The organism is Lentzea sp. NPDC006480, from assembly GCF_040611995.1.
Classification (GTDB): domain Bacteria; phylum Actinomycetota; class Actinomycetes; order Mycobacteriales; family Pseudonocardiaceae; genus Lentzea.
The window spans coordinates 54927-109061 of the sequence record NZ_JBEXPJ010000007.1 but is presented as its reverse complement, the minus strand read 5'-3'; the positions used below and the strand labels follow the sequence as shown (position 1 = coordinate 109061).

The 54135-nt window shown below is 68.5% G+C and carries 49 protein-coding genes and 1 riboswitch (1 of these 50 cut by a window edge); of the genes, 31 read left to right on the top strand and 18 right to left on the bottom strand.

The genetic code is table 11. The features are described 5' to 3' along the window. Nucleotides 1-48: 48 nt before the first annotated feature. Nucleotides 49-732 (top strand): CDP-alcohol phosphatidyltransferase family protein, encoded by a 684-nt coding sequence (locus ABZX92_RS05190; protein WP_355554262.1) that lies wholly within the window; start codon nt 49-51, stop codon nt 730-732. Beyond that, nucleotides 725-1123 (top strand): DoxX family protein, encoded by a 399-nt coding sequence (locus ABZX92_RS05185; RefSeq protein ID WP_355554242.1) that lies wholly within the window; start codon nt 725-727, stop codon nt 1121-1123. Before ABZX92_RS05190 ends, ABZX92_RS05185 begins: the two co-directional genes overlap by 8 nt. Here ABZX92_RS05185 and ABZX92_RS05180 read toward each other — a convergent pair. Continuing rightward, nucleotides 1107-1766, bottom strand: coding sequence for a dihydrofolate reductase family protein (locus ABZX92_RS05180; RefSeq protein WP_355554239.1), 660 nt, complete (start codon nt 1764-1766; stop codon nt 1107-1109). The genes ABZX92_RS05185 and ABZX92_RS05180 overlap by 17 nt on opposite strands. Before the next feature lie 83 nt (nt 1767-1849). Between ABZX92_RS05180 and ABZX92_RS05175 the strand changes: the two genes are divergently transcribed. After that, nucleotides 1850-3424 (top strand): sulfatase-like hydrolase/transferase, encoded by a 1575-nt coding sequence (locus tag ABZX92_RS05175; RefSeq protein WP_355554260.1) that lies wholly within the window; start codon nt 1850-1852, stop codon nt 3422-3424. Between the two features lie 6 nt (nt 3425-3430). On the opposite strand, the gene ABZX92_RS05170 is transcribed toward ABZX92_RS05175, so the two are convergent. After that, the gene (locus tag ABZX92_RS05170) at nt 3431-3946 is read right to left on the bottom strand and encodes a DinB family protein (RefSeq protein WP_355554236.1); all 516 of its coding nucleotides are present in this window, start codon (nt 3944-3946) and stop codon (nt 3431-3433) included. Between the two features lie 453 nt (nt 3947-4399). On the opposite strand from ABZX92_RS05170, the gene ABZX92_RS05165 reads away from it, so the two are divergent. After that, on the top strand, nt 4400-5974 hold the full coding sequence (locus ABZX92_RS05165; protein ID WP_355554233.1) for a ricin-type beta-trefoil lectin domain protein: 1575 nt from the start codon (nt 4400-4402) through the stop codon (nt 5972-5974). Here the strand turns inward: ABZX92_RS05165 and ABZX92_RS05160 are convergent. Continuing rightward, on the bottom strand, nt 5971-6894 hold the full coding sequence (locus ABZX92_RS05160; RefSeq protein ID WP_355554230.1) for a prenyltransferase/squalene oxidase repeat-containing protein: 924 nt from the start codon (nt 6892-6894) through the stop codon (nt 5971-5973). The two genes, ABZX92_RS05165 and ABZX92_RS05160, sit on opposite strands and share 4 nt — an antisense overlap. Nucleotides 6895-6951: 57 nt before the next feature. Between ABZX92_RS05160 and ABZX92_RS05155 the strand changes: the two genes are divergently transcribed. Beyond that, nucleotides 6952-7671: a hypothetical protein gene (locus ABZX92_RS05155; protein WP_355554227.1), complete on the top strand. Its 720-nt coding sequence runs from the start codon at nt 6952-6954 to the stop codon at nt 7669-7671. 9 nt (nt 7672-7680) lie between these two features. Then, nucleotides 7681-8247 carry a DinB family protein gene (locus tag ABZX92_RS05150; protein ID WP_355554225.1) on the top strand — a complete coding sequence of 189 codons (567 nt, stop codon included), beginning with the start codon at nt 7681-7683 and terminating at the stop codon, nt 8245-8247. Here ABZX92_RS05150 and ABZX92_RS05145 read toward each other — a convergent pair. The 6 genes from ABZX92_RS05145 to ABZX92_RS05120 all read right to left on the bottom strand — a co-directional run bounded on the left by ABZX92_RS05145 (nt 8178) and on the right by ABZX92_RS05120 (nt 14613). Then, nucleotides 8178-9305, bottom strand: a complete 1128-nt coding sequence (locus tag ABZX92_RS05145) for an MFS transporter (protein ID WP_355554223.1) — start codon at nt 9303-9305, stop codon at nt 8178-8180. The genes ABZX92_RS05150 and ABZX92_RS05145 overlap by 70 nt on opposite strands. A gap of 212 nt (nt 9306-9517) precedes the next feature. After that, nucleotides 9518-10756 (bottom strand): YeeE/YedE family protein, encoded by a 1239-nt coding sequence (locus ABZX92_RS05140; protein ID WP_355554220.1) that lies wholly within the window; start codon nt 10754-10756, stop codon nt 9518-9520. Between the two features lie 64 nt (nt 10757-10820). Beyond that, nucleotides 10821-11024: a hypothetical protein gene (locus tag ABZX92_RS05135; RefSeq protein WP_355554217.1), complete on the bottom strand. Its 204-nt coding sequence runs from the start codon at nt 11022-11024 to the stop codon at nt 10821-10823. 29 nt (nt 11025-11053) lie between these two features. Continuing rightward, a complete protein-coding gene (locus ABZX92_RS05130; protein ID WP_355554214.1) occupies nt 11054-11194 on the bottom strand; it encodes a hypothetical protein in 141 nt (46 codons plus the stop codon). 9 nt (nt 11195-11203) lie between these two features. Further along, the gene (locus ABZX92_RS05125) at nt 11204-12802 is read right to left on the bottom strand and encodes a hypothetical protein (RefSeq protein ID WP_355554211.1); all 1599 of its coding nucleotides are present in this window, start codon (nt 12800-12802) and stop codon (nt 11204-11206) included. Next, nucleotides 12802-14613: a hypothetical protein gene (locus ABZX92_RS05120; protein ID WP_355554209.1), complete on the bottom strand. Its 1812-nt coding sequence runs from the start codon at nt 14611-14613 to the stop codon at nt 12802-12804. Before ABZX92_RS05120 ends, ABZX92_RS05125 begins: the two co-directional genes overlap by 1 nt. 373 nt (nt 14614-14986) lie before the next feature. Here ABZX92_RS05120 and sfnG point away from each other — a divergent pair, with 373 nt between their 5' ends. The 6 genes from sfnG (at nt 14987) to ABZX92_RS05090 (ending at nt 19622) form a co-directional block, all read left to right on the top strand. Then, a complete protein-coding gene (gene sfnG, locus ABZX92_RS05115; protein ID WP_355554206.1) occupies nt 14987-16063 on the top strand; it encodes a dimethylsulfone monooxygenase SfnG in 1077 nt (358 codons plus the stop codon). Nucleotides 16064-16425: 362 nt separating this feature from the next. Then, nucleotides 16426-17124 carry a 7-cyano-7-deazaguanine synthase QueC gene (gene queC, locus ABZX92_RS05110; protein ID WP_355554203.1) on the top strand — a complete coding sequence of 233 codons (699 nt, stop codon included), beginning with the start codon at nt 16426-16428 and terminating at the stop codon, nt 17122-17124. Further along, nucleotides 17121-17756 carry a 7-carboxy-7-deazaguanine synthase gene (queE, locus tag ABZX92_RS05105; protein WP_355554200.1) on the top strand — a complete coding sequence of 212 codons (636 nt, stop codon included), beginning with the start codon at nt 17121-17123 and terminating at the stop codon, nt 17754-17756. The genes queC and queE overlap by 4 nt, the downstream gene beginning before the upstream one ends. Beyond that, nucleotides 17753-18241 carry a 6-carboxytetrahydropterin synthase gene (locus tag ABZX92_RS05100; protein ID WP_355554197.1) on the top strand — a complete coding sequence of 163 codons (489 nt, stop codon included), beginning with the start codon at nt 17753-17755 and terminating at the stop codon, nt 18239-18241. Before queE ends, ABZX92_RS05100 begins: the two co-directional genes overlap by 4 nt. Further along, nucleotides 18238-18846 (top strand): GTP cyclohydrolase I, encoded by a 609-nt coding sequence (gene folE / locus ABZX92_RS05095; protein ID WP_355554194.1) that lies wholly within the window; start codon nt 18238-18240, stop codon nt 18844-18846. The genes ABZX92_RS05100 and folE overlap by 4 nt, the downstream gene beginning before the upstream one ends. A gap of 2 nt (nt 18847-18848) precedes the next feature. Then, complete coding sequence (locus ABZX92_RS05090; RefSeq protein WP_355554191.1) at nt 18849-19622, top strand: class I SAM-dependent methyltransferase; 774 nt, start codon at nt 18849-18851, stop codon at nt 19620-19622. Here the strand turns inward: ABZX92_RS05090 and ABZX92_RS05085 are convergent. Both ABZX92_RS05085 and ABZX92_RS05080 read right to left on the bottom strand, forming a co-directional pair. After that, nucleotides 19619-21199: a cation acetate symporter gene (locus ABZX92_RS05085; protein WP_355554188.1), complete on the bottom strand. Its 1581-nt coding sequence runs from the start codon at nt 21197-21199 to the stop codon at nt 19619-19621. The genes ABZX92_RS05090 and ABZX92_RS05085 overlap by 4 nt on opposite strands. A 3-nt stretch (nt 21200-21202) precedes the next feature. Next, on the bottom strand, nt 21203-21664 hold the full coding sequence (locus ABZX92_RS05080; protein ID WP_355554185.1) for a DUF485 domain-containing protein: 462 nt from the start codon (nt 21662-21664) through the stop codon (nt 21203-21205). A 230-nt stretch (nt 21665-21894) separates the two neighbouring features. On the opposite strand from ABZX92_RS05080, the gene ABZX92_RS05075 reads away from it, so the two are divergent. The 4 genes from ABZX92_RS05075 to ABZX92_RS05060 all read left to right on the top strand — a co-directional run bounded on the left by ABZX92_RS05075 (nt 21895) and on the right by ABZX92_RS05060 (nt 26528). Next, nucleotides 21895-23358 (top strand): OFA family MFS transporter, encoded by a 1464-nt coding sequence (locus ABZX92_RS05075; protein WP_355554182.1) that lies wholly within the window; start codon nt 21895-21897, stop codon nt 23356-23358. Between the two features lie 103 nt (nt 23359-23461). After that, nucleotides 23462-25618, top strand: a complete 2157-nt coding sequence (locus tag ABZX92_RS05070) for a nitrate- and nitrite sensing domain-containing protein (protein ID WP_355554179.1) — start codon at nt 23462-23464, stop codon at nt 25616-25618. Next, nucleotides 25615-26013, top strand: a complete 399-nt coding sequence (locus ABZX92_RS05065) for a roadblock/LC7 domain-containing protein (RefSeq protein ID WP_045316521.1) — start codon at nt 25615-25617, stop codon at nt 26011-26013. The genes ABZX92_RS05070 and ABZX92_RS05065 overlap by 4 nt, the downstream gene beginning before the upstream one ends. Continuing rightward, complete coding sequence (locus ABZX92_RS05060) at nt 26010-26528, top strand: DUF742 domain-containing protein (protein ID WP_355554175.1); 519 nt, start codon at nt 26010-26012, stop codon at nt 26526-26528. The genes ABZX92_RS05065 and ABZX92_RS05060 overlap by 4 nt, the downstream gene beginning before the upstream one ends. A 17-nt stretch (nt 26529-26545) precedes the next feature. Here the strand turns inward: ABZX92_RS05060 and ABZX92_RS05055 are convergent, their stop codons facing one another. Further along, nucleotides 26546-27268, bottom strand: coding sequence for an AfsR/SARP family transcriptional regulator (locus ABZX92_RS05055; protein ID WP_355554172.1), 723 nt, complete (start codon nt 27266-27268; stop codon nt 26546-26548). 85 nt (nt 27269-27353) lie between these two features. Here ABZX92_RS05055 and ABZX92_RS05050 point away from each other — a divergent pair, with 85 nt between their 5' ends. Both ABZX92_RS05050 and ABZX92_RS05045 read left to right on the top strand, forming a co-directional pair. Further along, nucleotides 27354-27941, top strand: coding sequence for a nitroreductase family protein (locus ABZX92_RS05050; RefSeq protein WP_355554169.1), 588 nt, complete (start codon nt 27354-27356; stop codon nt 27939-27941). Continuing rightward, nucleotides 27938-30859 (top strand): BTAD domain-containing putative transcriptional regulator, encoded by a 2922-nt coding sequence (locus ABZX92_RS05045; protein WP_355554166.1) that lies wholly within the window; start codon nt 27938-27940, stop codon nt 30857-30859. Before ABZX92_RS05050 ends, ABZX92_RS05045 begins: the two co-directional genes overlap by 4 nt. Before the next feature lie 133 nt (nt 30860-30992). On the opposite strand, the gene ABZX92_RS05040 is transcribed toward ABZX92_RS05045, so the two are convergent. After that, the gene (locus ABZX92_RS05040; RefSeq protein WP_355554163.1) at nt 30993-32705 is read right to left on the bottom strand and encodes an alpha-L-fucosidase; all 1713 of its coding nucleotides are present in this window, start codon (nt 32703-32705) and stop codon (nt 30993-30995) included. Between the two features lie 358 nt (nt 32706-33063). Between ABZX92_RS05040 and ABZX92_RS05035 the strand changes: the two genes are divergently transcribed. From ABZX92_RS05035 to ABZX92_RS05015, 5 genes are all read left to right on the top strand, one after another. Beyond that, nucleotides 33064-36234, top strand: a complete 3171-nt coding sequence (locus ABZX92_RS05035) for a BTAD domain-containing putative transcriptional regulator (RefSeq protein ID WP_355554160.1) — start codon at nt 33064-33066, stop codon at nt 36232-36234. 26 nt (nt 36235-36260) lie between these two features. Beyond that, the gene (locus ABZX92_RS05030; RefSeq protein ID WP_355554158.1) at nt 36261-38273 is read left to right on the top strand and encodes a tetratricopeptide repeat protein; all 2013 of its coding nucleotides are present in this window, start codon (nt 36261-36263) and stop codon (nt 38271-38273) included. 276 nt (nt 38274-38549) lie between these two features. Next, nucleotides 38550-39182 carry a Uma2 family endonuclease gene (locus ABZX92_RS05025; RefSeq protein WP_355554155.1) on the top strand — a complete coding sequence of 211 codons (633 nt, stop codon included), beginning with the start codon at nt 38550-38552 and terminating at the stop codon, nt 39180-39182. Nucleotides 39183-39326: 144 nt separating this feature from the next. Further along, the gene (locus ABZX92_RS05020; protein WP_355554152.1) at nt 39327-41492 is read left to right on the top strand and encodes a germacradienol/geosmin synthase; all 2166 of its coding nucleotides are present in this window, start codon (nt 39327-39329) and stop codon (nt 41490-41492) included. 166 nt (nt 41493-41658) lie between these two features. Further along, on the top strand, nt 41659-42750 hold the full coding sequence (locus ABZX92_RS05015) for an FAD-dependent monooxygenase (RefSeq protein WP_355554149.1): 1092 nt from the start codon (nt 41659-41661) through the stop codon (nt 42748-42750). Here the strand turns inward: ABZX92_RS05015 and ABZX92_RS05010 are convergent. Next, complete coding sequence (locus ABZX92_RS05010; RefSeq protein WP_355554146.1) at nt 42741-44294, bottom strand: DUF6461 domain-containing protein; 1554 nt, start codon at nt 44292-44294, stop codon at nt 42741-42743. The genes ABZX92_RS05015 and ABZX92_RS05010 overlap by 10 nt on opposite strands. Nucleotides 44295-44361: 67 nt before the next feature. After that, nucleotides 44362-44470, top strand: a riboswitch (cobalamin riboswitch). A 38-nt stretch (nt 44471-44508) separates the two neighbouring features. On the opposite strand from ABZX92_RS05010, the gene ABZX92_RS05005 reads away from it, so the two are divergent. Genes ABZX92_RS05005 through ABZX92_RS04980 form a run of 6 tightly spaced genes read left to right on the top strand, consistent with a single transcriptional unit; the run spans nt 44509 to nt 50209 of the window. Further along, a complete protein-coding gene (locus ABZX92_RS05005; RefSeq protein ID WP_355554143.1) occupies nt 44509-45660 on the top strand; it encodes an LPXTG cell wall anchor domain-containing protein in 1152 nt (383 codons plus the stop codon). Then, nucleotides 45660-46073, top strand: coding sequence for a hypothetical protein (locus ABZX92_RS05000; protein WP_355554141.1), 414 nt, complete (start codon nt 45660-45662; stop codon nt 46071-46073). Before ABZX92_RS05005 ends, ABZX92_RS05000 begins: the two co-directional genes overlap by 1 nt. Next, nucleotides 46070-46831: a hypothetical protein gene (locus tag ABZX92_RS04995; protein WP_355554138.1), complete on the top strand. Its 762-nt coding sequence runs from the start codon at nt 46070-46072 to the stop codon at nt 46829-46831. Before ABZX92_RS05000 ends, ABZX92_RS04995 begins: the two co-directional genes overlap by 4 nt. Before the next feature lie 29 nt (nt 46832-46860). Next, complete coding sequence (locus ABZX92_RS04990; protein ID WP_355554135.1) at nt 46861-47892, top strand: energy-coupling factor transporter transmembrane protein EcfT; 1032 nt, start codon at nt 46861-46863, stop codon at nt 47890-47892. Then, nucleotides 47889-49445 carry an ATP-binding cassette domain-containing protein gene (locus tag ABZX92_RS04985; protein ID WP_355554132.1) on the top strand — a complete coding sequence of 519 codons (1557 nt, stop codon included), beginning with the start codon at nt 47889-47891 and terminating at the stop codon, nt 49443-49445. The genes ABZX92_RS04990 and ABZX92_RS04985 overlap by 4 nt, the downstream gene beginning before the upstream one ends. After that, entirely contained in the window at nt 49442-50209 is a 768-nt protein-coding gene (locus ABZX92_RS04980; protein ID WP_355554129.1) for an ECF transporter S component, read from the top strand. Before ABZX92_RS04985 ends, ABZX92_RS04980 begins: the two co-directional genes overlap by 4 nt. On the opposite strand, the gene ABZX92_RS04975 is transcribed toward ABZX92_RS04980, so the two are convergent. Beyond that, nucleotides 50194-50556: a hypothetical protein gene (locus tag ABZX92_RS04975; RefSeq protein WP_355554126.1), complete on the bottom strand. Its 363-nt coding sequence runs from the start codon at nt 50554-50556 to the stop codon at nt 50194-50196. The genes ABZX92_RS04980 and ABZX92_RS04975 overlap by 16 nt on opposite strands. Nucleotides 50557-50761: 205 nt before the next feature. On the opposite strand from ABZX92_RS04975, the gene ABZX92_RS04970 reads away from it, so the two are divergent. Continuing rightward, nucleotides 50762-52438: a family 20 glycosylhydrolase gene (locus ABZX92_RS04970; RefSeq protein WP_355554257.1), complete on the top strand. Its 1677-nt coding sequence runs from the start codon at nt 50762-50764 to the stop codon at nt 52436-52438. Between the two features lie 61 nt (nt 52439-52499). Further along, entirely contained in the window at nt 52500-53246 is a 747-nt protein-coding gene (locus ABZX92_RS04965; RefSeq protein WP_355554123.1) for a 5'/3'-nucleotidase SurE, read from the top strand. Here the strand turns inward: ABZX92_RS04965 and ABZX92_RS04960 are convergent. The 3 genes in view from ABZX92_RS04960 to ABZX92_RS04950 are tightly spaced (at most 5 nt apart) and all read right to left on the bottom strand, a layout consistent with a single transcriptional unit that may run on beyond the window. Then, nucleotides 53209-53538, bottom strand: a complete 330-nt coding sequence (locus tag ABZX92_RS04960) for a hypothetical protein (protein WP_355554121.1) — start codon at nt 53536-53538, stop codon at nt 53209-53211. The genes ABZX92_RS04965 and ABZX92_RS04960 overlap by 38 nt on opposite strands. 5 nt (nt 53539-53543) lie before the next feature. Next, a complete protein-coding gene (locus ABZX92_RS04955; RefSeq protein ID WP_355554118.1) occupies nt 53544-53939 on the bottom strand; it encodes a DUF5313 family protein in 396 nt (131 codons plus the stop codon). Next, nucleotides 53936-54135: the final stretch of a MarR family transcriptional regulator gene (locus ABZX92_RS04950; protein WP_355554115.1), read on the bottom strand. It continues 250 nt past the right edge of the window; only the last 200 of its 450 coding nucleotides appear in the window; its start codon lies off the right edge, out of view — the gene reads right to left on this strand; the stop codon is at nt 53936-53938. Before ABZX92_RS04950 ends, ABZX92_RS04955 begins: the two co-directional genes overlap by 4 nt.

Below are 54135 nucleotides of genomic sequence, written 5' to 3'. Positions count from 1 at the left end.
GTTACCTCCAGGGGAACGCGGGGGCCCCGCGTTACCTGGGAACCGGGGGTGTGGGCCGGGGTCCAGGTCGCGGTGCTGGGTGTCGTCGGAGCGACGGCGGGGCTCGGGCCGCTGGGCTGGGCCGCCGGGTTGGCCTATGCCTTTGCCACCTGGGCGTTCCTCGGCTACGGCATGCAGCGTCACCGCACGGTGTCGTTGGGGCCTGCTGACCGGGTCACTCTCGCTCGCGGGCTGATGGTCGGCGCGGTGACGGCGTTGGTTGCCGACCGTGCTGGTCAGGACGTTCCGGTGGCTCTCGTCGTGACGCTGGCGGCGGTCGCGTTGTCACTCGACTGGGTGGATGGTCAGGTCGCTCGCCGCACCGGCACGTCGACTGCTCTGGGTGCGCGCTTCGACATGGAGGTCGACGCGTTCCTGATCCTGGTGCTGAGCGCGTACGTGGCCGTGCAGATGGGGCCGTGGGTGCTCGCGATCGGGCTCATGCGGTACGTGTTCGTGGCGGCGTCGTGGCGGTTGCGGTGGATGAACGCGCCGCTGCCGGCCAGCTATTCGCGCAAGGTCGTGGCCGCGGTGCAGGGCATCTTCCTGGTCGTGGCGGCCTCGGGGCTGTTGCCGTTCGCGGCGGTGCTGGTCGGTCTCGCGCTGGCATCGCTGGTGTGGTCGTTCGGTCGCGATGTGCTGTGGCTGTGGCGTCACGCCAGTGTTTCGGTGGGAGGATCCCGTCATGTCTGAGCAGACCTCAACCGCGGCGAAGATCGGCAACATCGTCGTCTGGATCTTGCAGATCGTGCTCGCCGTGCAGTTCGTGCTGAACGGCTACGCGCTGTTCACCGACCAGTTCGTCGCCAAGTTCGACGACATCGGCTTCGGTCAGTGGTTCCGCTACTTCACCGGTGTCCTGGAGATCGCCGCGGCGATCGGGCTCGTGATCCCGCGCATCTGCGGCATCGCGGCGCTGGCGCTGGCCGGAATCATGGGCGGCGCGTTGCTGACCGAGCTCTTCCTCGTGGACAAGGGCGGCCCGGTGCTGCCACTCGTCTTCATGCTGTGGGCACTCGTGATCGCGGTCTACCGCCGTGAGCAGATCTTCGGACTGGTTTCCGCCGTCACGGGGAAGAAGTGACTTTCGGGAAGTAGCGGAGAACTGCGACGTCCCCGACTTTCGTGACGTCCTCCAGGTGGAATCGGCGAGCCGGTCCACCGGGGAATTCGGCGGGATTCACGAAACGCGGGGCCGTCGCCTGTCCGATCAGCATCGGGGCGACCGCGACTCGGATCTCGTCGGCGAGTCCGGCCTTGAGGAACGCCGTGTGAATGCTCGTGCCGCCTTCGACCATGAGCCTTGTCACACCGCGTGCGCCCAAATCGTCCAGAATTTCTGAGAAATCGCTGAAGGTTTTGGTTTCGGCGAGGTGGTCCACGGTGGTCGGCGTTGTCGCCGTGTAGATCAGCCGCTCGCCGCCGCAGTGCCAAAACCGCAGCTCAGGGTCCAGTTGGCCTTTCCTGGTCACGATGACCCGCAGCGGGAACTCCGGTTTGCCGTCCGCTATTCTCCGCGCACGCCGCTCGTCGCTGTAGACGAGCAGTCGCGCGTTGTCGCGGCGCAGTGTCTCCGCCCCGGCGAGAATCGCGTCCGACTCCGCGCGCATCCGGTCGACGTGATCGAAGTCCTCGGCGTTGGAAAGCGGAAACCTCTCGGTGCCGCGGTCGTCGATGTGGCCGTCGAGGCTGACGGCCACGCTCAGCAGAACGTGCGGGCGGGTCACGAGACCGATGGTAGTGCAGTTGAACCGGTTGCGGGCCGCCGTGCGTTTACCTCATAGGTCAGGAAAGGGGATTCTCGGTGAAGATGGTGCTGCGTCGGACGGTCACGCTGGTGGCGGGACTGTTCGTGTTGTTCGTGCTCATCGCACCGAGCGACCTGGACAAGTTCACTCCCGAGGCGTTCCTGCGGGTGCCGCTCGAAGGCCTCGTGGGCGTGCTCGTGCTGGTGCTGCTGCCTCCCCGGTTCCGCAAGCCCGCCGCTGTGGTCGCGGGCGTCGCGCTGGGCTTGTTCACGGTCGTCAAGATCATGGACATCGGTTTCGACATGGTGCTGTACCGGCCGTTCGACCTGGTCCTGGACTGGCCGCTGCTGGTGCCCGCCGTCGACTTCGTGGACGTGACGTTCGGCCGGTTCGCCTCCGTGCTGGCCGTGGTGGCCGCCGTCGCGCTGGTCGGCGTGATCGTGCTGCTGACCTCGGTTTCGGTGCTGCGGCTCAGCTCTGTCGCTGCTTCACGTCGGCCGGTGGCGATCCGCGCGGTTGCTCTTGTCGCCGTTGGCTGTGTTTCGCTTGCCGTGCCCGGGATTCCGGTCTACTCGGACGCTGCCGCCACCTCTCTGGTGGATCACGCGCGGCGGGTTCAGGCCGGGCTGCACGACCAGGAGGCGTTCGCCGCCGAGGCTTCCGTCGACGCCTACCGCGGGCAAGCCGGCCTGCTGTCCTCGTTGCAGGGCAAGGACGTCGTGATCTCGTTCGTGGAGAGCTACGGCAAGTCGGCGCTCGATCTGCCCGAGGTCTCCGCGAAGCTGGCTCAGGGCAACGACCGCCTGAAGGCGGCCGGATACACGGCCAAGTCTGCTTTTCTGACCTCGCCGACTGCCGGTGGTGGCAGCTGGATGGCGCAGGCGACGTTGCTCTCCGGGCTGTGGATCGACAACCAGCAGCGCTACCGCAACCTCGTGGCTTCGGACCGGTTGACGCTCCCGCGGGCGTTCCGCGAGGCGTCGTGGCGTTCGGTGGGTGTCGTGCCCGGCATCACGCAGGCGTGGCCGGAAGGCGACTTCTTCCACTACGACAAGGTCTACTCGGCGCAGGACCTCGGCTACACCGGCCCGCGGTTCGGCTACGCGACGACACCAGACCAGTTCACCTTGGAATCGTTCCAACGCAACGAGCGTTCTCGCGTTGATGGTCCTTTGATGGCCGCGATCCCGATGGTGTCCTCGCACGCGCCGTGGTCGCCGACGCCGGACTCCGTCCCCTGGGACAAGCTCGGCGACGGCTCGATCTACCGCACGATGCCCGCCTCGGCCGACCCGCCGGAGTCGATCTTCGGCCGCGACCCGGCCGCCGTCCGTGCCGACTACGGCCACTCGATCTCGTACTCGCTGGAGTCCGTCGTCTCCTACCTGGAGCGGTACGGCGACGAGAACCTGGTCTTCGTGTTCCTCGGCGACCACCAGCCGGCGCAGATGGTGACCGGCGAAGGAGCGTCGCGGGACGTGCCGATCACCATCGTCGCCAAGGACCCCGCGGTGCTGCAGCGGGTTTCGCAGTGGAAGTGGGACGACGGCATCAGGCCGGGAGGCACGGCCCCGGTGTCGAAGATGAGCGACTTCCGGGACCAGTTCCTCTCGACCTTCTCCGCGCCTCGCCCCTGAGGGGCCTCAGCCCATCGTCTTCTGGCCGTCGATCGACTCGCGGATGATGTCGGCGTGGCCCGCGTGCTGCGAGGTCTCGGCCACGATGTGCACGAACACCCGCCGCGCCGACCACGTCTTGCCCTCGGGGAACCACGGAGCGGCCGGCAGCGGGTGCGAGAGGTCCAGGTCGACCGTCTCGACCAGCTTGTCGGTGTAGGCCGCGACCTCGTGGTACCTGGCGATGATGCTTTCGAGCGTCTCGCCCGGCGCCATCCGGAAGTTCGCGGCGTGCTCCTCGTAGTCCGCGTCCTCGCCGGACTTCATGGCGCTGGTGCCCTGCTCGACGAACCTGACCCAGCTCTCCTCGACCGACGCGACGTGCTTGATCAGCCCGCCGATGCACAACGCGCTGGCCGTGGGGCTCGACGCCGCCTGCTCGTCGGTGAGCCCCTGCGCGGTGAAGGTCAGGAACCAGCGGTGCTGCCGGAGGGTCTCGAGGAGGTCCGCGCGCTCGCCGGTGAGGGTCTCGGTGGTGGTCATCGTTTGTCCTTAGCTCGTTTGTCCGACATGAAGGACTCTAGGACCGCTTGAGGCCAGCTTGTGTCCTAAACGAACGGTCGTGCTGGCTGGTTTCGGACTCTCGGTTGGGCCATTTGCCGCTGACCTGGGATGCCCAGTCTGCTGTTCGGTAGAACGCTGGGCTTGCTCTGTGTCGTTCGGGCGGGCGAATGTTGTCCTGATCCGTGCCTGGCTGCGCCTGGACGGTTGCTTCCCAGGCGGTGGCTCTGTCGGCGTCTGCAAGTACCGCCAACTCCTGATCAAATCGCCGCTGACCACACCCAACCGGCCCTGGGACATCGTCGGCACGGCTTGAGCGGCCGGGCCCGGGTTGAGCAGGAAGGTGTGGTGTCGAAGCAGCGGTCTGGTCCAAGGCGTTTCCGCGGGATGCTCCGGTGGCTAAGGTGAAGAATCTTCACCTCCCTGGAGGAACTGATGCTGGTCGTGGGCGCCCTGCTCGCCTCTCTGCTCGTGACACCGATCGCGGCCGCACCCACCGCGGCCGAGCCCGCGCCGACGCCGCCGCTGGGCTGGAACTCGTGGAACACCTTCGGCTGCGACATCAGCGAGTCGAAGATCCGCGAGACCGCCGACGCGATGGTGTCGTCGGGCATGAGGGACGCGGGCTACGAGTACGTCGTGATCGACGACTGCTGGTTCGACCCGGCCCGCGACGCGTCCGGCGCGTTGCGCGGGAGCCCGGACCGGTTCCCCAGCGGTATGAAGGCCATGGGCGACTACCTGCACGCGCGCGGTCTCAAGTTCGGCATCTACCAGGTGCCGACCGGCCGCACGTGCGCCCAGCGGGGCAACGCCTATCCCGGCTCGACCGGCAGTGCCGGGCATGAGGCGCAGGACGCGCGGACGTTCGCGTCGTGGGGCGTCGACTACCTGAAGTACGACTGGTGCTCGCCGGAGGGCAGCCGCGACGAGCAGGTCACGCGGTTCTCGGTGATGCGGGACGCGTTGCGCGACACGGGAAGGCCGATCGTCTACAGCATCAACCCGAACAGCTACCACGCGACGACCGGCGACGACTACAACTGGGGTCAGGTCGCGGATCTCTGGCGCACCACCGAGGACGTGCTGGACATCTGGCAGAACGGCAACGCCAACAGCTACCCGATGGGTGTCGTCAACGCGTTGGACGTCAACGCACCCCTTGCGGCGCAAACAGGTCCGGGGCACTTCAACGACCCCGACATGCTGGTGGCGGGGCGTCCCGGGCTGACGCTCACCGAGTCGCGGTCGCACTTCGCGTTGTGGGCGCTGATGGCGGCGCCGTTGATGGCGGGCAACGACATCCGCTCGATGTCGCCGGACATCAGCGCGTTGCTGCGGAACTCGCGGCTGATCGCGATCAACCAGGATCCGCTGGGCGCGGGCGGGCGGCGGGTGCGGGACAACGTCTACGTGAAGCCTCTGCAGGACGGTTCGGTCGCGGTCGGGTTGTTCAACCGCGGCAGCAGCACGACGACGTTGAGCGCGTCGTTCGGTGAGATCGGCTTGGCGGGCAACGGGTTCACGATCGTCGACCAGTGGACCGGCGCCGCGGTGAGCTCGCTGTCGGCTTCGGTGCCCGCGCACGGAGTGGCGGTCTTCAAGGTCAGCGGTGGCACGCCGATCCCGTCGAGCACCTTCTCGTTGCGCGGCGCCGGATCTGGCCGTTGCATGGACGTCGAGGGCCCGTCGACCGCACCTGGCGCCGCAGTGATCCTCTACGACTGCCACGGCGCGGCGAACCAGTTGTGGACGTCGTGGCCCAGCGGCGAGGTGCGGGTGTTCGGCGACCGGTGCCTCGACGCGGCGGGCACGTCACCCGGTTCGAAGGTGGTGTCGTGGTCGTGTCACGGTGCCGCGAACCAGCAATGGCGGTTCAACGAGGACGGCACGATCGTGGGTGTCCAATCAGGACTGTGCCTGGACGCGTCCGGTGCGGGTACTGGGAACAACACGCGGTTGATCGTGTGGACCTGCACCGGACAGAGCAACCAGAAGTGGAGCCGCTAGCCCCGCAGCGTCGCGAGGTTCGCGCCGGTCAGACCGAGCACCGCCTGCGTCGTCGCGCGGGGAGCGTTGGCCTTGTCGAAGCCTGACGAGTCGAACGCGATGGCGCCCGCCTCCGGCCCGGCGCAGACCTGCAGCGACTTCAGGTAGTTGCGTGCCTTCACGGCGGACCGGCCGGTCAGCACCTGCGCGGCGAGGCCGGTGCTGTTGGCGTTCGAACCGCCCTGCGCGCTCGGGAATCCACCGTCGGCCTGCTGCTTGGACCGCAACCACGCCAGCGCGTTCCCGGTCGGCTTGCCCTGCGCACGAAGCGCCTGCACGACGATCGCGGTGGCGTCGATGTCGCTCACGCACGGCGAGACTTCGAACGCGACGGGGAAACCGCCGTCGGGGCACTGCGACCCGGCGAGGAAGGAGGTCGCGTTGGTGTCCTTGAGCGCGAGGACCGCGTAGGACTGGGTGAAGGCGTTGGAGTAGTCGCCGAACTGCGAGCGGTCGGCGTAGCGGCCGGACGGTGCCTGCAACGCCCGGAGCCCGGCGATCAGGTCGGTGCCACCGAAGTTCGCGGGGTTCTTGCCCTTCACACGGGCAGCGACAACGAGTTTGGCGTGCGCACCCGCGTACGACTCGCCGCCGGTGCCCAGGTAGGCGCCCTGCACGTCCGGCTTGGCGAGCCACGCGATGGCGCGGTCCGAGTGGTCGCGGGCGTTCCCGGCGGCCGCGAAGGCGAAGATCGCGTCGATGGTCAGGCCCTGGTCCGGGTACTTCACGCCACCGAACTCGGTCTCGAAGCGCTCGCCGTCGACCAGTTGTCCCGCGAGCCACCCACCGGCTGCCTGGACGCCGTGGGCGCCGGCCTGCGCGGGAACGGCCGTGGCCACGAGCGATGCGCCGAGCGCGGCGGCGATGATCAGTTTCTGCACGTGCCCGACCTTCTCATTCCGGCCCGTGCGACCGACACGTTTTGCGAGACTCGTCGCATGCGTCTCGCTCTGTCGCTGCTGCTGGTGCTGACCGCGTGCGCCACGGTTCCCGCCGATCCGAAAGCGTTGCTGGACCAGTGGCTCGACGTCGTCCGCCGGCAGCAGTCGGTGCGGTTCAACGTCGAGATCAAGGTCGAGGGCAACGACCCGCGCCGGCGGACGTACGCGGGTGTGCAGCACATCAACACCGGTGGCGGCGCGGTGGAGCAGAAGGACGTCACCGCACACGCCGAGAGCCGGTGGGGAGTAACGGACTACCGCGCCATGATCCTCGACCGTGACACCTATCTGCAGCACAACGAACTGACGCTGCCGACCGGAAAGTCGTTCGCTGTCCTGGAAACGCAGGGCGCGAGCTGGACGTGGCACTACCTCACCAGCCTGTCGCTGAACGAGCAGGAGTACGACCCCGGCAGCGTGTTCGCCGACCTCGACCGCGACACGCTCAGGTTGGTCGGGCACGACGGTGACCGGTACGAGTTCAGCGCGGGCGGGGTGCCGCACTCCGGCGGCTACACGCAGGGCGAGGTGCGGCTCGTCGTCGAGGTGGACGCCTCGGACCGCGTGCTCAAGGCCGAGCGGACCGGGCCTTCGGCCGACCGGCAGCAGGAGCACCGGATCGCCTCGTACAGCCAGTGGGGCACTGCGCCGGACGTGCTGCGGCCCGCTGCCGAAACCGTTGCGAAACCGGCTGAAGTCGTTGTCCGCGGGCGTTAGTGTCGCAGGATGATCGCCTCAGACCTCCAGCGCTACCTGCAGGAGTCGCGTGACTCCATCGTGTCCTCTTTGGACGGGCTGAGCGAGTACGACGCGCGCCGCCCGCTCGTGCCCAGCGGCACCAACCTGCTCGGCCTGGTGAAGCACCTGATCGGCATCGAGCTCGGTTACCTCGTCACCAGCGTGGGCCGTCCCGCGCCGCTGCTGCCGTGGGTCGAGGACAGGTCGGTCTGGGAGAACGGCGACATGTGGGCCAAGCCGTCGGAAAGCCGCGCGTACCTCCTCGACCTGTACCGGGACGCCTGGCGCCGCACCGACGAGTCGATCGCCGTACTGCCCCTGGACGCTCCGGCCTCGGTGGAGTGGTGGCCGGAGCACCGCCGTCAGACGACGTTCGGGCACCTGCTCGTGCGCGTCGTGGCCGAGACCGCGCAGCACGCGGGCCACTGCGACATCGTGCGTGAGCTGATCGACGGACGTTCCGGCGCCGACAACCCCGAGGGCTACTACGACCTGGTCCTGAGCATGGCGAGCGCGCCGATCACCGGCCCAGGTACGAGCAGCAAGAACGCGTAACGCCAGGTCACGAGCTCAGCCAGCAGCGGCACGAGCTGGATGCTGACCACCGTCAGCCCGAACCCGACGGCGGTCAGCGCGGTGAGCGCCGTCCCGACGTAGCGCGGGTCGGCGACCTCGCTCAACGACGCTGAGAACACCCCGGAGTCCGCGATCACCGCCGCCCCCCACACCGCGCAGAACGCGATCAGCAGCGGCGTGCCCCAGGCCAGCGGCGAGAGCAGGCAGCACAGTCCGCTGACGGTGAGCGCCCCGACCGCAGCAGGCGCGCGGCCGAACCGGTCCGCCGCCCAGCCGCCGACGAGGCACCCGACGGCCCCGGCGACGCCCATCGTCAGGAACACGGTGAGGCCAACGGGTTTCTGGGCGCTGATGAGGAACGTCGGCAGCCACGTCCACAGCGCGTACAGCTCCCACATGTGCCCGAAGTAGCCGAGGTTCACCAGGCGCGGCTTGCGTTCGCGGAACATCTGCACGGCATAGCGCGGATTGAGCTGGGCAGTGGTGGCGGTGAGAAATGGTCCCGGCCGCACGAGCGTCAGGGCCGTGATCGCACCGAGGAACGCGATCGCGGCGGCGGCCACGAGCACCTCGCGCCACGGCAGCTGCCCGAAGACGTGCGGCAACGCACTGCCGAGCGTCAGCGCCCCGATCAGCACGCCCAATGCTTTGCCGCGATCTTTCGGCTCCGACCAGGACGCCATCAGCTTCATGCCGACCGGGTACACGCCGGCCAGCGCCACCCCGGTGAGGAACCGCAGCGGAATCGCGGCCGCGAGCCCGTCCACCGTGAGCCCGAGGACCAGGGTGAGGGTGGCACCGGTCGCCGCCGAGATGGCGAGCAACAGGTGCGGCCGCACGCGGTCGGCCAGGTTGAGCACGGTGGCGCCGACCGCGCCGGTGACGAACCCGAGCTGCACCGAGGCGGTCAGCCACACCGCGGCACCCGCGCTGATGCCCCACTCGGTTCTGAGCGACGGCACGACCGCGGACATCGAGAACCACACGGCCAGGCCGAGGACCTGGACGCCCGCGATGGCCGCCCGCTGGATCAGCACACCGCGCCTCCTTCACTCACCTGGGTGAAGCTTGTCCGGTTTCACGCTCGGGCTCGTCTATTGGATGTCCGGAAAACATGGTCATCTTCGCCGCGCAGACAAGGAAGCGCGCAAGGGGGCGTCAGTGTTTCACCTGCAAGCCGCCCGGCTCGACCGGCGATGGCACGCCGACCGCCCGGCTGGTGATCGGCACCTCGGCCGCCGGCTCGCCATCAGCACACCGAGTCGCTCGGCTTGGGGTTGGCCAGACCGAACAACGGCCGCAGCTTCAGCCCGATCCACGTGCCGCCCAGCGCGAACACGCCCCACAGCCACCCGTGCAACGACCCGACCGAGATGCCGCCGAGGTACGCGCCGATGTTGCAGCCGCCGGCGAGCCTCGCGCCGATGCCCATCAGCACACCTCCCAGCACGGCCGCCACAGCCGTCCGCCACGGAATGGTGCTGTGAATCTTCCACGCTCCCGCCGCCGCCGCAGCGATCGCGGCGCCGATCATGATGCCGATGTTGGTGAGCGAGGTCTTGTCCGTCCAGATCGGAGCCGCGAGCGCCTTGGCGTTGGCCGGGGTCTGCCAGAACGTCCAGGCTTCCGGGTGCAGTCCGAGCAGCTGCACGAGCTTGGCTCCCCACAGCGCGAAGGCGAACGTCACGCCCCAGATGCCGCCGGACACGAGGAACACCGCCGCCGCCAGCACGCCCAGCACCACCGCGCCGGCCAGCAGCGGCCACGAGCCGCGCACCACGCGCGCCAGGCCGCGGGCGGTGGGCACCACGTCGGCAGGTGGTGGGGTGCGGCGGGCCTGCACCAGACGGGTCGCGAGCACGATCAGGGCCAGCAGGGCGATGGTGATCAGCCAGGAGCCCCACCAGCCGACGTGTTCGGACAGGACGACGGCCGGGAACGCGGGCCAGCCGTCGAACAGCGGGAAGGCCCAGGTGTAGAGGACGGAGCCGGCGATGAAGCCGAAGAGGGTCAGCACGATCGTCGACTGGCCGGAGCCGACCGCGAACAACGTGCCGGACGCGCAGGCGCCGCCGAGCTGCATGCCGATCGAGAACAGCACCGCGCCCACGAGCAGCGCCAGTCCCAGGGGATTGCCGACGGCCTTGGGCACTGAGCCGAACAGGCCGGAGCCGGTCGAGATGATCAGCGCGATCAGGGTGGCCGCGGTGCCCAGCAGGACGGTGTGGGCGCGCAGGCCGGCGCCGTTGCCGACGGAGATCAGCTGGCGCCAGGCCGAGGTGAAACCGAAGCGGGAGTGGAACAACGCGAGGCCCAGCGCGAGGCCGAGGGCGAGCAGCACGCCCTGCTTCGCGCCGTAGGTGGCCCAGACGAACCAGGTCAGGCCGACCGCCAGGAGTCCGGCGACGACGAGCGGGACGGTGCGGACCGGTTCCTCGGGGGCGGGAACGGGGGCCGCGCAGGATGTCGGGAAGTACTGCGTCGTCACCGGGGACTCCTCTCAGTGGTGGTGAGTTGGTTCCCGGCAACGGGAACCAACTCACGAATGCCGGCTAGTTGGGGATGATGTAGTTCGGGGCCTTGACGACGGACTCGATCAGGCCGAACACCGGGATGCCGAGCGGCGCGGTCGTCCACTTGTTGTCGAGGCCGCTGGTGTCCGGCTTGTCGACCACGACGGGGTCGGCCAGCGCGGGCGAGGCGAACCCGGCCAGCACAGCACCGCTCAACACCACGGACGCAACGAGCTTCTTCATGAGAACTTCCTTTCGTAGCAAGGGGAAAATCAGCCGCCGATGAACTTGAGCAGCTCGAAGATCGGGGCCAGTGCGGCCGGCACACCGATCGTCGGGTCGAGAATCGAGCCCAGGTCCAGTCCGGGCAGGACCCAGATCGGCGTGTCCGAGGTGAGGAACTGCGTTGCCATGTCTCTCCTTCAGCTGAGCACCGGGCTGACCGGCACGACGGTGGCTTTCGGGACCCATTGCCCCGCAAGCTCTTCCTGCATGGGCATGCCGGGGCCGTGCGCCTCGTCCGGCCCCATCGGCATCGCGGTCACCTGCGCGACCGCGTAGATCTGGACCTGGTCACCGGCAGGACGATCACCAAGCCACGAACGGAATCCGGCGGGCGTCGGGTTCGAACCACCGAACCGGTTGCCGAGCTCCACGGCATAACCGATCGGCAGCTGCTCCCGCGGGTCGAACCGAAGCGGCACGGCCAAGGTGGTCACGGAAGTGGCCAGAGGCGTCGTCAACAACCACGGCGCCACGTACAAACCGTGCGGGTAGACCGGGCGTTCGGCCTGCTCGACGCCAGCGCGTGACAAAGCGCTGTGAGCAGCAGACCACCCGGACAACACCACCAGCGCGTCACCCGAGTCCGAAACCGCGAGGCCGGAACGAACCAGCGCTGAAGCCGCCACCCCGCGCGGGGTGGAGTCCGAGACGATGCGGACGCTGGTGACGCCCTTGTTCTTCAAGAACGTCACCAGCTTCGTCAGCGAGTCGGAGTCCTCGGTGGACAGCCGGTCGGCCGGGCAGGACGTCAGCACGTCCTTCCTGCCGCTCAACAGGCCACCGAGCGCGGCCGTCGCACACTCGGCATCAGGTGCCGGACCGGGTTCGCCACCGGTGTCGTACGAGACGGAGTACGAGGAGCCGCCCGACTTCAGGGCGAGCGACCCACGTCCCGCGGGCAGGTCGACCTCCGCCCACACCCCGTCCGCACCGGCGCTGGGCAGCGCCGGCACGTCCGACGGGCCGACGGTCCAGTTGCCGGACGGGAGGTGCACGAGGTTGCGCCCCGGCCGGTGCGGACTGATCAGCACCGGCGTGGAACCGGCCGAAGCCAGCACCGGAACACCGGGTACGGGCAACTCCTGCGGCGAGGGAATCGCGGCCAGCCCGCTCCAGGCGAGCAGACCGGCAGCGACCGCAAGAGTTCCGTACCGGCGAATCCCCAGCGCTGCCAACGGAAGCAGCACCACGAGAACCAGCCCGAGCCCGAGCAGCGTCTCGTAGACCCGGCGGTCGAACGCGAGCCCGGACGACACCAGCCGCACCAGTCCCGCCAACGCCAGCACCACGCCCAACGACACCGCGTGCTGGCGAGAACGGGCGCCGCCGGCCAGCACAAGAGCCACCCAGGCGACCGCACCGGCCACGTAGACCGTGTTGGCCACCAACAACAACCCGGAATCCCCCACGGAGGTCTCGATCACCAGCAGCAACGTCAACGCCGAAGCCACCCACCGCACAGCAGGCCTGCCGAGCAGCACCGGCACCAGAACCACCAGCACCCCGTGCGCCACCGCGCCCAGCACATGTGCGGAGAAAAGCAGTAGCGACACGGAAACGAGACCCAGCGCGAGCGCCGCGAGTGCGAAGTTCGCGGCCCTCACCCAACGAGGGACCACGACCGCGAGCCCGGACCCGGCGACCAGAGCCGACACCAGCAGCAACGCCAGCCGCACCACGACGACCCAGACCGAGACGTCCGAAGCAGCCTCGAAACCTCCGTGGGGATGATCCATTACTTCACGTCCGCATCCGAGATCACGAACAGCTCCGAGTGCGGCTTCGCGTTGCCGAACGGCCCGTGCGGCCAGTCCTTGCGGTTGAAGTTGATGCCGACCTGGCCGGAGAACTCGTCCTTGAACGACGTGTCGACGGACAGCTCACCGGAAGGGCCGACCTGGACGATGTTGACCTTGTGGTCGCCGTCGAGACCGGTGCGGGCCACGAAGTAGTTCGACACCGCGAGGCGCTGGGGCGACGAGACCTCGTGGTAGTAGCCGTCCGAACCGAGCGAGAAGTTGTCGTACGCGCCCCAGTGCGGACCCGCGGCGGGCGTGCCGGGGTTGATCGGCGCGGCACCGGCCAGAGTCGGGCAGTCGGACTCGGCGCCACCGTTGCGCGCCTCGGCCAGCGTGTCGATGCGGCACTGGAAGCCAGTCCCTGCCGCCAGCAGCTTCTCGATGTTCAGCACGTACACGCCACCGGTGGTGCCGGGGTCGTTCGGGCCGAGCGCGCCCTTGCCCCGCCCGGAGATCGCGCGGTAGAGGTACTTGTCGTCCGGCGAGGTCTGGATCCAGCCACCATTCGAACCGCCACCGTTCGAATCGTTGCCCGCGAAGATCGCCTTGCCGGCCGAACCGTCGTCGAACACCTCGTACCAGTGCGGTTCGGCGGCCGTGATGTCCGGCGTGTAGTGCACCGCACCGCCCTGCATGGTCTGGGCGAACGCGCCCTTGTGACCCGGAAGGTTCGTCACGGTCGTCTCCATGACCGCGCGGCTCTCCTGGTGCAGCGGGTCGGCGGGATCGGCGCGCGGGCCGTTCTGCAGGTAGCTCACGGCCTTCAGGCGAGGAGCGTTCCGGTCGGTGATGTCCCACGTGCGGACCGTCGGGCGGCGCAGGTAGGGCGAGGGCGCCTTGACCGGGTCGAGGATGATGTTGCGCGGCTCGGCGTAGTCGGACGTCAGGAGGATGTTCAGGTCCTCGCGCGCCTGGATGCCGTGCGGGTTCGCGCACGACGGAGCGCCCAGCCGGGGCAGGTTCAGGCAGAGCTTCTCGTCGTCACCCTGCGGTGTCGCGGCGGAGGTCTGCGACAGCACCCGGCCGTCCTGGGAGAACCGCACCAACGCGCCCGGCGAGCCCGCGAAACCGTTGCCCACCACGGTTTGCCCGTTCGCGTAGGTGTACGGGCCGGGCACCACGGGGCCGCCCATGTAGGTGCCGTACGCCGTGCCGTCCTTCAACGTCCAGTACGCGTCCGGCACCGAGCCGCCGAGCGTGTTCGTCGGCAGGCTGATTCCCTTGAGCTTCAAGGCGGGCAGCGCGCTCACGTCGAACGCGTAGGTCGCCGCCGCGAACAGCGCGCCCGCGTAGACGGTGTCTCCCTTGTGCCACACGTACTGCATGTGGTGCGGCTCGTTCTCGACCAACGGCCCGACGGTCGCGGTGTTCACGACCTTGCCGTAGCTCGGCGAGCCCTCGGTCGCGTCGATCACCGCGAGGAAGTCAGGTCCGGGTAGCGCGTTGGTCACCTTGCCGAGCCCGCCGGTGAGTGAACCGGGCAGATTCTTGAGGTCTTTGACGAGCGTGTCCGCGATGTTCTCGTCTCCAGCCCAGACGAGAAGCCACTTCTTGCGCCCGGCACTGAGCGTTTGTGCTTCGTGGGTGAGGTGGTTCTTCACCCAGTACTGCTTGCCGTCGGATGCCGTCTTGCTGTCCACCACGGTCTGCACATCGGCATAGGCGGGGGAGTTGTCCCCGCTCGCCGTGACCACACCGGCCGCGAGTACCGCGACTGCGGCCCCGGCCAGAGTTTTTCGCCATCGCATTGCAGTCTTCTCCTTGTTTCGGGCACGCCGAATTCGCCGTTTCCGGCACAGCGCGGAAAACGGCGGTGATACGGGAAAGGGGGTGCTCAGAGAGCGTGACAGAGTGCGCTGGCCTGCTGGCGCAGGTCCACGTGAAGGCGTCCTACCAGGACGACAGCGGTGCACATGTGGCTGAGGATCTCGATAGTCGACTGATGTTGTCAATCCGCTGACCAAAGAGTGGGAAGCCACTCGGAGGTGTTCTTTTTCAGCCGGTCGGCCCAGCAGACTTACGCACGGTGAAAAGACGAACATCGGTGCAGGATTATGTCTGACCCCGATGATTCGCCTTTTGTCTCGTTATTTGTACCAGACTTCTGTGAGGAGTGCTCGGGTGAGCGAAAGTGGCGTGAAGTTCGCCTATTGGGTGCCCAACGTGAGTGGCGGACTCGTGGTGAGCGGCATTGAGCAGCGCACCGACTGGTCCTACGAGTACAACCGCGACCTTGCTGTTCTCGCCGAGAACAACGGTTTCGAGTACGCGCTCTCGCAGGTGCGTTATCTGGCCTCGTACGGCGCCGCGTACCAGCACGAGTCGACGTCGTTCTCGCTCGCCCTGCTGCTGGCCACGCAACGGCTGAAGGTGATCGCGGCCGTGCATCCCGGCCTCTGGCAACCCGGCGTGCTGGCCAAGCTGATCGCGACCGCCTCCCACCTGTCCGGGGGACGGGCCGCGGTCAACGTGGTGTCCGGTTGGTTCAAGGGCGAGTTCACCGCACTGGGCGAGCCGTGGCTGGAACACGACGAGCGCTACCGCAGGTCGGAGGAGTTCATCCGGGTGCTGCGGGCGTCCTGGGACACCGGTGAGTTCCAGGGCGACTTCTACCGGCTGCACGGCTACGACCTGAAGCCGAAACCCCTGGGCACGCCGGAGATCTTCCAGGGCGGCAACTCCACGGCCGCCCGCGCGATGGCCGGGCGCGTCTCCGACTGGTACTTCTCGAACGGCAAGGACTTCGACGGCGTCTCCGAGCAGATCGCCGAGGTGTCGAAAGCCGCTCGGGACAACGGTCGCAAAGTCCGATTTGGACTCAACGGCTTCCTCATCGCGCGCGACACCGAGAAGGAAGCCCGCGAAACGCTCCGGGAAATCGTCGCGAAGGCGGATGTCCCTGCGGTGCAGGGATTCCGGGACGCGGTCCAGCAGGCCGGGCCGTCGACCGGGGACAAGCGCGGCATGTGGGCGGACTCCTCGTTCGAGGACCTGGTGCAGTACAACGACGGCTTCCGCACGAAGCTGATCGGCACGCCCGAGCAGATCGCCGAGCGGATCGTCGAGTACCGGCGGCGCGGTGTCGACCTGCTGCTGCTCGGGTTCCTGCACTACCAGGAGGAAGTCGAGTACTTCGGCAAGCACGTGCTGCCGATCGTCCGCGAGCTGGAGGCAGGCCTCGTCGAGAGCGAGGCCTGATCGGTTCCGATCGGCAGGAGATCATCGCCGGAGCCCGCGCCGTCGCAACTGGTGCCGCGCACCTGTCTCCATTGGTGGCCAGGAGATTCGTTGATCAACTCGCCACAGCGCGCCCGGCTGGTCGGCGCGGGCCTCTCGAACGTGCGCAACCGCGTTCAGGCCGCGATCATCGCGCACGAGTCCTGGATCATCCCCCGCTGAAACGCGAACGCTCGCGTATCAACGACCTCAATTCAGGTGTTGACGGCCGGAAATCCGGAGCCCTACGTTTGAGGTCAATCGGATTTCTTCCGCCGGGCATCCGGTCGCCTTTTTCCCTGCTTCGACCGTGCATTGACACAGCCTGAAAAGGTGATGATCACATGAACACGCCCGCAATCGTTCTGCTGAGTGGCGGCCTCGATTCCACCACAGCGCTCGCCATCGCGAAACAGCGAGGGTTCCTCCCGTACGCGCTGAGCTTCAGCTACGGCCAGCGGCACAGCGTCGAGCTCGAGGCGGCCAGGAGGGTCGCCGCGCAGGCGGGCGTGGCGCGGCACATCGTCGCCGACATCGACCTGCGGGTCTTCGGCGGTTCGGCGCTGACCGACGACATCGCCGTGCCCAAGGGGCGCGACGAGGAGCAGATGGCGGGCGAGATCCCGCCGACTTACGTACCCGGCCGCAACACCATCTTCCTGTCGTTCGCACTGGCGTATGCCGAGGTCGTGGGCGCGCGGGACGTGTTCACCGGGGTGAACGCCGTCGACTACAGCGGCTACCCGGACTGCCGACCCGAGTACATCGAGGCTTACGAGACGATGGCCAACCTCGCCACGAAGTCCGCCATCGAGGGCAACGGGCGGATCCGCGTGCACGCGCCGTTGATCGACATGACCAAGGCCGAGATCGTGCGGAAGGGCCTCGAACTCGGCGTCGACTACTCGCTCACGTCGAGCTGTTACGACCCGTCCCCGGAAGGCGTCGCGTGCGGCACGTGCGACACGTGTGTGCTGCGTTTGAAGGGATTCCACGAGGCCGGTATGGCCGATCCCGTGCGTTACCTGGCTGTGCCGGCATGACGTACTTCGTGAAAGAAATCTTCTACACCTTGCAGGGGGAGGGCCGGCACGCCGGTCGTCCCGCGGTGTTCTGCCGGTTCTCCCGGTGCAACCTGTGGACAGGCCTGGAGAAAGATCGGCACCGCGCGGTCTGTCAATTCTGCGACACGGATTTCGTCGGCACCGACGGCGTCAACGGCGGAAAGTTCACCACCGCGGACGAATTGGCGAATGCCGTCGCCAAAGTCTGGGAAGGCGACACCGACGAGGAGCGGTTCGTCGTGTGCACCGGCGGCGAACCGCTGCTGCAGCTCGACATCGCGGCCATCGACGCGTTGCACGACCGAGGTTTCGAGATCTCTGTGGAGACCAACGGCACGCAGGTCCCGCCGCCGGGCATCGACTGGCTGTGCGTCAGCCCGAAGCTCGGTTCCACCCTCGTCGCGACCAGCGGCCACGAGCTGAAGCTGGTCTTCCCCCAGGTGGACGGCGAACCCGAACGGTTCGAGCACCTGCGGTTCGAGTCGTTCCGGCTGCAGCCGATGGACGGCCCGGACGTCGCCGCCAACACCGCGGCCGCGATCGACTACTGCAAGCGCAACCCGAAGTGGAGCCTGTCCGTGCAGACCCACAAGTACCTGGGCATCGCATGAACGCCCACTCGGTGTCCGTGCGGCACAACTTCGAGACGGCGCACCGGCTGCCACACCTGGCCGGCAAGTGCGTGAACCTGCACGGCCACTCGTGGTGGATGGAGGCCAAGGTGTCCGCGCCCGCCCTGCACGCCGGGGCGGTCGTCGAGTTCGGTGCGCTGAAGGCCCGGGTGCGCGAGTGGATCGACGTTCATCTCGACCACGGCGCGATGCTCGGCGCCGACGACCCGCTGGTGAACGTGCTGACCGAGCACAAGAGCAAGGTCTACCGCTTCGGCGCGCAAGATCCGGAACCCGCCGAGCAGCTCGCTCACGGCCTGACCCACCCCACCGTCGAGGCCGTCGCCGAGCTCATCGCCCGCGTCGTCGAGGACGCCCTGCGCGACCTGCCGAGCGCACCCGGCGCCCGCGTCGCCGAGGTGACCGTGCGGGAGACGCACGTCAACTCAGCTTCCTGGCGCTCCACCGAAAAGGACTCCTCATGACCGTGATCACGGTGTCCCGCACCGACTACGGCCTCACCGAAGCGGCCGAACACGCTCGGGCGATGTTCACCGCGCTCGGCATCCCCTGCGACACGACGTCCACCGAACGAACGCCGCTGCGGTTCGTGAGCGCACTGGCCGAGCTGACCAGCGGCCTGCACCTCGACCCGACCCGGCACCTGCGCGTCCAGTTCCCGCCCGAGTCGGTGAACCAGGGCGTGATCGCCGCGGTCGACGTGCCGTTCGTGGCGTTGTGCGAGCACCACGTGCTGCCCTTCCTCGGCCGGGCCACGGTCGCGTACCTGCCGGCGCCGGGTGGGCAGATCGTCGGGTTGTCGAAGCTGGCGAGGGTGATCCAGGAGTTCGCGGCCCGGCCCCAGGTGCAGGAACGGCTGGGGGAGCAGGTGGTCGAGGCGTTGATGGGTCACCTGGCGGCCTCGGGCGCGGCCTGTCTGATCCGGTCCGAGCACGCGTGTCTGACCATGCGCGGGGCCGAGGCGCACGGCGCGGTGATGGTGACTTCCCACCTGGCCGGGGACTTCACCACGGACGCGGCGTTGCGCACGCAGGTGATGGGCCTCGCCCCGACCTACATCAGGAGGTGAACATGACTGATCTGCTGTCTTCCGGATACCGCGGCCCGCACGCGCTCAGCAACCGCGGCTGGCTCGACTTCGTGGCGCGCCTTGAACGTCGTGAGGAGATCGCGCTTGTCCGGTCGCTGACATCGGGCAACTCGCGGGCACTCGACGTCGGTGGTGGCACCGGGGAGCTGACCCGTGCGGTCGCGGTGCAGCTGGGTGGGTGTACGGCGGTCGAACCAGACGCGGACCGGGCAACGCGCCTGCGGGAAACGGGCATCGAGATCCTGCCGGGCAGTGCCGAGGAGCTGCCGTTCGACGACGGCACGTTCGACGTGGTGCTGGCCAACTGGATCCTGCCGTACGTCACGGATCTGGAGCGGTCGGTGCGGGAGATCGGTCGCGTGGTCGACCTGTCGCATCCCGAGGCCAAGGTGGTGTTCATCGGTGGGGCGCCGGACAACGAGCTCGTGGCGTTGCTGAACGAGACCTGCGTGCCGATCGCCGGCGAGCCGCCGGACGACCAGGGTTATCTGCTCGCAGTCGCCGAAGAGGTGCTGGGACAGCAGGGGTTCAGCCGGTTCGACCTGTACCGGACGGAAGCCGCGCTGCACTTTCCCGAAGCCGGCCTGGACGAACGGGTGCGGGCGGCGGCACGGACGCTCGTGAACTTCTGGTACGAGGACCACCCGGCCGCACAGAAGATGCTCACCGCCGTGGAACCCGCGCTGCGCAGGCACTTCAGCCGACGTCCGCACGCGGTGGGTGACCAGGGGGTGGTGCTGGTCGCCCGGCCCTAGGCCTTGGTGCCGATGCCGGCGATGGCGCGGACTTCCATCTCGGCGGCCTTCGCGGCGTTCTCCGGCTCGGCCTTCGAGAAGATCGTGCCCAGGAACCCGCACAGGAACGAGAACGGGATGGAGACCAGACCAGGGTTGCCCAACGGGAACCAGGCGAAGTCGACGTCCGGGAAGATCGACGTCTTCGCGCCCGACATCACCGGCGAGGAGAGGATGAGCAGCAGGCAGGAGCCGAGGCCGCCGTAGATGCTCCAGAGGGTGCCGGTGGTGTTGAAGCGTCGCCAGAAGATCGTGTAGAGGATCGTCGACAGGTTCGCGGAGGCGGCCAGAGCGAGGGCGAGCGAGACCAGGAACGCCACGTTCTGGCCGTTCGCCGCGATACCGCCGATGATCGACAGCAGGCCGACCACCACGGCAGTCATGCGGGCGACCCGGATCTCCCGGCGAGGCTCGGCGTTGCCGCGCTTGATCACGTTCGCGTACACGTCGTGGGCGAAGGAGGCCGAAGCGGCCAGCGTCAGACCGGCGACGACCGCGAGGATCGTGGCGAACGCGACCGCGGACACGATGCCGAGCAGCACGGCGCCACCGATGCGGAACGCCAGCAGCGGCGCCGCGGAGTTCTCGCCGCCCGGTGCCGCGGCGATGGTGTCGGTGCCCACCAACGCCATCGCGCCGAAGCCGATCACCAGCGTGCACAGGTAGAAGATGACCATCGTCCAGGTCGCCCACACGACCGAACGACGGGCTTCCGAGGCGTTCGGCACGGTGTAGAAGCGCATCAGCACGTGCGGCAGGGAGGCGATGCCCAGCACCAGCGACAACGCCAGCGACACGAAGTCCAGTTTGGACATCGTGCTGAAGCCGTACTTGGCACCGGGGTCGAGGACGGCCTCGCCGAGCTTGTTGTTCTCGGTGGCCTGCTGCATGATCGCGGACAGGCTGAAGCCGAACTTGCCCAGCAGGAAGACGCTCATCAGCGTCACGCAGAGCAGCAGCAGGACGGCCTTGATGATCTGCACCCAGGTCGTGCCCTTCATGCCGCCGACCAGCACGTAGAACACCATCACCATGCCGACGACGGCGATCAGGAACGCCTGGCCGGTCTTCGAGGACACGTTCAGCAGCAGGGCGATCAGGCCGCCGGCGCCCGCCATCTGCGCGATCATGTAGAAGAACGAGATCACCAGGGTCGCGTTCGCGGCGGCCGCGCGGACCGGGCGCTGCTTCATCCGGAACGCCAGCACGTCGCCGACGGTGAAGCGGCCGGTGTTGCGCAGGCCCTCCGCGATCAGCAGCAGGCCGACGAGCCAGGCGACGACCCAGCCGACGGAGTAGAGGAAGCCGTCGTAGCCGTGCGCCGCGATGCCGCCGGAGATGCCGAGGAACGACGCGGCCGAGAGGAAGTCGCCGGAGAGCGCGACGCCGTTCTGGGCGCCGGTGAACGAGCTGCCCGCCGCGTAGTAGTCCGACGCCGTCACGTTCCGGCTCGACGCGCGGTAGACGATGTAGAGGGTGATCAGGACGAACACCGCGAAGACGCTGAGGTTCAGCACCGGGTTGCCGGTGGTGGGCATGCCTTACTCCTCGACGCCTGTCTTCTCTGCGAGCAATTTGCGCTGCGGGTCCAGCCGTCGCTTTGCGTAACGGGCATAACCGAGCGTGATGAGGATCGACGTGACGAACTGCCCGAGGCCCAGCAGGATCCCGAGGTTGATCACACCGATTACCTTGGTGCTGACGAGCTCGTGCGCATATGCGGACAGCAGCACGAACGTCAGGTAGGACGCGAGGAACAAAGCGGTCATCGGGAAGATGAACGTCGTGAGTCGCCGGCGTAACGCGCGGAATTCTTCGGTCTGCTGAATCAACGCGAAGTTCGGTTTGCCGTTCGAATCGACGTACGACAAGGCCTCGGGGTCGTCGAACGACGCGAAACCCCGGATTTCCCGATGCTCGTGCTGCGTTTCGCCAGGCGACCACATCGCCTTGGTCATGTACCCCCGCCCCTCGCTGTGCGGCGACCACTGTAGCGCTCTCACGTGTGCAGTCAACGAACGCCTGTACCGGGAAACGGGCAAAACCGGACACTGCATTCGTCTCAAATGGTCGGTCGTGAGGATACCTCAGTGATCTTGGCCGCAGAAGCCCTGAAGTTGCGCCGTGTGCAACACCGTTCGACGATCGATTCGACAGGTCCAGACCGTTGTCGCACGTGTACACCTGGCCTAGGATCGTTCGGTCCGCGTTTTTGGTGACGGTTGGGGATAAAGTGGGGTTCTTAGCGCGCGAACGCACAGTCGCGCCTCCCGGATGGAACCGCTGGCTCGTTCCGCCCGCAGCACTGGCGATTCATCTCTCCATTGGTCAGGCCTACGCCTGGAGCGTCTTCAAGACGCCTCTGGAGAAATCTCTCGGTATCACGGGAACGCAGTCGGCTCTGCCCTTCCAGCTCGGCATCGTGATGCTCGGGCTCTCCGCCGCGGTGCTCGGCACGACCGTGGAGCGCAAGGGGCCGCGCTGGGCGATGTTCATGTCGCTGCTGGCCTTCTGCTCCGGTCTGCTGATCTCGGCGGTCGGCGTGTGGGCGGGCATGTACTGGGTCGTCGTCCTGGGCTACGGCCTCGTCGGCGGCATCGGTCTGGGCATCGGCTACATCTCGCCGGTCTCGACGCTGATCAAGTGGTTCCCCGACCGGCCGGGCATGGCGACCGGCATCGCGATCATGGGCTTCGGCGGCGGAGCGTTGATCGCGTCACCCTGGTCGACCTCGATGCTGACCGCGTTCGGCAACACCTCGACGTCGGGCATCGGCAAGGCCTTCCTGATCCACGGCATCGCCTACGCGATCTTCATGAGCGTCGGCGTCCTGCTCATCCGCCTGCCCTCCAAGGAGTTCACGGAGGAGAAGGCGGCGCTGCTCAAGGACAAGCCGAAGGCCACGGTCGCGTTCAACGTCTCCGCGAACAACGCGATCAAGACGCCGCAGTTCTGGCTGCTCTGGGTCGTGCTGTGCTTCAACGTCACCGCGGGCATCGGCATCCTGGAGAAGGCCGCGCCGATGCTGGTCGACTTCTTCAAGGAGTCGTCGACGCCGGTCCTCGCGACCGCCGCGACCGGTTTCGTCGCACTGCTGTCCGCCGCGAACATGGCCGGCCGCTTCGTCTGGTCGTCCACTTCGGACCTCGTGGGCCGCAAGAACATCTACCGCCTCTACCTCGGTGCCGGCGCGCTGCTCTACCTGGTGCTGCTGACCCTCGGCCCGACGAGCACCCCGCTGTTCGTGGTCGCGGCGATGGTGATCCTGTCGTTCTACGGCGGCGGCTTCGCCACGATTCCTGCCTACCTGCGCGACCTGTTCGGCACCTACCAGGTCGGCGCGATCCACGGCCGCCTGCTGACCGCGTGGTCGGTCGCCGGTGTCCTCGGGCCGCTGATCGTCAACGCCATCGCGGACGCGGGCAAGAAGGCGGGCCACACCGGTCCCGACTTGTACGCCACGTCGTTCTACATCATGATCTCGCTGCTGGTCGTTGGTTTCGTGGCGAACGAGCTGGTCCGCCCGGTCAACCCCAAGTTCCACGAACCCAAGGCCGAAGAGATCTCCGACGAGCCCGCGTCCAGGACGGACGACGAGGCCACGGTCGCCAAGTGGAACGAGGCCGAGGCGGCGGACGTCGCAGAGGCAGCGGACAAGAACGCGGACGAAGACGCGGAAGGCGTGGTGCGGAAGTGAACTCACAGCGCTTGTTGCTGATCGGTGCCTGGTTGTGGGTGGGCATCCCGCTCGCTTACGGCCTGTACCGGCTCTTCCTGAACGCGGCCAAGCTCTTCGTCTGATGTTCAACTCGCTCGTCAACTGGCGCAACTGGCGCCTGCCGGTGAAGCTCGCCGCGGTGTTGATCGTTCCGGTCTTCATCGCGGTGGGCGCCGGCGTACTGCAGATCCAGTCCCACATGGCCCGCGCCGAGTCCTACGCGGCGCTCCAGCGGCTGGTGAAGGTCCGTTCGGCGCTGATCCCCGTGATCGAGGGCGTGCAGGCGGAACGGCGGATCGTCGCCGAGGGCTCCGGCCCGCAGGCGCTCCAGGAACAGGTGAAGCGCACCGACGACGCCAGGACCGCGTTGCGCGGCCAGGTCGCCAAGACCTCGCTGTCGCAGGTGGTCACGGCCCGCATGGACGACGTCCGCTCCCGCATCGGCGGCCTGCCCGCCCTGCGCGAGAAGACCGGCGACGTGCCGGGCGTGATCAAGGAGTACACCTCTCTCACCGAGTCGATGCTCGACGTGGACGAGGTGCTCGCCAGCGAGTTCGGCGACGCGGCCCTGTCCCGCACGGCGATGGGTCTGCACCACGCGCTGCACGTGCAGGAGCAGGTCCTCTACCAGCAGGCGGTCGTGCTGTCCGGGCTCACCCGCGGCCAGCTCGTCACGGCCGAGGTGCGCTCGCTCGTCGAGTCGAACGTCAAGCTCGGCTACATCGCCGGCCAGTTCGCGGCTCTCGCGACGCCGGAGCAGCTGACCTCGTACTGGTCGTTCTTCAACGGACCGGACATCGAGGCGCACCGCAAGATGCTCGCCACGGCGGTGCTGCACCCGACCTCGGACGCGCCTGCCACGGGCACCGGTGTCAACGCCGCGAAGCCCAAGCCGTTGCCCATCGCGGCCTCGGACTGGAGCAGGGCCTCCGGAGCGGTCGCGACGTCGCTCGACGGCGTGGTCACCGGGTTGCAGAACGACCTGCGCGACACCGCGAACCGGCTGCGCGACGAGACCAGCGACGCGGCGGGCACGGCGTCCGCGATCCTGTTCGCCAGCCTCATCCTGGCCGGCACCATCGGGTTCGTCGTCGGCCGCTACCTGCTGCGTTCACTCAACGCCCTGCGCCGCTCGGCGCTGGAGGTGGCGTGGCACAAACTTCCCGAAATGGTCGCGACCGGTCGCGGCAGCATCGAGATCGAGCCCGTGCCGGTCGACACGACCGAGGAGTTCGGCCAGGTGGCGCGCGCGTTCGACGCGGTGCACAAGCAGGCCGTCAAGTCGGTCATCGAGCAGGCCGGCATGCGCGCGAACATGCGCAACATCTTCGTGAACCTCTCGCGCCGCAGCCAGAGCCTGGTCGAACGCCAGCTCAAGCTGATGGAGGAGCTGGAGAAGTACGAGGAAGACCCGGACCAGCTCGCGAACCTCTTCAAGCTCGACCACCTCGCCACCCGCATGCGCCGCAACAACGAGAACCTCATGGTGCTCTCCGGCGGCGACGTGGCCCGCAGGTTCCACCGCCCGATCCCGCTCACCGACGTGCTGCGCGCGGCGGCCGCCGAGATCGAGCAGTACCAACGGGTGATGGTGCACACGGCGCCGAATGCCGAAGTGGTCGGTTATGTGGCAAGCGACCTCGTCCGGCTGCTGGCCGAACTTCTTGACAACGCAACGGCTTTCTCGCCGCCGCACACCCAGGTCTCGATCAGCGCGTCGATCGAGGCCGGCGACATCGTGCAGATCGACGTGGTCGACCACGGCATCGGCATCGACCCCGAGGCGCTGGCCGTGGTGAACCGGCGGCTGGAGGCCGCCGGTGAGGGTGTCGAGGTCCAGGTCTTCCGCGAAATGGGACTTTTCGTCGTCGGAAGGCTCGCCGCACGCCACCAGATCGTGGTACGTCTCGATGCTCAACAGGGCAAGGGGACTCGCGCGATCGTGTTGGTTCCGGCGGAACTGGCACCACGACGCGAAGAGTCCTGGGAGTCTTTCCGAGGGGAAGCGACAGAGCACCAGCACCAGCCGGCGCGGCCGATGATGTCCGGCCCGGCGATGGAACCGGAGTCAGCGGCAGTGTCAGGGACGGCAGCGGCGTCGTGGTTCGAGGCACCTGCTGGCGCTGTGCCGCCTCCCCCCGCACCAGCACGCCAGTCGCCTGAGTCGGCCCGGGGCTTCCTCGACGCCTTCCAGCGCGGTGTGCAGCGAGGCCTTCCCGACCGGCAGGAGAGTCGATGAGCACGCAGGTGGACCAGTTCGGCTGGCTGGTCACCAACTTCGCCGACAGAACACCCGGCATCGAGCACGCCGTGGTGATCTCGGCCGACGGCTTGGTGTTGATCTCGTCGTCCAAGCTTCCGCAGCACGTCGCGCCGCAGTTCGCGGCGATCGTGGCCGGCGTGGTGTCGCTCGCGGAGTCGGCGTCGCAGTGCTTCGCGGGCGAGTCGGTCGTCCGCACGGTCGTGCAGATGGACCGGGGCGTGATGCTGCTGTCGTCGATCAGCGACGGCTCGGTCCTCGCGGTGCTCGCGTCGAACTCGTGCGACGTCGCGCAGGTCGCGTACGAGATGACGGTGGTCGTGCGGCAGGTGGGCCAGCTGCTCACGCCGGAGCTGCGGGCCGAGCTGGCATGAGCGGACAGGACGAGGAGCAGGTCAACTTCGGTGACCTGGTCAGCGGGTTCAGCTTCGACAGCGCCCGGATCCGCAGACGCGGCAAGAAGAAGGCCCCGCGCATCGTGGAGGCCCCGCCGGAGCCGGACCCGTACGCGACGCTGCCGTTCGAGCCGGTGCCGCCGTTGCCGTCCATCGAGTCGTCGGCGTCCATCGTGCGCGCCTACGCGTGGACCGGTGGCCGCACCACGTCCGAGGTGCACCTGGAGATCGAGTCGCTGGTCTCGGTGAACGAGTTCTCGGCGACGGCGGTGCGTCCGGAGCACCAGGACGTGCTGGCTTTGTGCCAGTCGCCGCGGTCGGTGGCCGAGATCGCGGCTCTGCGGCACCTGCCGTTGGGTGTGACGAAGGTGCTGCTCGGTGACATGGCGTCGCACGGGCTGATCGACGTCCACCGCACCGCGTCGTCGTACGGCGAGGAGCGGCCGGACGGTGCGCTGCTGGAGCGGGTGCTCGCGGGGTTGCGCAGGCTCTGACCTGGGCAGCCGTGCTCTCAGCCGCCGGTCAGGACCAGGTGCTGGAGTTCTTGCAGCTGCCGGCACGGTTCGAGGCCCAGCTGGCCGACCGAGTAGCGGTAGGCGTCCTCGTACGTGGCCAGGGCTTCCTTGCGCCGCCCGGCCCGGTGCAGCGCCCACATCAGCAGGTGCCGGGTGTGCTCGCGCTCCGGGTGCTCGGCGATGAGGTCGCGCAGGTCCTGCAGGTCCGGGGACCTGCCGAGGATCATCCTGAGCTCGGCGCGGCGGGTCCTGGCCTCGTCGCGCGCCTCGGTGAGGGCGCGGACCTCGGGGAACCTCGGCCAGTCCGCCGTCACGCCGGTCAGCGGGGTGCCGCGCCACAGGTCCAGTGCCGTGTCGAGGGCGTGCAGCTCGCGGATCTGGTCGTCGGTGTCGCGTGCCGTCGCGATGTGCCGGTGGAACTCGGTGACGTCCGCGGTGTCGTCGCCGAGGTTGATCCGGTAGCCGCCGGGGCTGGTCTCGAGGGCGGCGCCGCAGCCGGTGGCCTTGAGGAGCCGGCGCAACCGCAGGACGTGCACCTGCAGCGTCGAGGTGGAGCCGGCCGCGGTGCCCCACAGGCGGCGGGTGAGGTCGTCGGTGCTGTGGACCGCCTGGCCGGCCAGCAGGAGGTGGGCCAGCAGGATGCGTTGCACCGGGCCGCCCAGGTGGTGGCCGCGGTCGCCGTCGCGCAGTTCGAACTGGCCGAGCAGACGGAACTCCATGGTCCTCAGCGTCGCGGGTATCGCTGAGCGGTGGCTGACGCGGCGCTGAATCGCTACGGTCGAGATCACATCTGGGGAGGTTGTCGTGGAGTTTCAGGACGTGGTGCGTCGCCGTCGCATGGTGCGCAAGTTCACCGACGAGCCGGTCAGCGAGGAGTCCATCCAGCGGATCATGCGCAACGCCGTGCGCGGGCCGTCGGCCGGGTTCTCGCAGGGGCAGGGCTTTCTGGTGCTGCAGGGCGAGTCGCTGAAGCGGCTCACCGAGATGTTCGAGTTCTGGGCCGGTGAGGACGCGAAGACCGCGCCCGTGGTCGTCATCCCGTTCTCGGCCAAGGACATCTACCTCGACCGGTACGCGCAGGACGACAAGGGCTGGACGGACCGCGACGAGAGCCACTGGCCGGTGCCGTACTGGGACATCGACACGGGCATGGCCTCGTTGCTGATCCTGCAGACCGCGGTGGACGAGGGCCTCGGCGCGGTGTTCTTCGGGACCGACAAGGACGAGTGGCCGAAGCTGCGCGAGGCGTTCGGCGTGCCGGACATCTACGTGCCGATCGGCATGATCGCGATCGGCCACCCCGCCGAGGAGGGCATCTCCGAGGGGGCGTCGCCACGCACGCGCAAGCGCAACAAGTTCGAGGAGATGGTCCACTGGGGACAGTGGAAGTGAGGTCGTTCGGCCTGCTCGGGCCGTTGGACGTGGTGCTCGACGGGCACCACGTCCACGTCCCGCCCGGCAAGCGGCGCGTCGTGCTCGCCGCGCTGCTGCTGCGTCCCGGCCAGGTGGTCGGGGTCGACGAACTCGTTGAGCTCGTGGGTGGTTCGCGGGGAGCGCTGCAGACCACGGTCGGGCGGTTGCGCGAGGACTTGGGCGTGCCGGACCTCGTGCAGACGCGGCCTGGTGGCTATCTGCTGGATGTCCTGCCCGACGAGGTCGACGTGCACCGGTTCGAAACCTTGGAGCCGCACCAAGCTCTGGCGTTGTGGCGTGGCCGGCCGTTCGCGGACATCGGCAGTGATGTGCTCGAACGCGATCACGTGCCGGCGTTGACCGAGAAGTACCTGACTGTGCTGGAAGCGCGGATCGAGGGCGATCTTCGTGCGGGCAGGCACTCGGAGCTCGTCCCCGAACTGCGTTCGCTCACCCGGCAGCACCCGACCCGGGAACGGTTGTGGGCGCAGCTGATCCTGGCGTTGCACCGCTGCGACCGGCAGACCGAGGCGTTGCAGGCGTACGACGACATCCGCGGCCGGCTGGCCGACGAGCTGGGCCTCGACCCCGGCAAGGACCTGCAGAAGGCTCACCAGCAGGTGCTCACGGCCGACAACCGGCCCAGGGCGCGCAACGACCTGCCCGGCGACATCCCGGACTTCGCGGGCCGCTCCCAAGATCTCGACGAGATCCTCGCCGCCGTCCCGTCCGGCTGTGTCGCGATCACCGCGATCGACGGCATGGCGGGCATCGGCAAGACCACGCTCGCCGTTCGTGCCGCGCACCGGCTGGCTTCTCGATTCCCCGACGCGCAGCTGTTCGTCGATCTGCACTCGTACACCGACGGCGTCGAACCGCGCACCCCGTCGGACGCGCTGCTGGCGTTGCTGACCGCACTCGGCGTGCCCGCGCACGACATCCCGGACGGCATCGACGCCCGCGCGGCCCGGTGGCGCGCGGAGATGGCCCACCGCAAGGCACTCGTGGTGCTCGACAACGCGGGCAGCGCCGCCCAGGTCCGCCCGCTGCTGCCCGGTACCGGCCTGGTTCTCGTCACCAGCAGGCGCCGGCTCCTCGACCTGGATGCCGCCCACACGGTCTCGCTCGACGTTCTGTCCGAAGAGGACTCGATCAATCTGCTCACGAGCATCGTCGGGCCGAAGGCGGACGTCGAGACCGCTCGCGAGATCGTCCGGCTCTGCGGCTACCTGCCGCTCGCGGTGCGGATCGTCGGTGCCCGCTGGCGCACCAGGCCCGCGTGGACGGCCCAGGACCTCGTCCGCAGGCTCACCGGACAGCGACTGATCGAGCTGAAGGCGGGGGAGCGCAGCGTTGCGGGCGCGTTCGCCCTGTCCTATCAGCAACTCAACGCCGAGCAGCAGCGGCTGTTCCGGCGGCTCGGCCTGCACACGGGTGAGGACTGGGACACCTACCTCGCCGCGGCGGTGATCGGCTCGACGCGGGCAGAGGCAGAGCGGCTGCTGGACGACCTGCTCGACGTGCATCTGGTGCAGCAGAAGGAGAACGGCCGCTACCGCCTCCACGACCTGCTGGCCGACCACGCGAAAGCGGCGGTCGAGCCGGAGGAGAGGAGCGAGGCGATCGTCCGCATCCTCGACCACTACCTGCACAACGCCGAGGTCTCCGCGCTGCTGATCGCACCCGGCCGCCCTCAGTTCGACTCCGCCGTCACCTACGAGCTGGTCGACCCGCCCGCGTTCCCCACCCCTGTCGAGGCGCTGGCGTGGCAGGAGGCTGAACGGCTGAACCTCAGGGCCGCCGTCTACCTGGCCGCGTACGAGGGGCACTACCAGCACGCGTGGCAGCTGCCGCACCAGTTCGCCCACTACCTGCTGTTGCGCGGTTCCGGCCGGGAACGGGTCGAGGTGCAGAGCGTCGCGCTCGCGGCGGCGCACGCGCTCGGCGATCTGAAGGCCCGCGCGGAAGCGTTGCGGGGCTTGGGTTCTGCCTACCTGGACGACGGCAACCCGCAGGCCGAGGATCGCCTGCTGGAGGCACTCGACCTGATGCGGCAGATCGGTGACGTGCGCGGTGAGGCGTCGACGATGGGTCTGCTCGGCATGATCGCGCGCCAACGAGGCGAGTTCGACAAGTCGATGGACTACTTCCAACGCGGTGTGGTGCTGATGCAGCGGGTGGATGCCCCGACGGGGGAGGCCAGCGCGTGGCACAACATCGGAATCAACCACGCCCAGCTCGGACAGTCAGAAGAAGCGCTGGTGCACATGCAGCGGGCGGCCGCGTTGTCGGCAGAACACGGCGATGTCCGCGCGACCGCGCTGACGTTGCACAACATCGCCCATGTGTACTTCGACATGGGGCTGGACGACGAGTGCATGGCCTGGGCCGACAGGTCGCTGGCCGCCTACCGGGAGTCCGGTGACGAGCGCGGTCAAGCGCTCGCCCTGGCGGACTACGCCTACTGGCGCTACGAGATGGGGGATCACGCGGCCGCGGGTGAGCTGGCGCGCACGGCGTCGAGGTTGTGCCGGTCCTACACCAATCTGCCGGACGACGACTCCGTGCTGGCGTCCATGGAGGACGTCCGCGACGTCATCGGGCAGGTCGGGCTGCTCGTCGCTCTGTCGCTCGACGCGCAGGTGGAGGGCCGGCTGCACGAGGCGCTCGATCATCTGGAGCGGTGCATGGTGCTCGTGAGGGCTCGCAGCTGGTGGAGCGAGGATCGCGTGTGCGGGCAGCTCTCGGCAGTGCACCTGGCGCTCGGCGACCAGGAGAGCGCCATCCGGTACGCGGAGGAGGCGGTCGAGGTCGCCGAGCGCGGAAAGCAGCCGCGCGCGGTCGCGTTCGCACGGCTGACCCTCGCTAGAGCGTCAGCCCCAGCGTCACGAGTGTGATCACGGCCGCCGCCAGTACGGCGAAGGCCACCCACTGCTGCACCCTGTCCTTGGTCGTGCGCATCCCCGGCTCCCCTCGGTGGTGTTGCCACCGAGGGTGCGAGAGAGCGTCCACACATCGTTCCCACCACGATCACACGGGCGACAAAGCGCTGGTCGGGACCACTCGCTGCGACTCGTACGGGTTGGCCCAGAGCAGCTTGAGGTAGGCCTCGCCGGTCAGGTCGGCGTACTCGACCCTGATCGGGTACTTCCGGCCTGCTTCGAGGTTCACGGCTGCCTTGTCGACGCGTGGGCCGTGCGGTTTCGACCCGTCGATGACGAGCTGGTCGCCGAGCCACACCTTCACCGTCTCGTCGGACACGGCCAGCAACGTGTGCGGGCCGGTGTAGCTCGCCTGCAGCGATCCGGTCCACCGCGCCGAGAAGTTGTCCAGTGGCACGCCGGGCGCTGCGGGAGTGGTTTCGCGCCAAGGGAAGTTCAGCGTCGGATCGGTCCGCCGGACGACGAGCCGGTCGCCGTCGAAGTACTCGCCGGTCAGGCCGGATCCGTTACCGCGCACCGGTTGTGGTGTGCGGATCGTCAGTTCGATCACGGACGCCGTGGAGCTGGTCGGCTGACCTGACGGCTGCACGTCGAACCCGTCACCGGAAGCCTGCCAGCGCACCCGTTGCCCACTGCCGAGAACCCGAGCCGCCAGCACGTCGAACGGCGCTTTCGTGCTCAGGTGCAGCGACGAGTTCCAGTCGTGGACCGAGAGGTAGAGCTTGTCGTCGCGCCGGGTCACCGCACCCCAGCCGGGATCGGAGACCAGCCCGGTCTGCGAGGTGCCGTAGACGGCCTTCCCGTTGGCGCGCAACCAGTCCCCGACGCCGCGCAGCGACTGCTGGGCGCCGGCCGGGATGCGGCCGAGGTCGTCCGGGCCGACGTTGAGCAGCATGTTGCCGCCGCGGCCGGTGATGTCCGTGAGGAACCTGGTCAGCTGCGAGGACGGTTTGAACGCCGTGTCGTAGCGGGTCCAGCCCCAGCGGTTGCTGGTCGTGATGCACGACTCCCAGGCGACGGCGTCCAGTGGCGCCTGGGGGATGTTCTGGTGGCGTTCCGGGGTTTCGTGGTCGCCGTCGACGAACCGGCTCTTGGCGACGCGGTCGTTGATGATCAACGCGGGGTCGAGCGAACGCAGGTACCGCTGCAGCTCGTCGCCGTCCTTCAGCGACCACCACGGCTGGCCCTGACCGTCGAACCACAGCGTGGCCGGGTGGTACGTGGTCACGAGCTCGCGCAGCTGTTCGCGCATGCGCTGCTTGTAGGCCGCCGCGTCACCGGTGACGCCGGGGTCGTGCCAGTCGTTGATCGAGTAGTAGAGCCCGAACCGCAGGCCGCGCCGTTCGGACGCGCGCTTCAGCTCGGCCAGGACGTCGCGCTGGAACCCCGAGTGGTCGTGCAGGTTCCACGTCGTCGTCCGGGTCGGCCACATCGCGAAGCCGTCGTGGTGCTTGGACGTGATGACCACGTACTTCTGGCCCGCGTCCTGAGCGAGCCGCGCGATCTCGTCGGCGTTGAACCCGGTCGGGTTGAACTTGCGCGCGGCCGCCTCGTACTCGGGCCACGGGATGTCGCAGCGCAGCTTGATCCACTCGGCGTCGGTGCACAGCGTGCCGTCCGGGCGCCGGTACTCGCCGCCCCACCACGAGTACGGTCCGAAGTGGACGAACATGCCGAACTTCGCGTCCCGCCACCACTGCGTGCGGGACGAGGTGAGCGGGTCGTCGAACGCGGGGGCAGGGGCAGCCGAGGCGGGCGGTACGAGCCCGAGCACCAGCAGAACGGCCAGCAGCACGCGCACGAGTCCTCCAAACGGGAAGGTTCGCGGCGGCTTGGCCCAACGTAGCTCGGATTCATGTTGCGAAAGGAGGGATCATCCGTGCCTCCTTTCCCAGGGGTGGCGAAATTCCGGTGGTCGGCGGGATCGCGCGGAACGCGGGCCTGTGCAGCGGCACGCGCCCGTGGCGCCGACTGATCCGAACGGCAGAGCGTGGATGCGTCGGAACAGACCAAACGCGCCGTCGCGCAGGAAGCGCGGGCCGCGCGGAAACGCCGAGCACGATGTGCTTCACGGGCCCGAGGGTCGCCGCGCCGGATCCCGTCTCGCTACCGTCTCACTCCCTGTCCCCAAGTGCGGAAATTGCCCTTACGGTGACGCCGTGGACTTCGGAATTCTGGGGCCGATCCAGGCTCGCGACGGGGGCGTCCGGCTCGAGCTCGGCGGCGTCCGCGGCCAGAAGGTGCTCGCCGCGTTGTTGCTCGCGCCCGGCCGGGTGGTGGCGCTGTCGCACCTGGTCGACGTGGTGTGGGACGGCGAGCCGCCCTCGACCGGCAAGCACCAGATCCAGAAGTCGGTCGGTGATCTCCGTGCGGCTCTGGGCGTGCCGGGGATGATCGTCACGGACGGGCCCGGCTACCGGATCGTGCTCGGGGCGGCGGCGCTGGACGTGGTCACGTTCGAGCGGCACGTGGCGACCGCGCAGACCGTGGAACCCGCTGAGGCGGTTCGGTTGCTGCGCACGGCTCTCTCGCTGTGGCGCGGCCCTGCGTTGGCGGGCTTGAACAGCCAGGCGTTGCGGGTGGAGGCCGAACGGCTGGACGAACGCCGGATCGCCGTGGCCCAGCAGTGTTTCGCGTTGCAGCTGGAACTCGGGCAGCACGAGCAGGTGATCACCGAGCTGTCCGCGCTGGTGGCCGCGAACCCGTTCCGCGAGCAGCTGGTCGAACAGCTGATGATCGCGCTGTACCGGTCGAACCGGCAGGCCGATGCGCTGGAGCTCTACGACCGGACCCGCCGGTTGCTCGCCGATGAACTGGGCGTTGATCCCGGCCGCAGCCTGCGCACCGCGCATCAGGCGATCCTCAACCAGGACACCGAGTCCGGACCGGTGTCTCCGAAAGCCCCCGCGCAGCTCCCCGCGGATCTCGCCAGGTTCACCGGTCGTAGGTCCTATTTGGACGAACTGGACGCGAGCCTGTCGGCGTCCACCGTGGTGATCACGTCGATCGCCGGAACCGCCGGCGTGGGCAAGACGGCGCTGGCCGTGCACTGGGCGCATCGGGTGCGCGACCGGTTCCCGGACGGCCAGCTGTACCTGAACCTGCGCGGCTACGACGATGCTCCCGCCACGACACCGGTGGAGGCGCTGACACAGTTCCTGCGCGGGCTCGGGGTCGAGCCGGACCAGATTCCGCGCGACGTCGACGAGCAGGCGAGCACGTACCGGTCGATCCTGTCGAACCGGAGGGTGCTGATCCTGCTGGACAACGCGGCCTGCGAGGACCAGGTGCGGCCGTTGCTGCCCGGCACGCCCGGCTGCGCGGTGATCGTCACGAGCCGCAACGACATGCGCGGGCTGACGGCGTTGGACGACGCCCGGCGGGTCGAGCTGGACCTGCTCACTCCGGACGAAGCCCACACGTTGATCAACCGCGTGCTGGGCTCTGCGCGTGCGGAGGCCGAACCCGAGGCGGTCGCGGATCTCGCGGCGCTGTGCGGATACCTGCCGCTGGCGATCCGGATCGCGGCGGCCAACCTGGCTTGTCGCCCGCACGACCGGATCGCCGATGCCGTCGCGGATCTCGCTCAGGGGAACCGGTTGGCGCAGCTGGCGATCAGCGGAGACCGGCGGGCGGCGGTGACGGCGGCGTTCGAGCTTTCGCTGACAACGTTGCCGGACGAGGCGGTCCGGCTGTTCCGGCGGTTGGGACTGTTGCCGCGCACGGACTTCACCGCGCACACGGCGTCCGTGTTGATGGGCGTGGACGACGTGCGGCCGCTGGTGTCGATGCTGGAGGGCGCGAGCCTGATCGAGCCGCACACCCGCGGGCGGTTCCGGATGCACGACCTGTTGCACCTCTACGCGCGGGAGCTGGTGGACTCCGACGAGGACGCGGAGAAGGCCGGGCTGCGGTTGCTCGACCACTACCTGCACACGACGGACGCGGCGCTGGACGTGCTGGCACCGGAGATGTACCGGCTCGGCCGGGACGGCACCTCGGCTCTGTCGTTCGACAGCAAGGAAGCCGCGCTGTCCTGGTTGGACGGTGAGTGGGAGTCGGTGGCGACCTGTGCTCTGCGCGCCGAGCCGCCGCACTACCGCTGGGAGCTGGCGGACTCGTTGCGCCGCATGTGGTACCTGCGTCAGCAGTTCGACCGCTGGCACGAGACGTCGTCGGCCGGGCTTCTTGCCGCTGAGCAGGAGAACGACCTGCGCGGTCAGGCCTCGATGCACCTCTCGCTGGGGACGCTGCACTGCGAGCTCGACGGACGGCAGGGAGTCGGGCACCTGGAGACGGCTCTGGCTCTGTACGGGGAGTCCGGTGATCGGGCCGGGCAGTTCCACTGCCTCAACAACCTCTCCGTGATCCACCTGACGCTCGGCCGCACGCAGGACGCGATCGGACTGCTGCGCGAGGCGTTGCCGCTGGTGGACGACAACCTCCGGCTCTCAGCCGTGGTGAACCTGAACCTGGGTGTGGCGACCGCGCAGACCGGACGGCTCCGCGAGTCGCTGAAGCACTACGAGCGGGCGCGGGAGTTGCTGCAGGACGCCGGTGGCAGCGTGTCGGACACGTTGGTGGAGTTCGCATTGGCGGAGCTGCACGCGCTGCTCGGCGATCCGGCGCGGGCTCGCGAGTACGCCGACCGCGGTGGCCGGCTGGCCGAGGAGTCCGGCTCGCACGCGTGGCGGTACGTGCTGCAGTCGGTCGAGGCGAAGATCGACCGCGGCACCGGGCGGACCGAGCGCGCTCTGCACAGGGCCCTGGCCCTGGTCGAGGAGGCCGACGAGGGCGAGGCGGAGCTGTACGTGCTGCTCGGCCTGGTGATCGTGGGAAGCGCTTACCACCGGCTGGGGCAGCTGGAACCCGCCGTGGAGGCGTTGCGGCGCGGGCTGCGGCTGGCCGGGTCGCTCGGGCGGGTGGACAACGAGACCGAGTACCTGATCGATCTGGCCAGGGTGCTGCACACGGCAGGCGACTCCGCGTCCGCGGTGGAGCTGGCCACGCGTGCTCTGGCGCAGGCAACGGATTTCGGGTTCCGGATGCAACGCGGACGGGCGTTGGCGACGTTGAGCTCGTTGAGTCTGGAGGCGGGCGACTGGGCGCGAGCGCACGCACACGCCGTCGAGGCCGTGGAGGTGCAGCGGGCGACCGGTTTCGTGCTCGGAGAAGCGGAGTCGTTGCTGGTGCTGGCGCATGCGGCAGACCGGCTCGACGACCCGGCCGCGGCCTCGTACCTGCATGAAATGCGAGCGATCGTCGCGCGCGCAACCGGTGTCCACGGCGGTGAACCCGCGGGTGTTCTGTGTGAGACTGACCTCGACTGACGGGTATCCGGCAGAAGGGGGCAGGTGTGCGGACCGACCTGTTCCCACGCCCGCAACAGCTCCCGGCGGCCGTCGCGGACTTCGTCGGACGTGAGGAGCCGCTCCAGTCCGTCGTCGACCTGATCACCCCGTTTCCGCAGGTGGTGCTGCTGACGGGACCGGTGGGGGCGGGCAAGACGACGCTCGCCGTGCACGCGGCGCACCGGGTGGCGAACGGGCACTTCCCCGACGGTCAGCTGTTCGTGCGGCTGCGCGGTTCGACTCCGCACGAAGTGCTGGGCCGGTTTCTCGCTTCGTTCGGACTGTCCGTTCCGGGGGATTTCGCGGCACGGTTGAGCGCGTATCGAGACGCTGTCGCGCGGCAGTCACTTCTGCTTGTGCTGGACGACGCGACGAGCGTGCAGCAGGTGACGCCGCTGCTGCCGCACGCGCCGGGATGCGCGGTGCTGGTGACTTCGCGGCACCGCTTGCGGCTGCCGCACGTGGTCTCCGTCGGTCCGTTGGAGCCTGCGCAAGCGCTGGCGTTGCTGGGCAAGCAGATCGGCGCTGACCGCGTGTCCGCTGAGGCTTCGTCCGCGGATGCTCTGGTTGCGGCGGTGGACTGCTCGCCCTTGGCGTTGCGGATCGCCGGGGCCCAGCTCGCCGCTCGTCCGCACTGGCCGCTCTCGCTCCTCGTCGATCGGCTGTCCTTGGCTTCCCTGACGCACGGCGGGTTGTCCGTTCGGGCCGGGTTGGAGGAGACGGCCGGAGACCTGAGCCTGCACGCCCGGCGGCTGCTGGGCTTGCTCGCCGGGCTGGGGTTCGGCCGGCTGCCTTCCTGGGCGCCGGTGGCCGCGTTCGGCGACGTGCGTGGACAGTCCGCCGTGGACGAACTGGTGTCGGCGCATCTCGTCTCGGTGTCCGGCGAGGACTACGTGGTGCCGCCGCTGGTCCGGGAGTTCGCTGCGCAGACATCCGTTGATGCGTTGCGGCGGGTGCTGGGCGGGTGGCTCCACCTGCTGGATCACGCGCGGTCCGCGTTGTACGGCGGTGAGTTCTCGGTCGTGCGCGGGTCGTCGGTGCGCGAGGTGGTGCGACTGGATTCGTTGCTGCGATCGGATCCGCTGGCGTGGCTGGAGGCTTCTGCCGCGTCGTTGGTCGAGGCGGTGTCACTGGCGGCTGAGGCCGGGTTGGACGAGCTGAGCTGGGAGCTCGCGCATCGGCTGGTGGTGTTGTTCGAGACGCGCATCGACTACGACGGCTGGCAGCACACGCACGACGTCGCGCTTGCGGCGTGTTCGGGCAACGTGCGCGGCACGGCCGTGTTGTGGTGCTCGCTCGCGTCGTTGCACATCAGCCAGAGCCGGTACGACTTGGCTCTGGAGATGACGATGCTCGCCAAGGACGCCTTCGAGAACCTCGGTGATCTCGCCGGCCTCGGCCTGGTCTACCGGAACCTGGGGATCGTGTCGCGGTCTTCCGGTGACCTGGTGGCGGCTCGGCGGTGGTATCAGCGAGCGCTTGCCGTGTACGAGCGGCACGGAGACCCCGTGGGGCAGGCGTCGGTGCTGCAGAACCTGGCGCAGATCGACCTGTACGACTCGGATCCCGCGGGCGCGTTGGAACGCCTGACCGCTGCTCTGGACGTGTGCGAGCGCGGTCCGGTGCGGGTGGTGGCGCAGATCAACTACCGGATGGGCAAACTGCTCTCGGCAGCCGGCCGGTACGACGAGGCACACGACATCCTGTCCGTCGCCTTGGACCTGGCGCGTTCGGCGCGGGACCGTCGTGGTGAGAGCTTCGTGCTGTACGTGTTGGGGTGCAACGAGTTCTCGCGTTCCCGGTTCGGTGCCGCGCGTTCGTCGCTGGTCGAGGCGGTGGCCATCTGCGAGGCCAACTTCGACGTCGTCGGTGCCGCGCGGGCCCGGCTGGAGCTCTCGCGCGTGCACCGAGCGTGTGGCGAAACGCGACTCGCGGGCGAGCTGGAAGCAGCTGCCCGTGCGGTTTACTCGGAATTCGGGTTGAAACCGGCGATGGGTGATTTGATCTTCCAGCCGTAGGGTCTTTGTGAGCTATTGCTCCAACCGAGTGCTTGGCTGAGTCGTAAGATTCCGTTAGGGTCGCATTCGCGGACAATTGGCAGGGCGGATGGCGTTACCGAAAATCGCCCAAAAATTGATCAAAAATTAGCCACTTGTTCGATTGCAACCAAAACGCTGCTCCGTCCGGGTGGTGCCTTCCACGGCAGGACCAGCCGTCGCTCACCCTGCGGGACGGTGGTGACCAGGGTGTGTGCGGGTAGTGGTGTGGCGTCGGCCAAAAGGGGCTTGCGAGTCGTGAGAATCGGACCAGTCTTGTCTAATGGCATCGCCGGGATCCGTCCGGCGGACAGTGGCCTCGACGCGGGGGTGGAACGCACCATGGGTGGTGTCCCGACGTTTCCCCACGGCAGACCACTGACGTGGGCGGACCTGGAGGCGATGCCTGATGACGGGCACCGTTTCGAACTCGTCGACGGGGTGTTGGTCATGAGCCCCTCACCCCGCCCCGTGCACCAGCGCGTCGTCGCCCGGCTGCTGGTGGCGCTGACGGCTGTCTGCCCGCCGGAGCTGGAGGTCCTTCCCGCTCCGGTCGACGTGGTGCTCGCCGACGACACGGTCTTCATCCCCGACCTGGTGGTGGGCCGGCGCGAGCAGTTCACGAAGCAGGCGCTCATGGGACCGCCCGTGCTGGCGGTCGAGGTCCTGTCGCCGCGCACGCGACACGTGGATCTGGAGCTCAAGCGGGCGAAGTTCCAGGAAGTCGGCTGCGAGAACTACTGGATGATCGACTACGACAGTCCGTGGCTGCGTTGCCTGCACCTCGAAAACGGGTTTTACGTGGAACAGGCGCGGTCCGACGGTGAAGAGATCATCGAGCTGCAGTTCCCCTTCGCGGTGAAACTCAGCGCCCAGTCACTGGTGCGCTGAGTGCTTGCCGATCAAGACGGAATGGGCTGAACGGGCGACGCCGCCCTACGAACGTGTAGATCAAGGTTTCACCATCTGGCGCGCCTGATCGCCGGGCTGGTTGCGTGCACCGCGTCACGTCCAACGCGCGGAGGTCCCACGCCCATGCAGCCGTTCCAGCTGCCGGAGTTCTACACGCCCTACCCGGCCCGGCTGAATCCGAACCTCGAGCGCGCCCGCGTCCACACGCGCGCCTGGGCCCACGAGATGGACATGATCGACGTCCCCCAGCACGGCACCGTGATCTGGACCGGCGACGACCTCGAGTCGCACGACTACGCGTTGCTCTGCGCGTACACGCATCCCGACTGCGATGGCGAGACGCTCGACCTCATCACCGACTGGTACGTGTGGGTCTTCTACTTCGACGACCACTTCGTCGAGCTCTACAAGCGCAACCCGGACGTCAAGGGCGCCCAGGCCTACCTCGACCGGCTGCCGTTGTTCATGCCGGTCAACGGCGTCATCACGGAGAAGCCCACGAACCCGGTCGAGAAGGGCCTCGCGGACCTGTGGCGCCGGACCGTGCCGTCGCACTCGCTGGACTGGCGCGAGCGGTTCGCGGACAACACCAAGCACCTGCTCGACGAGTCGATGTGGGAGCTGCACAACATCAGCGCCAAGCGGCTCAGCAACCCCGTCGAGTACATCGAGATGCGCCGCAAGGTCGGCGGCGCGCCGTGGAGCGCGAACCTCGTCGAGCACGCGGTCGGCCTGGAGGTGCCCGCCCGGATCGCACTGTCCCGCCCGATCGGAGTCCTCCGGGACACGTTCTCCGACGCCGTGCACCTGCGCAACGACCTGTTCTCCTACGAGCGCGAGGTGCTCGACGAGGGCGAGCTGTCCAACGGCGTGCTGGTGTTCGAGAAGTTCCTCGACCTGCCCACCCAGGAGGCCGCCGAGGCTGTCAACGACCTGCTGACGTCCCGCCTGCACCAGTTCGAGCACACGGCCCTCACGGAGGTCCCGATGCTGCTCGACGAGCACGCCGTCGACCCCGTCGGGCGTGCGGCCGTCCTGGGCTACACCAAGGGCCTGCAGGACTGGCAGGCGGGCGGGCACGAGTGGCACCTGCGGTCGTCGCGGTACATGAACAAAGCCGCTCCCAAGCCCGAGCTCGGCATGTCGGCCCTGCTGAGCTCGTACGCCAGGACCATGCCGCAGCGGCTGCGGCAGTTCTCCAGCACGCCGAAGATCGTCGAGCCGTACGCCCGGCCGGCGCTGGAGGTGCCGTTCACGCTGACCCTGTCGCCGCACCTCGACCAGGTCCGCGAGGAGATCGTCGGGTGGGCCCGGGAGATGGGCATCCTCAGCGAGGGCCTGTGGGACGAGCACAAGCTGCGCACCTTCGACCTGCCGCTGTGCTCGGCCGGGCTCGACCCGGACGCGACGCCGTCGGAGCTGTTCAACTCGGGTGCGTGGCTCGCGTGGGGCACCTACGCGGACGACATGTACCCCTGGGTGTTCGGTCGGCTGCGCGACCTGGCCGGGCTCAAGGCGCAGACCATGCGGCTCAAGCAGTGCATGCCGCTCGACCTCGTGCCGGTGATCGTGCCGGCGAACGCGACGGAACGCGGGCTTGCCGACCTGTGGCCGCGGACCGCGGGGCCCATGTCCGCCGAGTACCGGAAAACGTTCCGGGAGACCGTCGACGTGATGCTCGACGCGTGGGTCTGGGAGGTGATCAACATGATGGAGAACCGCATTCCGGACCCGGTCGACTACCTGGAAATGCGGCGCACCACGTTCGGGTCCGAGCTCACGATGTCGCTGTCCCGGTTCTCGCATTCGGGAACGGTGCCAGCGGAGATCTGGGGCACCCGCGTCATCCAGACCATGGAGCGGTCGGCCATGGACTACTGCTGCATGATGAACGACGTCTTCTCGTACCTGAAGGAAATCCAGTACGAGGGCGAGGTGCACAACATGGTCCGGGTGGTCGAGAACTTCCTCGGCGTCCCGCAGGCCCGTGCCTTCGAGATCACCTACAAGCTGATGGACGCCCGTCTCGGCCAGTTCGTCCGCTCGGTGGACGTCGACCTGCCGAAGCTCTTCGAGGACCTCTCACTCGACGGCGCCACGCGAGCCGCGCTGACCCGGTACGCCGGCGAGCTGAAGGACTGGATCGCCGGAATCCTCAACTGGCACAACGAAACCTCGCGGTACTGGGAACACGAGGTGAGGACCCCGCCGAACGCGGGTGCGTTCAGCCGGGGTCCGTCAGGTCTCGGCACGTCGGCCTACCGGCTCACCTCCCGAACTTCGAGCTGAGCCACGCGGGTCGCCTCGCGGTGGACGGCCGCGGACGAGTGGGACCCGGCGGTGATCGTCGGTGAGTCGCTGTCAAGGCCTGACAGCGGCTGACGGCCGACGGTCAGTGGACGGTCAGCGGTGGTCGGCACCTTGTGAGCAACACCGACTCACAGGGGGCAACACCATGAAGAACGTCCTGATCTCCGGCGCCAGCATCGGCGGACCCGCGCTCGCCTACTGGCTGCGCCGCTACGGCTTCGAGGTCACCGTCGTCGAGCGCTACCGGGGCATGCGCCCCGGCGGCCAGGCCATCGACGTGCGCGGCCCGGCGCTGCAGGTCATGGAGCGGATGGGTCTCGGCGAGCAGCTGCGCTCGTGCAACACGAACATGCGCGGCATGAGCGTCGTCGACGAGGACGGCAACGAGGTCTACCGCTCGACCGAGCACACGCTGAGCGGCGGCGACCTCTCCAGCCCCGACGTCGAGCTGCTGCGCGACGACCTCGCCCGGATGATCTTCGACGCGGTGGAGGGCGTGGAGTACCTGTTCGACGACACCATCACCTCGATCGACGGCAACCGCGTCACCTTCGAGAAGGCGGCGCCGCGCGACTTCGACGTGATCGTGGGTGCGGACGGCCTGCACTCCAACGTCCGCAGGCTGGTCTTCGGGCCGGAACAGGACTTCCTCAGCCACCTCGGCATGAACCTCGCCGTGTTCACCGCCCCGAACTGGCTGGAACTGGACCACTGGCAGACGTTCCAGCAGGGCGAGATCGTCGGCGGCGGCATCATGAGCGCCCGTGCCAACGCGGAATGCCGTGTCTACATGGGCTTCAACGGCCAGGTCGACTTCGACCACCGCGACGTCGAGGCGCAGAAGCGGCTGATCGCCGAGAAGTTCGCCGACGCCAAGTGGGCGTGGCAGACCGCGCTGAAGCACATGTGGGAGGCGCCGGACTTCCACTTCGACGCGATGGCCCAGATCCGGATGGAGACCTGGTCCAAGGGCAACGTGGTGCTGCTCGGCGACGCCGGCTACTGCGGTTCGCCGATGTCCGGGCAGGGCACCAGCATGGCGCTGGTCGGTGCGTACGTCCTCGCCGGAGAGCTCCGCGACAACCCGGAGATCGCCTTCCAGCGCTACGAGGAGATCCTGCGCCCGTACGTGACGGCGAACCAGGACATGGCGCTGAAGAACCTGGAGCGGGGCGGGGCACCCGGTGACGACTTCGCCGACGTGGTCAACAGCCTGACGCTGCCCACCTACTCGTAGAGCGCCTCGATCGCGGCGGTGATGTCGTCCTGCGGCAGCACACCGCCGGTGAACCGGGTGACCGCGGTGATCCCCTTGGCGTAGGAGTGCCGATAATCGGCGAAGTCGAGTCCGTCGAGCGCGGCGACGACCTCCGGGTCGTCGCCGAACTCGGCGTCTTCCCAGGGTTCTTCTGACGAGATCAGTTCGCCGCCGCGGGCGAACGACAGCCTCGTGACGGCGTTGACGTTCCAGAAGAAGCTGGCCGCTTTTCCGTTGCGGGACAAGTGCGCGAGCACGTTCTCGTCGGTGCCGACGTAGTTGTTGTCCTCCACCACGACGACACCACCGTCGATCTCGATGGCGATGGAGTCCTCCTCGAAGTCGTCCACCACGTCGTCGACGTCGAGACCGATGGCGATCGTGACGGTCGCCGCCTCGCCGAGAGCGTTGGCCAGCCACCGCAGCCCGGCTTCGGGTGCCGGCGGGCGCAGCGGTTCGGGTTCGCCGCGCAGCCGGTGGCCGAGCCGGTCGGTCTTCTTGTACACCAACGGCTCCGTGAGCGGCGCCGGCCAGATCAGCAGTTCGTAGGCTTCCTCGTCGTCTCCGTCCCGGCCGCGAGCGGACACCCGGACGCGGAAATCGCCGGGCCACGGCGGCATTCCGGCGTAACCGAGCTGGGCGTCGCCGTCGACGGCGGTGAAGCTGATCTCGGCGACCTCGTCCCAATGCGTGGTCTCCGGTTCACCGGGCGGTTCGAGCACGACCTTCGCTTCAACCGGGACGCGCCCCTCCTCGACACCGGTGCGCACGGCGAATCCCGTGTCAACGGCGGCGACCAGGCCCGTTGCCGTGAAGTCCGGTCGCGAGCCGCTCGGTTCCTCGACCAGCTGGAACCGGTGGTCGTCCACCGGGACGCTCGGGCTCCAGGACATGCCCTTGTACTCGTCACGCCGCTTTTGCAGCAACGCCTGCGCGTACGCCGGCGGCTTCGGGATCTTCGGGATGAGCAGGGCGGTCACGCCGATCGCGATGCCGATGATCGCCACCGGGCTGGGCGAGGTGCGGATCTTGTTGAGGACAGCGGCCGTCGTCGCCACGGCCAACGCGAGGTGTGCCGCGCCGTGCCTGGCGATGACCGTGTTCTCGTCGCCCGTCACATCGCTGAGGTCGAGCAGGGCGGCATTGGCCCGCACCTGCTCGGTGATCAGCTCGATCGCGCCGGGCCTCGTCATCGCGATCAGGCTCACCGGTTCCTTGAGCGGGCTCTGGCCACCGAACGTCACGTACGAGAACGTGGTGCCGTCGGGGAGCGGCACCAGGCCGGCGACGACGTCGTCGGCCACTTGGAGCGTCAGCTTCGAGACGCCGAGTTCGAGCGCGCCGAGAAGCCGTTCCGCGGCCGACCGGCTGAAGTCGTCGAGGGCCCGTTGCGCCGGCGTGCCGTACTCGGGGCCGCTCCAGTGGCGCGGTTCGTACCTGCCGAGCTCCGCCGCCGGATCAGCCGGGATGAGTGCCTCGATCTGCCGCGCCGTTGCCAGGACCAGTTCTTCGAAATCCCCCATGCGCGCGATTGTGCCGGGTGATGGCCCAGCTCACAGCCATTTGACTCAACAAGATCCCTCCCGCACGATCCTGGGTTGACAACAGCATCCGCACGCCGCGGGGGAAGCCGGTGCAACTCCGGCACTGACCCGCAACGGTGAAAGTCCGACTGCCCGTGGCGCGCGGTAGCTCCACCAACCCGTCGAGGACAGCGGGGCAGGGAGGCATTTTGTGATGCGGAAATCCGCGCTGGTCGCGTTCATCGCGGCCGCGCTCGTGGCGACGGCACCTCAGGTGCAGGCCGCAGAGGCAGCGCCATCCGCGGGAACGTGGCTGGTCAGCCAGTTCACCCAGGGCGACCGGCTGATCAGCTTTCCGGGCGGCCCCGGTGATCCCGGACTCACCGCCGACGGCGTCTACGGTCTCGCGGCGGCGGGCGTGGGCCAGTCGACGTCGGCCAAGGCGATGGCCTGGCTGGCGGCGAACCTGCCGGACTTCATCGGCACGGGTGAGGAGTCGTTCACCGGCCCGATCGCCAAGATCGCGCTGGCCGCCCAGACGCAGGGGCTCGACCCGCGGCAGTTCGGTGGCGTCGACCTGATCAAGCGGCTCACCGAGTTGCAGGACGCTGATGGCCGGTTCCGCGACAAGGGGGATCCCGAGTGGGACGGGAGCAACGCGTTCACCCAGTCGCTGGCGATCATCGTGCTTCGTCGCGCCGCACTGCCGGTCGACAAGCCCGTGGCCTTCCAGGTTTCCGCGCAGTGTCCGGACGGCGGCTTCCCGATCGTGTTCGGCGAGGAGACCTGCAAGTCCGATGTGGACGCCACGACGATGGTGCTGCAGGCGCTGAAGAACCCGGTCGCCCTCTCCTGGCTCGCGCGGCAGCAACAGCCTGACGGGGGCTTCCCGGCGGCGGTCGGGCCGTCCAACGCCAACACCACCGGTCTCGCGGTCGGCGCACTGCTCGCCGGCGGTCAGGTCGAGTCGGCGGACAAGGCCGTGGCGTACTTGAAGACGCTGCAGGTCGGCTGCTCCGGGCCGGAGGCTCAGCGCGGCGCGATTGCTTACGACAGCACAGGTTTCGAGGCTGGCAAGGCTGTTCGTGCCACCGCACAGGCGATGCTCGGTCTCGCCCGGATGAGCCTCGTTGACGTGTCCGCGGCTTCGGCCTCGGCGGGTGTGCCCGCGATCGAGTGCACGACCACACCCGCACCAGCCACTTCTGTTCCCGCGCCTGCCGGCCCCGCCGAGGCGCCGGTCGATCCGCCGTTGGCCGCCACCGGCCCGGACCAGGCAGTGCCGTTGACGTTGTTCGGTTCGTTCGCGGTCGTCGTTGGCGCCGTGCTGCTGCTGGTTTCCCGTCGTCGGAAGGTTGGTGCGTGATGCGCCGCGTTGTCGCTGTTCTCGCTCTGCTGGCAAGCTCTTTCGTCGTCACGTCCCCGGCCTCAGCCGCCTCGTGCGACGGGGTGAAGGTCGTGGTCGACTTCACCGCGCTGGGCGGTGGCGTCGAGACGGGCTGCGCTCCAGGCGACCCTGCCTCGGGCCTTGCCGCGTTGACGGAGGCCGGCTTCCCGTACACGCTCGTGCCGCGCCAGTCGGCCCCGATGGTGTGCACGATCAAACAGCTGCCGAACCCGTGCAGGAAGCCCACCAGCGTGTACTGGTCGTACTGGCACGCCACGCCCGGCGGTACGTGGACCTACAGCAACTCGGGCGCGGGCAGCTACGACCCGGCACCCGGCACGGTCGAGGGCTGGTCGTACGGCACGGGTGTCGCGCCGGGTGCTGCTCCGTGAGAAGGCTCTTCTTCGCGCTGGCACTGGTTGTCGGGTTCTTGCCGGTGCCGGCGCAGGCCACAGGATGTGACGGCGTGACAGTGGTCGTCGACTTCCGCGGCCTCGGGGGAGGTGTGCGGCAGGGCTGTGCACCTGGTAGCCCGGCTTCCGGGGTGGCGGCGTTGAGCGCGGCCGGGTTCGGCTACACGTTCGCGTCCCGGCAGCCCGGTTTTGTCTGCCGCATCAACGAAAAGCCCGGTGCGGACGCCGACAGGTGCGTCAACACCTCGCCCGCTTCGGCGTACTGGTCGTACTGGCACGCGTCGGCCGGCGGGTCGTGGGAGTACAGCAACTCCGGCGCGGCTTCGTACGCGCCTGCTCGGGGAACCGTTGACGGATGGGCGTTCGGGGCGGGGGAACAGCCCGGGATGGCACCGCCCGCGGCTCCGGCGCCTCAACAGCCCGCGCCTCAGCCTCAGGTTCCGGCACCCGTGCACCCGCCGGCCGCACAGCCACAACCGGCCACGACGACAAGCTCAGCTCCTGTGCCGAGTTCTTCTTCGGTGGCACCGAGTTCGGAGTCGTCCTCGGCATCGGTGACGACCACGACGAGCGGCTCCGCGACGAGCGAGATCAAGGAAGGGTCGCCGCCGACGTTGGTGGAGAAAGCGAGCTCCGGCTGGCTGTGGACCGCGATCGGTCTGCTGGTGATCGCTGGGCTGGTGGTGGCCGGGCTGCTGGTGGCCCGGCGTCGACGGGGTGCGGAAGAAGACGAGTGAGGGCCTACCGGTGGCGTGGTGACAGCGGCGTGAGGCTTCATTCCGGTGCTTGGTGGCTTTGGGCGCTCGGCCTGGCCACCGCTGCCAGCCGCACCACGAACCCGTTGCTGCTGGGCCTGATCCTGGCCGTCGCGGGTCTCGTGGTCGTGACCTGCCGGGCGAACACGCCGTGGGCCGGGACTTACGGCGTGTTCCTCAAGTTCGGCCTGCTGGTGATCGGTCTGCGGGTGCTCCTGCACATCTTCTTGGGCGGCGTCGCGGGCCCGACCACCCTCTTCATCCTGCCGCAGGTCCCGCTCCCGGACTGGGCGCAGGGCATTCGCATCGGCGGACCGGTGACGGCGGAGGGCCTGGTTTTCGCGCTGTACCAGGGTTTGCTGCTCGCCACGATCCTCAGCTGTGTCGGCGCCGCGAACGCCCTCGCGAACCCGAAGCGCCTGCTGCGCTCGCTCCCCGCCGCCCTGTACGAGGTGAGCGTCGCGGTGGTGGTCGCGCTGACCGTCGCGCCCCAGCTGGTTTCGTCCGCGCGGTCGGTTCGCCAGGCCCGGCAACTCCGCGGAGACACGGCGCGGGGAGTCCGGGCGATTCGCACGATGCTGGTGCCGGTGCTGGAGGACGCCCTCGAACGCTCGCTGGTTCTGGCTGCCTCCATGGATTCTCGCGGGTATGGACGGACGGCCGGCATCTCGCGCCGGGACCGGGTGCTCACCGGGACGTTGGTGCTGGCCGGGCTCTTCGGGTTCTGCATCGGGATGTACGGGTTGCTGTCCGACGCCTACTCCGGCTGGTTGTTGCTGGTGATCGGTGGTGTGCTGGCGATCGCGGGGCTGCGGGTGGGGGCGCGGCGGGTGCCTCGGACGCGCTATCGGCCGGATCGGTGGTCGGCCAGGGCGGTCGGGGTGGCGTTGAGCGGGGTGCTCGGGGCGGTGGTGCTGGTGTTCTCGGGGGATCCTGCCTTGTCGCCGTCGACCGTGCCGCTGCAAGCGCCGGAACTGCCGCTCTGGCCCGCGCTGGCGGTTCTCGCGGCACTCCTGCCGGTTTCGATCGTGAGGGAAGCATGATCAGGTTTGACGACGTCACGATCACCTATGCCGAGCAGCCGGTGCTGGCGAACATCTCCGTGGAGATCCCCGAGGGCGAGCTGTGCCTGGTCGTCGGACACACCGGCGCGGGCAAGTCGACTTTCCTGCGCGCCGTCAACGGGCTGGTCCCGCACTTCAGCGGTGGCACGCTCACCGGACGCGTGCTGGTGGACGGCCGGGACACCTCGCGGTTCCCGCCGCGTGAGCTGGCCGATGTCGTGGGGTTCGTGGGGCAGGACCCGGTGGCGGGCTTCGTCGCGGACACGGTCGAGGACGAGCTCGCCTACTCGATGGAGTCACTGGGGCTGCCGGGCGACGTCATGCGCAAACGGGTTGAGGAGACCCTTGACCTGCTGGGGCTCGCCCAACTCCGCGATCGTCCACTTGCGACGTTGAGCGGCGGGCAGCAGCAGCGCGTTGCGATCGGCGCTGCCCTCACCGCGCATCCGCGCGTCCTGGTGCTCGACGAGCCGACCTCCGCGCTGGATCCTGGTGCCGCCGAGGATGTTCTGGCGGCCGTGCAACGACTTGTGCACGACCTCGGCATGACTGTGGTGATCGCCGAGCATCGACTCGAACGCGTTGCCCAGTACGCCGACCGTGCGCTGTTGCTGCCGCAAGGGGAGATCGGTGACGTCGGTGAGGTGCTGGCCGCCGGACCGGTCGCACCGCCTGTGGTCAGGCTTGCGCAGGTCGCCGGGTGGTCACCCGTACCGGTGTCTGTGCGCGACGCGCGACGGCTCGCGGCTTCGTTGCGCGAGCGACTTCCTGAACCCGCGACCGAGAATCCTGCGGTTGCCGAACCTGTGCTGCAAGCGCGGGATGTTGTCGTGAAGTACGGCGACGTCCAGGCAGTGCGCGGGGTATCGCTCAGTGTTGGTGCGGGCGAACGAGTTGCGTTGATGGGGCGCAACGGGTCCGGCAAGTCGTCGCTGCTCTGGGCGGTGCAGGGGACTGGCAGGCGCTCGTCCGGCTCGGTTTCCGCCGGAGACGAGGATCCCCGGTCGCTGAAGCCGGCCGAGCGCCGGAAGAAGGTCGCGCTGGTGCCGCAGCAGCCGTCCGATCTGCTGTACCTGGAAACGGTCGCGCAGGAGTGTGCTCAGGCCGACGCCGAGACGGGTCAGCCCGCTGGAACCTGCCGGAAGTTGCTGGACGGCTTGGCTTCCGTGCCGCAGGACGCACATCCGCGGGACCTGTCGGAGGGGCAGCGGCTGGCGCTCGTGCTCGCGGTGATGCTGACCGGGGCGCCGGACGTGCTGCTGCTCGACGAACCCACGCGCGGCCTCGACTACCCCGCGAAGAAAGCACTGGCCGAGGTCCTCAGGAACCTCGGCAGTGCGATCGTGCTGGCCACGCACGACGTCGAGTTCGTCGCCGAGTACGCGACGCGGGTGGTCGTGCTGGCTGAAGGCGAGGTGGTGGCGGACGGGCCGGCGCGCGAGATCGTCACGTCGTCGCCGATCTTCGCGCCACAGGTCAGCAAGATTCTGGGGCCGTGGCTGACGGTCGCCGACGTCGAGGCGGCGCTGTGATCGCGATTCGGCGCAGGTCGGCGACAGCGCTGGTGTTGTCCGGGGTGATCGGGCTGGCGGCGTTCACCTGGCCGTTGTTCGTGGCGCCGTCCAGCGACATCGCGCACGGTGGGGATGCGCCGTGGACGTTTGCCTTGCTGTTGCCGCTCGTGCTCGCCGTGGTGCTGGCGGAGTTGAGCGACAAAGGCATGGACTCCAAGGCGATCGCGATGCTCGGGGTGCTGTCGGCGCTCGGGGCGGCGATCCGGCCGTTGGGCGCGGGCACGGCCGGCATCGAGACGATCTTCTTCCTGATGGTGTTGAGCGGCAGGGTGTTCGGGCCCGGGTTCGGGTTCGTGCTGGGCAACACGACGTTGTTCGCCTCGGCGTTGCTGACCGGCGGTGTTGGTCCGTGGCTGCCGTACCAGATGCTCGGCGCCGCTTGGGTGGCGCTCGGTGCCGGGTTGTTGCCGAAGTGGCGCGGGAAGGCCGAGATCGCGTTGCTGGCGGGGTACGGCGTGGTCAGCTCGCTGATCTACGGGTTTTTGCTGAACCTGTCGTTCTGGCCGTTCGCGGTCGGCGAGGGCACGTCGGTGAGCTTCGACCCGAACGCCTCGGCGGGCGCGAACCTGGTGCGGCTCGTGGCTTTCACGCTCGCCACGTCGGCCGGCTGGGATCTCGGGCGGGCCGTCACCACCGCCGTGCTGGTGGTGGTGACGGGTCCCGTGCTGCTGCGGACGCTGCGGCGGGCGTCCAGGAAAGCCGTGTTTCAGTCGTCCACGTGAACCTGGCCCGCCGCGCGGCACCTGTCGTCGACCGTCGAGTGGTAGACGAACAACGTGGTCTCCGGGAACCGGAGCCGGTAGGTCTGGCCGGGCCGCTTGAGTCCGCTGTCCGGGCCGCCGAGGTAGCGGCACGGCTGGGGCGGGGTGAGCCCCTTGCGGACACGTCCCAGGCCGGGTCCGCGGAACACCCACTTCACGCTGTCACCCGCCTTGATGTGGATGACCTCCGGCTTGAACTCGTCACCGATGAGCTCGACGACGTGCGTCTTGCCGGGTGCGGCGTCGGCGGCCGGGACCACCGCGGCCGCGAGCCCCAGTGCGAGCGGGAGCAGGAGCAGTTTGCGCATGTGCCTCTCCAACGTCGTTCGGGAGCGGCGGATCCTCCATGATCGCAGTCAAAGGTCGGAGGTGTCCAGAAATTGGCTCAGACCATTGACGACAAAAGGGATGTACACCCAGGCTGAGTTCAGGGTCGCCGCCCCCGACTCGTGAGGAGGAGTCGTGAGAACTCGCGTTCTCGCCGCGGTCATCGCTGTCACCGCAGCGCTGTCCGTGAGCGCGCAGTCGCAAGCCGCGGAGCCACTGCAGAGCCTGGTACCCGCGCCGGTGTCGGTGCAGGCCAGAACCGGTGTCACGCACACGCTGACGGCCGCCACGAAGATCTACACCACCCCTGCCGCGAGGGACGTCGGCAACTTCCTGGCGGGTGTCCTGCGACCCTCCACCGGTTACGCGCTGCCGGTCTCGGATGCGGCCGGCGCGCCTGTCGACGGCATCTCACTGCTGCTCTCCGGCGCGCCCAGTTCGGTCGGACAGCAGGGTTACCAGCTCGACGTCGCAGCCAACGCGGTGGTCCTGCGCGCCAATACGTCGGAGGGCTTGTTCGCCGGCGTGCAGACGCTGCGGCAGCTGTTGCCCGCCAAGGTTGAGAGCGCGACCACGCAGCCCGGTCCGTGGACCGTGCCCGGCACGCTGATCGTCGACCACCCGCGGTTCTCCTACCGCGGCGCGATGCTCGACGTGGCACGGCACTTCCACCCGGTGGCGTCGGTCAAGCGGTACCTCGACCAGCTCGCGCTCTACAAAATCAACTACTTCCACCTGCACCTGAGCGACGACCAGGGCTGGCGGATCGTGATCGACAGCTGGCCGAGGCTGGCCACGTACGGCGGCAGCACCCAGGTCGGTGGCGGCGCGGGCGGCTACTTCACCAAGGCGCAGTACAGCGAGATCGTGCAGTACGCGGCCGCGCGCAAGATCACGGTGATCCCCGAGATCGACATGCCAGGCCACACCAACGCCGCGCAGGCCTCGTACGCGGAGCTGAACTGCAACGGCCAGGCCCCGCCACTGCGCACGGACACCGAGGTCGGCTACTCCTCGTTGTGCGTCAACAAGGACATCACCTACCAGTTCATCGACGACGTGGTGCGTGAGATCGCGGCCTTGACGCCCGGCCCGTACTTCCACATCGGCGGCGACGAGGCGCACGCGACCTCAGACGCCGACTACCAGGCGTTCATGAACCGTGCTTTGCCGATCGTGCAGAAGTACGGCAAGACCGTGCTCGGCTGGCACGAGTTCGTGAAGACCACGACCGATGTCAACGCCATCCCGCAGTACTGGGGCACCACGACGTCCAACGCGGTGGTGCAGGCAGCGGCGGCGCGCGGCAACAAGGTCATCATGTCGCCCGCGAACAAGGCGTACCTGGACATGAAGTACAACTCCAGCACGCCTTTGGGCCTGTCGTGGGCCGGTCTGATCGAGGTGCAGACCGCCTACGAGTGGAACCCCGGCACGCACCTGAGCGGCGTCACCGAAGCGTCGGTGCGCGGCGTCGAAGCTCCACTGTGGACGGAGACGCTGGCGACCTCGCGCGACATCGAGTTCATGGCGTTCCCACGGCTCTCCGCGATCGCCGAGCTGGCCTGGTCACCGTGGTCGACGCACAACTGGGACCAGTTCAAGGTGCGGTTGGGCGCGCAGGCTCCGCGCTGGACCACCATGGGCATCAACTTCTACCGCTCGACCCAGGTCCCGTGGGACACCGGCGGCCCGCCGCCCGGCCCCTGCGCGCAGCCCGCGTGGGACCGCGCGAAGGTCTACAACGGCGGCGAACTTGTGTCGCACAACGGCCACAAGTGGACCGCCAAGTGGTGGACGCAGGGCGAGGAGCCCGGGACGACCGGCCAGTGGGGCGTCTGGCGTGACGACGGCGTCTGCTGATTGAGTGGTGCGGGCCGCGAGGGCTTCCTCGCGGCCCACACCGGTTCTGAGGGGATTCTTCGTGCGGGTACTGGTGACGAACGACGACGGAATCGACTCGCCCGGGCTGTACGCGCTGGCCCGCGCTGCTGCCTCGTTGGACTGGGAGGTGCTGGTCGCCGCGCCGTCCACGGAGGCGAGCGGAACCGGCACCAGCTTCGCGTCCACCGTCGGCCGTGCGCCCATCCCGCTGGACCGGCGGGTGGCCGAAGGCTTCGAGGCCCTCGCCGTGCCCGCGCACCCGTCGCTGATCTCGTTCATCGGGTGCCTGGGCGGCTTCGGCTTCAAGCCCGACCTGGTGCTGTCCGGCGTGAACCTCGGCGCCAACACCAGCACCGGCATCCTGCACTCGGGCACCGTCGGCGCCGCCCTGACCGCCGGCGTCCGCGGTGTCAGCGCTTTGGCCGTGTCTCTGGACGTCGAATGGGACGGCCCCAAACCGTTGTGGGACACGGCAACAGAGGTGTCCGCGGCTGTGCTGCCGACCTTGGTGGAGATGCCAGCGGGCAGCGTGCTCAGCCTGAACGTGCCGAACGCGGAGACCGTGCGAGGAATCGAATGGGCGTCGATCGCGCCCGTCAGCCCGTATCAGGTGCGGGTGGAAGCCGACGGCGACTCGGTGCGGCTGCGCGGCGGCCTGACCGATCTGGAACCCGTGCCGGGCACCGAAGTGGCCTGGCTGGCCTCCGGCTACGCGGCCCTCACCGCGCTGCACTCCGTCGGCGCTCTGCCTACTTCGGACTTGCCTTCGCCGGCCTGGCCAGCGTGATGATGAGCCCGATCAGTGCCGTGCGAACCTCGAGAAAGCTCTCGGTCGTCACGTCGTTGAGCGAGATCGCCAGCATCCCGAACGAAATCAGCAAGAGCACGCCGTACATGCGCGCGACGTCGTGCCGCCACGCGCAGACCACGCCCAGCGCCCCGACCCCGAGCTGGATCACGTGATAGTTCGGGTCCAACCCGAACACGTCGAACCACCCGAACCCGAGCTGCAGCAGCCCAGCGCTGAGGGTGAGGATCTGCGGCCTCGTGAACTCCAGCTCGTTGCTCAACAAGGCCATCGTTTCTACCCTTCGGATCGCCGCCAGACCGCGTCGTACTGCGCTTGTCGTTCGCGGTCCTGCGCGGCGTTTCGCTCCCGGCGCCCATCAGTCGCCGACCCCCGTGGATACCCGTACTTGGTGAGCCGGTAATCCACGCTTTCGGGTGCGTAGGACAACGCGAAGTACAGTCCTACAACGAAACCGAGCGCTCCGCACGCAATTGCCAGCGGCCACGGCGAGCCGAGCCCGAACACGAGCGCGCAGGCGATGATCGTGACCAGCGGCGTGACCTGCACGAGGCTGCGGATCGTGAAGCGCACCAGCCACTTCGGACCGGTCACGTCGTCGTAGACGAACTGCCGGTATTTCTGCGGCAGCCGCCCGCCCGCGTAGTACCAGAGCTTCAGCGCGGGGTTCATCTCGTGGCCTTGGCGATCACTTTGTGCAGCACCTCGTTCAGCTGGGCGAGCTCCTCGAACGTCATGTCGAGCTGCTCGACGACCTTGAAGGGGATCTTCAGCGCTTCTTTCCTCAGCTCCTGGCCCTGTTCGGTCAGGGTCAGCGCCAGCGCGCGCTCGTCCGCCTTGTCGCGTTGCCTTCGGACGTAACCGACCG

What these genes read in the sequence shown, in the direction of transcription:
- ABZX92_RS05130 (WP_355554214.1), bottom strand. Translation starts at nt 11,194, where the DNA reads ATGGCAACGCAGTTCCTCACCTCGGACACGCCGATCTGGGTCCTGCCC.
- ABZX92_RS05065 (WP_045316521.1), top strand. Translation starts at nt 25,615, where the DNA reads ATGAGCACGCAGGTGGACCAGTTCGGCTGGCTGGTCACCAACTTCGCC.
- ABZX92_RS05010 (WP_355554146.1), bottom strand. Translation starts at nt 44,294, where the DNA reads ATGGGGGATTTCGAAGAACTGGTCCTGGCAACGGCGCGGCAGATCGAG.
- ABZX92_RS05015 (WP_355554149.1), top strand. Translation starts at nt 41,659, where the DNA reads ATGAAGAACGTCCTGATCTCCGGCGCCAGCATCGGCGGACCCGCGCTC.
- ABZX92_RS04975 (WP_355554126.1), bottom strand. Translation starts at nt 50,556, where the DNA reads ATGCGCAAACTGCTCCTGCTCCCGCTCGCACTGGGGCTCGCGGCCGCG.
- ABZX92_RS05165 (WP_355554233.1), top strand. Translation starts at nt 4,400, where the DNA reads ATGCTGGTCGTGGGCGCCCTGCTCGCCTCTCTGCTCGTGACACCGATC.
- ABZX92_RS04985 (WP_355554132.1), top strand. Translation starts at nt 47,889, where the DNA reads ATGATCAGGTTTGACGACGTCACGATCACCTATGCCGAGCAGCCGGTG.
- ABZX92_RS05070 (WP_355554179.1), top strand. Translation starts at nt 23,462, where the DNA reads ATGTTCAACTCGCTCGTCAACTGGCGCAACTGGCGCCTGCCGGTGAAG.
- ABZX92_RS05125 (WP_355554211.1), bottom strand. Translation starts at nt 12,802, where the DNA reads ATGGATCATCCCCACGGAGGTTTCGAGGCTGCTTCGGACGTCTCGGTC.
- folE (WP_355554194.1), top strand. Translation starts at nt 18,238, where the DNA reads ATGACCGTGATCACGGTGTCCCGCACCGACTACGGCCTCACCGAAGCG.
- ABZX92_RS05000 (WP_355554141.1), top strand. Translation starts at nt 45,660, where the DNA reads ATGCGCCGCGTTGTCGCTGTTCTCGCTCTGCTGGCAAGCTCTTTCGTC.
- ABZX92_RS04960 (WP_355554121.1), bottom strand. Translation starts at nt 53,538, where the DNA reads ATGGCCTTGTTGAGCAACGAGCTGGAGTTCACGAGGCCGCAGATCCTC.
- ABZX92_RS05120 (WP_355554209.1), bottom strand. Translation starts at nt 14,613, where the DNA reads ATGCGATGGCGAAAAACTCTGGCCGGGGCCGCAGTCGCGGTACTCGCG.
- ABZX92_RS05150 (WP_355554225.1), top strand. Translation starts at nt 7,681, where the DNA reads ATGATCGCCTCAGACCTCCAGCGCTACCTGCAGGAGTCGCGTGACTCC.
- queE (WP_355554200.1), top strand. Translation starts at nt 17,121, where the DNA reads ATGACGTACTTCGTGAAAGAAATCTTCTACACCTTGCAGGGGGAGGGC.
- ABZX92_RS05085 (WP_355554188.1), bottom strand. Translation starts at nt 21,199, where the DNA reads ATGCCCACCACCGGCAACCCGGTGCTGAACCTCAGCGTCTTCGCGGTG.
- ABZX92_RS05100 (WP_355554197.1), top strand. Translation starts at nt 17,753, where the DNA reads ATGAACGCCCACTCGGTGTCCGTGCGGCACAACTTCGAGACGGCGCAC.
- ABZX92_RS05185 (WP_355554242.1), top strand. Translation starts at nt 725, where the DNA reads ATGTCTGAGCAGACCTCAACCGCGGCGAAGATCGGCAACATCGTCGTC.
- ABZX92_RS05060 (WP_355554175.1), top strand. Translation starts at nt 26,010, where the DNA reads ATGAGCGGACAGGACGAGGAGCAGGTCAACTTCGGTGACCTGGTCAGC.
- ABZX92_RS05170 (WP_355554236.1), bottom strand. Translation starts at nt 3,946, where the DNA reads ATGACCACCACCGAGACCCTCACCGGCGAGCGCGCGGACCTCCTCGAG.
- ABZX92_RS05135 (WP_355554217.1), bottom strand. Translation starts at nt 11,024, where the DNA reads ATGAAGAAGCTCGTTGCGTCCGTGGTGTTGAGCGGTGCTGTGCTGGCC.
- ABZX92_RS05175 (WP_355554260.1), top strand. Translation starts at nt 1,850, where the DNA reads ATGGTGCTGCGTCGGACGGTCACGCTGGTGGCGGGACTGTTCGTGTTG.
- ABZX92_RS05055 (WP_355554172.1), bottom strand. Translation starts at nt 27,268, where the DNA reads ATGGAGTTCCGTCTGCTCGGCCAGTTCGAACTGCGCGACGGCGACCGC.
- ABZX92_RS05020 (WP_355554152.1), top strand. Translation starts at nt 39,327, where the DNA reads ATGCAGCCGTTCCAGCTGCCGGAGTTCTACACGCCCTACCCGGCCCGG.
- ABZX92_RS04955 (WP_355554118.1), bottom strand. Translation starts at nt 53,939, where the DNA reads ATGAACCCCGCGCTGAAGCTCTGGTACTACGCGGGCGGGCGGCTGCCG.
- ABZX92_RS05155 (WP_355554227.1), top strand. Translation starts at nt 6,952, where the DNA reads ATGCGTCTCGCTCTGTCGCTGCTGCTGGTGCTGACCGCGTGCGCCACG.
- ABZX92_RS05090 (WP_355554191.1), top strand. Translation starts at nt 18,849, where the DNA reads ATGACTGATCTGCTGTCTTCCGGATACCGCGGCCCGCACGCGCTCAGC.
- queC (WP_355554203.1), top strand. Translation starts at nt 16,426, where the DNA reads ATGAACACGCCCGCAATCGTTCTGCTGAGTGGCGGCCTCGATTCCACC.
- ABZX92_RS05005 (WP_355554143.1), top strand. Translation starts at nt 44,509, where the DNA reads ATGCGGAAATCCGCGCTGGTCGCGTTCATCGCGGCCGCGCTCGTGGCG.